The 57,671-nt window shown below is 50.1% G+C and carries 56 protein-coding genes, 1 tRNA gene and 1 riboswitch (2 of these 58 only partly in view); of the genes, 20 read left to right on the forward strand and 37 right to left on the reverse strand.

Translation table 11 applies throughout. The features are described 5' to 3' along the window. The 3 genes from WDY75_RS27405 to WDY75_RS27415 all read right to left on the reverse strand — a co-directional run. Positions 1 to 108, reverse strand: partial view of an NAD(P)-dependent alcohol dehydrogenase gene (locus tag WDY75_RS27405; protein WP_006208032.1) — the 5' end (the start) only. It extends 954 nt beyond the left edge of the window; 108 of the gene's 1,062 nt are visible here — the first part of the coding sequence; it begins with the start codon at positions 106 to 108; its stop codon lies off the left edge, out of view. A 39-nt stretch (positions 109 to 147) separates the two neighbouring features. After that, positions 148 to 1,824, reverse strand: a complete 1,677-nt coding sequence (locus WDY75_RS27410; RefSeq protein WP_063478504.1) for a glycoside hydrolase family 13 protein — start codon at positions 1,822 to 1,824, stop codon at positions 148 to 150. A 312-nt stretch (positions 1,825 to 2,136) separates the two neighbouring features. Further along, a complete protein-coding gene (locus WDY75_RS27415; protein WP_063478503.1) occupies positions 2,137 to 4,389 on the reverse strand; it encodes an excinuclease ABC subunit UvrA in 2,253 nt (750 codons plus the stop codon). 291 nt (positions 4,390 to 4,680) lie between these two features. Between WDY75_RS27415 and WDY75_RS27420 the strand changes: the two genes are divergently transcribed. After that, positions 4,681 to 5,256 (forward strand): 5' nucleotidase, NT5C type, encoded by a 576-nt coding sequence (locus tag WDY75_RS27420; RefSeq protein WP_006208029.1) that lies wholly within the window; start codon positions 4,681 to 4,683, stop codon positions 5,254 to 5,256. After that, the gene (locus WDY75_RS27425) at positions 5,253 to 5,483 is read left to right on the forward strand and encodes a hypothetical protein (RefSeq protein WP_006208028.1); all 231 of its coding nucleotides are present in this window, start codon (positions 5,253 to 5,255) and stop codon (positions 5,481 to 5,483) included. The genes WDY75_RS27420 and WDY75_RS27425 overlap by 4 nt, the downstream gene beginning before the upstream one ends. Positions 5,484 to 5,529: 46 nt before the next feature. Here the strand turns inward: WDY75_RS27425 and WDY75_RS27430 are convergent, their stop codons facing one another. From WDY75_RS27430 to WDY75_RS27445, 4 genes are all read right to left on the reverse strand, one after another. Then, the gene (locus tag WDY75_RS27430; protein WP_006208027.1) at positions 5,530 to 5,685 is read right to left on the reverse strand and encodes a hypothetical protein; all 156 of its coding nucleotides are present in this window, start codon (positions 5,683 to 5,685) and stop codon (positions 5,530 to 5,532) included. Between the two features lie 109 nt (positions 5,686 to 5,794). Then, on the reverse strand, positions 5,795 to 6,070 hold the full coding sequence (locus tag WDY75_RS27435) for a phage holin family protein (protein ID WP_006208025.1): 276 nt from the start codon (positions 6,068 to 6,070) through the stop codon (positions 5,795 to 5,797). Positions 6,071 to 6,326: 256 nt separating this feature from the next. Next, a complete protein-coding gene (locus WDY75_RS27440) occupies positions 6,327 to 8,132 on the reverse strand; it encodes an ABC transporter ATP-binding protein (protein WP_006208024.1) in 1,806 nt (601 codons plus the stop codon). After that, positions 8,129 to 9,874: an ABC transporter ATP-binding protein gene (locus tag WDY75_RS27445; protein ID WP_036644115.1), complete on the reverse strand. Its 1,746-nt coding sequence runs from the start codon at positions 9,872 to 9,874 to the stop codon at positions 8,129 to 8,131. Before WDY75_RS27445 ends, WDY75_RS27440 begins: the two co-directional genes overlap by 4 nt. A 346-nt stretch (positions 9,875 to 10,220) precedes the next feature. Between WDY75_RS27445 and WDY75_RS27450 the strand changes: the two genes are divergently transcribed. Next, on the forward strand, positions 10,221 to 10,553 hold the full coding sequence (locus WDY75_RS27450; RefSeq protein WP_006208022.1) for a hypothetical protein: 333 nt from the start codon (positions 10,221 to 10,223) through the stop codon (positions 10,551 to 10,553). 256 nt (positions 10,554 to 10,809) lie between these two features. Here WDY75_RS27450 and WDY75_RS27455 read toward each other — a convergent pair whose 3' ends face one another. The 3 genes from WDY75_RS27455 to WDY75_RS27465 all read right to left on the reverse strand — a co-directional run bounded on the left by WDY75_RS27455 (position 10,810) and on the right by WDY75_RS27465 (position 12,273). Next, positions 10,810 to 11,541, reverse strand: coding sequence for an N-acetylmuramoyl-L-alanine amidase (locus WDY75_RS27455; RefSeq protein WP_063478502.1), 732 nt, complete (start codon positions 11,539 to 11,541; stop codon positions 10,810 to 10,812). Positions 11,542 to 11,788: 247 nt separating this feature from the next. After that, positions 11,789 to 11,860 (reverse strand) — tRNA-Thr (locus WDY75_RS27460). Between the two features lie 107 nt (positions 11,861 to 11,967). Further along, a complete protein-coding gene (locus WDY75_RS27465; RefSeq protein WP_006208019.1) occupies positions 11,968 to 12,273 on the reverse strand; it encodes an MTH1187 family thiamine-binding protein in 306 nt (101 codons plus the stop codon). Between the two features lie 357 nt (positions 12,274 to 12,630). Further along, a riboswitch (cobalamin riboswitch) is annotated at positions 12,631 to 12,864 on the forward strand. A gap of 188 nt (positions 12,865 to 13,052) precedes the next feature. Here WDY75_RS27465 and WDY75_RS27470 point away from each other — a divergent pair. Both WDY75_RS27470 and WDY75_RS27475 read left to right on the forward strand, forming a co-directional pair. After that, positions 13,053 to 15,386: a ribonucleoside-diphosphate reductase subunit alpha gene (locus WDY75_RS27470; RefSeq protein ID WP_006208018.1), complete on the forward strand. Its 2,334-nt coding sequence runs from the start codon at positions 13,053 to 13,055 to the stop codon at positions 15,384 to 15,386. 811 nt (positions 15,387 to 16,197) lie between these two features. Next, positions 16,198 to 17,229 (forward strand): ribonucleotide-diphosphate reductase subunit beta, encoded by a 1,032-nt coding sequence (locus WDY75_RS27475; protein ID WP_006208017.1) that lies wholly within the window; start codon positions 16,198 to 16,200, stop codon positions 17,227 to 17,229. A gap of 328 nt (positions 17,230 to 17,557) precedes the next feature. On the opposite strand, the gene WDY75_RS27480 is transcribed toward WDY75_RS27475, so the two are convergent. From WDY75_RS27480 to WDY75_RS27525, 10 genes are all read right to left on the reverse strand, one after another. Then, positions 17,558 to 18,697: an MFS transporter gene (locus WDY75_RS27480; RefSeq protein ID WP_231887992.1), complete on the reverse strand. Its 1,140-nt coding sequence runs from the start codon at positions 18,695 to 18,697 to the stop codon at positions 17,558 to 17,560. A gap of 527 nt (positions 18,698 to 19,224) precedes the next feature. Further along, positions 19,225 to 20,166: a GNAT family N-acetyltransferase gene (locus WDY75_RS27485; RefSeq protein ID WP_006208015.1), complete on the reverse strand. Its 942-nt coding sequence runs from the start codon at positions 20,164 to 20,166 to the stop codon at positions 19,225 to 19,227. Between the two features lie 122 nt (positions 20,167 to 20,288). Continuing rightward, complete coding sequence (locus tag WDY75_RS27490) at positions 20,289 to 20,432, reverse strand: hypothetical protein (RefSeq protein ID WP_162158349.1); 144 nt, start codon at positions 20,430 to 20,432, stop codon at positions 20,289 to 20,291. A gap of 155 nt (positions 20,433 to 20,587) precedes the next feature. Next, complete coding sequence (locus WDY75_RS27495) at positions 20,588 to 21,385, reverse strand: DUF817 domain-containing protein (RefSeq protein WP_006208013.1); 798 nt, start codon at positions 21,383 to 21,385, stop codon at positions 20,588 to 20,590. A 304-nt stretch (positions 21,386 to 21,689) separates the two neighbouring features. Further along, the gene (locus WDY75_RS27500) at positions 21,690 to 23,117 is read right to left on the reverse strand and encodes an MDR family MFS transporter (RefSeq protein WP_231887991.1); all 1,428 of its coding nucleotides are present in this window, start codon (positions 23,115 to 23,117) and stop codon (positions 21,690 to 21,692) included. An 82-nt stretch (positions 23,118 to 23,199) separates the two neighbouring features. Beyond that, positions 23,200 to 23,607, reverse strand: a complete 408-nt coding sequence (locus WDY75_RS27505; protein WP_253806042.1) for a MarR family winged helix-turn-helix transcriptional regulator — start codon at positions 23,605 to 23,607, stop codon at positions 23,200 to 23,202. A 259-nt stretch (positions 23,608 to 23,866) separates the two neighbouring features. Continuing rightward, a complete protein-coding gene (locus tag WDY75_RS27510; protein WP_063478500.1) occupies positions 23,867 to 24,634 on the reverse strand; it encodes an AAA family ATPase in 768 nt (255 codons plus the stop codon). Between the two features lie 180 nt (positions 24,635 to 24,814). Further along, complete coding sequence (locus WDY75_RS27515) at positions 24,815 to 25,405, reverse strand: AAA family ATPase (protein WP_036643755.1); 591 nt, start codon at positions 25,403 to 25,405, stop codon at positions 24,815 to 24,817. A 53-nt stretch (positions 25,406 to 25,458) separates the two neighbouring features. After that, entirely contained in the window at positions 25,459 to 26,004 is a 546-nt protein-coding gene (ssuE, locus tag WDY75_RS27520; RefSeq protein WP_006208007.1) for an NADPH-dependent FMN reductase, read from the reverse strand. 325 nt (positions 26,005 to 26,329) lie between these two features. Continuing rightward, entirely contained in the window at positions 26,330 to 27,145 is an 816-nt protein-coding gene (locus WDY75_RS27525; RefSeq protein WP_006208006.1) for a VanW family protein, read from the reverse strand. A gap of 214 nt (positions 27,146 to 27,359) precedes the next feature. Between WDY75_RS27525 and WDY75_RS27530 the strand changes: the two genes are divergently transcribed. Then, positions 27,360 to 28,268, forward strand: coding sequence for an SDR family oxidoreductase (locus WDY75_RS27530; RefSeq protein WP_006208005.1), 909 nt, complete (start codon positions 27,360 to 27,362; stop codon positions 28,266 to 28,268). A 27-nt stretch (positions 28,269 to 28,295) separates the two neighbouring features. After that, positions 28,296 to 28,778 (forward strand): hypothetical protein, encoded by a 483-nt coding sequence (locus WDY75_RS27535; protein WP_006208004.1) that lies wholly within the window; start codon positions 28,296 to 28,298, stop codon positions 28,776 to 28,778. Positions 28,779 to 28,828: 50 nt separating this feature from the next. Here WDY75_RS27535 and WDY75_RS27540 read toward each other — a convergent pair whose 3' ends face one another. Next, positions 28,829 to 30,577 (reverse strand): bifunctional ADP-dependent NAD(P)H-hydrate dehydratase/NAD(P)H-hydrate epimerase, encoded by a 1,749-nt coding sequence (locus tag WDY75_RS27540; protein WP_063478499.1) that lies wholly within the window; start codon positions 30,575 to 30,577, stop codon positions 28,829 to 28,831. Between the two features lie 72 nt (positions 30,578 to 30,649). After that, positions 30,650 to 31,282 carry an NAD(P)-dependent oxidoreductase gene (locus WDY75_RS27545; protein WP_036643763.1) on the reverse strand — a complete coding sequence of 211 codons (633 nt, stop codon included), beginning with the start codon at positions 31,280 to 31,282 and terminating at the stop codon, positions 30,650 to 30,652. A 341-nt stretch (positions 31,283 to 31,623) separates the two neighbouring features. Here WDY75_RS27545 and WDY75_RS27550 point away from each other — a divergent pair, with 341 nt between their 5' ends. Beyond that, positions 31,624 to 32,520: a hypothetical protein gene (locus WDY75_RS27550; protein ID WP_063478498.1), complete on the forward strand. Its 897-nt coding sequence runs from the start codon at positions 31,624 to 31,626 to the stop codon at positions 32,518 to 32,520. Between the two features lie 393 nt (positions 32,521 to 32,913). Here the strand turns inward: WDY75_RS27550 and WDY75_RS27555 are convergent, their stop codons facing one another. Then, positions 32,914 to 33,666 carry a MerR family transcriptional regulator gene (locus tag WDY75_RS27555; protein ID WP_036643767.1) on the reverse strand — a complete coding sequence of 251 codons (753 nt, stop codon included), beginning with the start codon at positions 33,664 to 33,666 and terminating at the stop codon, positions 32,914 to 32,916. A gap of 23 nt (positions 33,667 to 33,689) precedes the next feature. Beyond that, positions 33,690 to 34,673 (reverse strand): alpha/beta fold hydrolase, encoded by a 984-nt coding sequence (locus WDY75_RS27560; RefSeq protein ID WP_063478497.1) that lies wholly within the window; start codon positions 34,671 to 34,673, stop codon positions 33,690 to 33,692. 148 nt (positions 34,674 to 34,821) lie between these two features. On the opposite strand from WDY75_RS27560, the gene WDY75_RS27565 reads away from it, so the two are divergent. Further along, entirely contained in the window at positions 34,822 to 35,733 is a 912-nt protein-coding gene (locus WDY75_RS27565; RefSeq protein ID WP_063478496.1) for a hypothetical protein, read from the forward strand. A gap of 258 nt (positions 35,734 to 35,991) precedes the next feature. Here WDY75_RS27565 and WDY75_RS27570 read toward each other — a convergent pair whose 3' ends face one another. The 4 genes from WDY75_RS27570 to WDY75_RS27585 form a co-directional block, all read right to left on the reverse strand. Beyond that, on the reverse strand, positions 35,992 to 36,213 hold the full coding sequence (locus WDY75_RS27570; RefSeq protein ID WP_006207997.1) for a YezD family protein: 222 nt from the start codon (positions 36,211 to 36,213) through the stop codon (positions 35,992 to 35,994). 147 nt (positions 36,214 to 36,360) lie between these two features. After that, positions 36,361 to 37,227 carry a sulfate ABC transporter permease subunit CysW gene (cysW, locus tag WDY75_RS27575; protein ID WP_036643770.1) on the reverse strand — a complete coding sequence of 289 codons (867 nt, stop codon included), beginning with the start codon at positions 37,225 to 37,227 and terminating at the stop codon, positions 36,361 to 36,363. Positions 37,228 to 37,242: 15 nt separating this feature from the next. Further along, positions 37,243 to 38,091, reverse strand: coding sequence for a sulfate ABC transporter permease subunit CysT (gene cysT, locus WDY75_RS27580; RefSeq protein WP_006207995.1), 849 nt, complete (start codon positions 38,089 to 38,091; stop codon positions 37,243 to 37,245). Between the two features lie 37 nt (positions 38,092 to 38,128). Next, positions 38,129 to 39,208 carry a sulfate ABC transporter substrate-binding protein gene (locus WDY75_RS27585; RefSeq protein ID WP_006207994.1) on the reverse strand — a complete coding sequence of 360 codons (1,080 nt, stop codon included), beginning with the start codon at positions 39,206 to 39,208 and terminating at the stop codon, positions 38,129 to 38,131. Positions 39,209 to 39,566: 358 nt separating this feature from the next. On the opposite strand from WDY75_RS27585, the gene sleB reads away from it, so the two are divergent. After that, positions 39,567 to 40,226: a spore cortex-lytic enzyme gene (sleB, locus tag WDY75_RS27590; protein ID WP_063478495.1), complete on the forward strand. Its 660-nt coding sequence runs from the start codon at positions 39,567 to 39,569 to the stop codon at positions 40,224 to 40,226. Positions 40,227 to 40,396: 170 nt separating this feature from the next. Here the strand turns inward: sleB and WDY75_RS27595 are convergent, their stop codons facing one another. Beyond that, positions 40,397 to 41,461, reverse strand: a complete 1,065-nt coding sequence (locus WDY75_RS27595; protein WP_006207992.1) for a lactonase family protein — start codon at positions 41,459 to 41,461, stop codon at positions 40,397 to 40,399. 240 nt (positions 41,462 to 41,701) lie between these two features. On the opposite strand from WDY75_RS27595, the gene WDY75_RS27600 reads away from it, so the two are divergent. The 4 genes from WDY75_RS27600 to WDY75_RS27615 all read left to right on the forward strand — a co-directional run bounded on the left by WDY75_RS27600 (position 41,702) and on the right by WDY75_RS27615 (position 44,326). Next, positions 41,702 to 42,862, forward strand: a complete 1,161-nt coding sequence (locus WDY75_RS27600; protein WP_063478494.1) for a copper amine oxidase N-terminal domain-containing protein — start codon at positions 41,702 to 41,704, stop codon at positions 42,860 to 42,862. Between the two features lie 133 nt (positions 42,863 to 42,995). Then, positions 42,996 to 43,370, forward strand: a complete 375-nt coding sequence (locus tag WDY75_RS27605; RefSeq protein ID WP_006207990.1) for a hypothetical protein — start codon at positions 42,996 to 42,998, stop codon at positions 43,368 to 43,370. A 158-nt stretch (positions 43,371 to 43,528) separates the two neighbouring features. After that, a complete protein-coding gene (locus WDY75_RS27610; protein WP_006207989.1) occupies positions 43,529 to 43,945 on the forward strand; it encodes a hypothetical protein in 417 nt (138 codons plus the stop codon). Positions 43,946 to 44,116: 171 nt separating this feature from the next. Continuing rightward, positions 44,117 to 44,326 carry a hypothetical protein gene (locus tag WDY75_RS27615; RefSeq protein ID WP_063478493.1) on the forward strand — a complete coding sequence of 70 codons (210 nt, stop codon included), beginning with the start codon at positions 44,117 to 44,119 and terminating at the stop codon, positions 44,324 to 44,326. A 2-nt stretch (positions 44,327 to 44,328) separates the two neighbouring features. On the opposite strand, the gene WDY75_RS27620 is transcribed toward WDY75_RS27615, so the two are convergent. From WDY75_RS27620 to WDY75_RS27630, 3 genes are all read right to left on the reverse strand, one after another. Then, positions 44,329 to 45,726, reverse strand: a complete 1,398-nt coding sequence (locus WDY75_RS27620) for a DUF4179 domain-containing protein (protein WP_006207987.1) — start codon at positions 45,724 to 45,726, stop codon at positions 44,329 to 44,331. Beyond that, on the reverse strand, positions 45,719 to 46,249 hold the full coding sequence (locus WDY75_RS27625; RefSeq protein WP_063478492.1) for a sigma-70 family RNA polymerase sigma factor: 531 nt from the start codon (positions 46,247 to 46,249) through the stop codon (positions 45,719 to 45,721). The genes WDY75_RS27620 and WDY75_RS27625 overlap by 8 nt, the downstream gene beginning before the upstream one ends. A gap of 219 nt (positions 46,250 to 46,468) precedes the next feature. After that, positions 46,469 to 46,660, reverse strand: a complete 192-nt coding sequence (locus WDY75_RS27630) for a hypothetical protein (RefSeq protein WP_006207985.1) — start codon at positions 46,658 to 46,660, stop codon at positions 46,469 to 46,471. Positions 46,661 to 46,904: 244 nt separating this feature from the next. Here WDY75_RS27630 and WDY75_RS27635 point away from each other — a divergent pair, with 244 nt between their 5' ends. The 3 genes from WDY75_RS27635 (at position 46,905) to WDY75_RS27645 (ending at position 48,795) form a co-directional block, all read left to right on the forward strand. Then, positions 46,905 to 47,624, forward strand: coding sequence for an MBL fold metallo-hydrolase (locus tag WDY75_RS27635; protein WP_063478491.1), 720 nt, complete (start codon positions 46,905 to 46,907; stop codon positions 47,622 to 47,624). Next, positions 47,621 to 48,196, forward strand: a complete 576-nt coding sequence (locus WDY75_RS27640; protein WP_036643796.1) for a TetR/AcrR family transcriptional regulator — start codon at positions 47,621 to 47,623, stop codon at positions 48,194 to 48,196. Before WDY75_RS27635 ends, WDY75_RS27640 begins: the two co-directional genes overlap by 4 nt. Before the next feature lie 107 nt (positions 48,197 to 48,303). Beyond that, complete coding sequence (locus WDY75_RS27645) at positions 48,304 to 48,795, forward strand: cytochrome c biogenesis protein CcdC (protein WP_006207982.1); 492 nt, start codon at positions 48,304 to 48,306, stop codon at positions 48,793 to 48,795. A 150-nt stretch (positions 48,796 to 48,945) separates the two neighbouring features. Here WDY75_RS27645 and WDY75_RS27650 read toward each other — a convergent pair whose 3' ends face one another. Both WDY75_RS27650 and WDY75_RS27655 read right to left on the reverse strand, forming a co-directional pair. Continuing rightward, positions 48,946 to 49,959, reverse strand: coding sequence for an NADP-dependent oxidoreductase (locus tag WDY75_RS27650; protein WP_063478490.1), 1,014 nt, complete (start codon positions 49,957 to 49,959; stop codon positions 48,946 to 48,948). 60 nt (positions 49,960 to 50,019) lie between these two features. Next, complete coding sequence (locus WDY75_RS27655; RefSeq protein WP_036643802.1) at positions 50,020 to 50,280, reverse strand: metal-sensitive transcriptional regulator; 261 nt, start codon at positions 50,278 to 50,280, stop codon at positions 50,020 to 50,022. Positions 50,281 to 50,608: 328 nt separating this feature from the next. Here WDY75_RS27655 and WDY75_RS27660 point away from each other — a divergent pair, with 328 nt between their 5' ends. Next, positions 50,609 to 52,357 (forward strand): alpha-glycosidase, encoded by a 1,749-nt coding sequence (locus WDY75_RS27660; protein ID WP_006207979.1) that lies wholly within the window; start codon positions 50,609 to 50,611, stop codon positions 52,355 to 52,357. Positions 52,358 to 52,424: 67 nt separating this feature from the next. Here the strand turns inward: WDY75_RS27660 and WDY75_RS27665 are convergent, their stop codons facing one another. The 3 genes from WDY75_RS27665 to WDY75_RS27675 are packed head-to-tail and all read right to left on the reverse strand — an operon-like array spanning position 52,425 to position 56,616. Beyond that, positions 52,425 to 53,297: a UbiA-like polyprenyltransferase gene (locus WDY75_RS27665; RefSeq protein ID WP_006207978.1), complete on the reverse strand. Its 873-nt coding sequence runs from the start codon at positions 53,295 to 53,297 to the stop codon at positions 52,425 to 52,427. Between the two features lie 21 nt (positions 53,298 to 53,318). Beyond that, positions 53,319 to 54,617, reverse strand: a complete 1,299-nt coding sequence (locus tag WDY75_RS27670; RefSeq protein WP_063478489.1) for an aspartate aminotransferase family protein — start codon at positions 54,615 to 54,617, stop codon at positions 53,319 to 53,321. Next, positions 54,607 to 56,616, reverse strand: a complete 2,010-nt coding sequence (locus tag WDY75_RS27675) for a peptidase U32 family protein (RefSeq protein WP_006207976.1) — start codon at positions 56,614 to 56,616, stop codon at positions 54,607 to 54,609. The genes WDY75_RS27670 and WDY75_RS27675 overlap by 11 nt, the downstream gene beginning before the upstream one ends. 240 nt (positions 56,617 to 56,856) lie before the next feature. On the opposite strand from WDY75_RS27675, the gene WDY75_RS27680 reads away from it, so the two are divergent. Both WDY75_RS27680 and WDY75_RS27685 read left to right on the forward strand, forming a co-directional pair. After that, positions 56,857 to 57,606 carry an alpha/beta fold hydrolase gene (locus WDY75_RS27680; protein WP_063478488.1) on the forward strand — a complete coding sequence of 250 codons (750 nt, stop codon included), beginning with the start codon at positions 56,857 to 56,859 and terminating at the stop codon, positions 57,604 to 57,606. Positions 57,607 to 57,613: 7 nt separating this feature from the next. Then, positions 57,614 to 57,671: the 5' end (the start) of a TetR/AcrR family transcriptional regulator gene (locus WDY75_RS27685; RefSeq protein WP_063478487.1), read on the forward strand. 527 nt of this gene lie beyond the right edge of the window; only the first 58 of its 585 coding nucleotides appear in the window; the start codon lies at positions 57,614 to 57,616; the stop codon falls past the right edge of the window.

The following is a 57,671-nucleotide window of genomic DNA, read 5'->3' on the forward strand; positions in this document are numbered from 1 at the left end:
CTGAATCAAGGCCTCATCCGGCTTCGGCTCCGGAATAGGGACCTGCTTCACCCCAATGGATAAAGGGCGATCAAGAACCGCTGCAGACATCATGTTAAGTTGTGACAAACTGCATTCACCTCTAATCTCAAGAAATCGCTTTCTTACTTAGTTTACACGATAAACTATCGCTTCATAAGGCTTTAGAGTGAATTGATTCAAACTTCGGTCAGAACGATCATAATTCGAGAGTACAACTTCCGGAAGAAGGTCACGCCATTCCGCTGGAAACTGAAAATCTGTCGTTCTGCCATAAAAGTTCAGCACGATCAGATAGCTTTCCTTCCCTAAGGTTCTGGAATAAGCGAATATTTCCGGATGCTCCTGAAGTAAAGCCTGATATTTACCGTAGATCAGCACTTCACTGGATTTGCGCAGACGAATCAATGCTTTATAGTAATTCAAAATGGAATCAGGATCCGTTAGCTGCTGCTCCACATTGATCTCGTGATAATTCGGATTGGAGCGGATCCAGGGCACAACGGTTGAGAAGCCGCCATAGAGCGTGTCATCCCACTGCATCGGCGTCCTTGCATTGTCCCGAGCCCGGTAAGCTATTCTGCGCATCGTCTCGGATACGTCCTTCCCGTCAAGAAGCCGCTCTCGATAATAATTGTAAATCTCGACATCCCTGTAATCACTCAGCTCGGCAAACTCCACATTCGTCATCCCGATTTCCTGCCCCTGGTAAATAAACGGCGTTCCCTGCATTAGCATAAAAAAGGTCGCCAGCATCTTGGACGATTCCTTGTGATAATGAACCGGATCGCCAAAGCGGGATACCGAGCGCGGTTGATCATGGTTTTCCAAATACAGGGCATTCCAGCCTACGCCCTCCAGACTGGTCTGCCATTTGTTCATGATGCGCTTCCATTCAGCCAAATCCCAGGTTGCATAATCCCAACGTCCTTCAGGACCAAAATCCAGATTGACGTGCTCAAACTGAAAAATCATGTTCAATGCTCCGCTCGTTTCCCCGATCCAGCGATCTGCTTCAGTTATCGGTATCCCGCTTGCTTCGCCAACCGTCATGATATCGTAGTCTGCAAAAGCTTCCCGTTTAAATTGCTGGAGAAACTCATGGATTCCCTCAATATTCCGGTGACCCGGGTTGGAGTCCACGTAACGGAGATTGTTCGAGTTTGGCATATCCGGTAATCCCGGAAGCTTCTTAATATGGGTAATCGCATCCACCCGAAAACCATCGATCCCTTTATCCAGCCACCAACGGATCATGCGAACCAGGTCATGCCTGACCATTGGATTCTCCATGTTTAAATCGGGCTGCTTTTTGGAATAGAGGTGGAGGTAATACTGCTCCGTATGTGCGTCATACTCCCAAGCGGAACCTGTAAACACCGACTCCCAGTTGTTTGGCTCCGCCCCGTTCCTGGCATCCCGCCAGATATAATAATCACGCTTCGGATTGCCACGGGAGGAACGGGACTCTATAAACCACGGATGCTCATCCGAGGTATGGTTGATGACAAGATCCATAATAATACGCATGCCCCGCTTATGGATTTCTGTCATCAGCAGATCAAAGTCGGCCATCGACCCGAACTCCGTCATAATGTCCTGATAATCGCTGATATCATAACCGTTGTCGTCGTTAGAGGATCGATAGATGGGACAGATCCAGATGATATCAATCCCTAGATCCTTCAAGTAATCCAGACGAGACATAACCCCTTGCAAATCTCCGATGCCATCTCCGTTTGAATCCATGAAACTGCGCGGATAAATTTCATAGGCAACGGCTTCCTTCCACCATACTTTATGCATTGTTGTATCCCCCGTTTAAATAAAGCTCATAGCGCTAATTCTATTTGGATAAGCTGCTTCGTGGACCCATAATCATGACCTGCCTGCGCGCATCTGGAAAAGACTAGCCCACCTGCCTTTTCCTGCAGGCTGATGCAACATACAGTATTGCCTTATAGGGTATCTTATAAGCCTAAGAACCATAGAATGGCTGGACCACGGGGAAACGGGGTCCAGCCATTCTATGGTTTACACTGCGGCTTCCTCCAAGTCCCTATTAGGGACTTGCACCGCTATAACAACGCGCCACTTCCTTGACGCGACTTCGTCCAGTTATCCCTTCACATACTTTCCCGTCAAGGAATGTTCCGCTGTAATCAGCTCAGCAGGGGTTCCCTCAAACACCACCCGGCCTCCTCCGCTGCCGCCCTCCGGTCCAAGATCAATGATCCAATCCGCCTGGCGGATTACATCCAGATTATGTTCAATGACGATCACCGAGCTGCCGTTATCTACCAGTCGGTTCATCATATCAAGCAAATGTCTGACATCTGACATATGCAGCCCGGTTGTCGGCTCGTCCATAACATAGATCTTCCCCTGCTTGTGCAGCTCGCTGGCCAACTTGATGCGCTGGCATTCGCCACCGGACAGGGTGCTCAGCGGCTGTCCCAGCGTCAGGTAATGCAGGCCCACATCGTTCAGAGTCGCCAGACGCTGCCTGATCTCTTTTTTCTCGAAAAAATCGAGCGCCTGCAGCACCGTCATGTCCAGCACGTCCGTAATCATTTTTCCATGGAGTTTATACTCCAGCACGTCATCCTTAAAGCGCCTGCCGTCACAGGTGTCGCACAGAGTCTTGATGCCTTCCATAAATGCCAGGTCGGTGTAAATGAAACCGAGTCCGTGGCAGTCGGGGCATGCCCCTTTTGAATTGAAGCTGAACAAGGACGGACTCTGATGGTTAGCCTTGGCAAACAGCCTTCGGATGTCATCCATAATACCCGTGTAGGTGGCAGGATTGGAACGAATCGAAGTGCTGACGGCAGACTGGTCGATAACAACAGCCTCAGGATGCTGGGACAGGAAGGCATGGTGAATCAGTGAACTTTTGCCGGATCCCGCTACCCCCGTTACCACTGTCAATACGCCTTCCGGAATATCCACGGTTACATTTTTCAAGTTATGCTGATTGGCATCGGTAATCCGCATCTGCCCGGTGGGCATCCGGAACTGTTCTTTCATCGGCATGCAGCGTCTCATATATTGCCCGGTTAACGTTGCCCCCTGACTATGCAGCTGCTCAACCGTACCCTCGAAGACAATTTCCCCTCCCCCGGTACCCGCATTCGGTCCCACGTCCACCACATGGTCGGCAATCCCAATCACATCACGGTCATGTTCCACCACCAGCACCGTATTGCCCTTGTCACGAAGTTTCATCAACATCCCGTTCAGACGGTGCACATCCCTTGGATGCAGACCGACACTCGGCTCATCAAAAATATACATCATATCCGTCAAACTGCTGCCCAGATGCCTGACCATCTTCACCCGCTGCGATTCTCCTCCGGACAGCGTGGTGGTCTCCCTGCTCAGCGTAAGATAGTCAAGTCCCATATCCACCAGGTGCTGCAGACGCTCCGATAAGCTTGCCACCATACCGGCGGCTACCGGGGCCGTAATCCCCATAATGACCTTTCTCAACTCTCCGATCTCCATGGCTGCACACTCGGCTATGTTATACCCATTAATTCTGCAGCTCAATGCTGCTTGGCTCAGCCGTGTTCCTTGGCATAACGGACATGTGCCGTGCGCAATAAAGTTCTTCACGTGATTCAAGGTTCTTTCGGACAACTCGCTGCTGTCGCGCTCGATATAGAGCCGATTGAATTTCAGCACAAGACCTTCAAAGTCAGACTCCACCGGTCCTCCCTTGGACGGAAACCTCACCTTACCCTCCTTGCCGTACAGGAGAAGATTCCACTCCGCTTCGGAATAGTCGGCCAGCTTCTTGTCATTATCAAAAAAACCGGACAGCGTGTAATTCTTCAAATACCAGCTATCCACCGAAAAAATGGGAAACCGCACCGCCCCCTCATTCAAGGATTTGGTCGTATCCAGCAGTTTATTGAGATCCAGTTCCACCTTCTTGCCAATTCCCTGACATTCCGGGCACATGCCCTGCGGGTCGTTAAAAGAAAAAACATTGGAGTACCCCACAAACGGCTGCCCCACCCTGGAAAACAACAGACGGAGTATGGCATACAGATCGGTAATCGTCCCCAGCGTTGAACGCGAATTGCCACCCAGATGCTTCTGGTCAATGACAATGGCCGTAGACAAGTTCTCGATTGCATCAACATCAGGCTGGCTATGCCGCGGGAGACGATTGCGGACAAAAGCGGTAAAGGTCTCATTGAGCAGTCTCTGAGCCTCTGAACTGATGGTATCAAACACGATCGAAGATTTGCCTGAACCGGATACCCCGGTAAACACCGTAATCTTCCGTTTTGGGATTTGCAGCGAAACATTCTTCAGATTATTCTCCCGGGCTCCACGAATCCGGATATATTCTTGCGGCATGGCGTTTCCTCCCACATCCCTGTAATACGCTAATTATAGAAGGGGAATTATGACATGTACTGTCATAATGGATGAAAGAGTTTATGATTTATCGCGATATTCCCTGGGCAAGGAAATAACAGGAAGGTTGCAGGCTATATTAATGCTATACTTAAATAGTAATGTGTCAGGATTATATAAATCCTATATTGTTCCATTTCTGATTTCGATTTGCCAATTCTGAGCTTGTCCATTACAATTACGGAAAATCATTGATTCCAGATTTCATGATTACAGGAGAGTAGTAATGATATGAGCAAAAAAATAGTAGCCATTGATATGGATGATACGATCTGCCATCTGATACCCAAGGCCATTCAGTATCACAATCTGCAGTACAAAAATCCTCAGCTTACGCTGGATCAGATTACCGATTACAACCTGAACGAGATTTGGCATCCTGAATGCTCGGAAGAATTCTTCTTCGGAAAACCGGGTTTATATGAAGAACTTGAACTTTTTGATGAATATACGATTGACGAAGTCCACAGAATGACACATGATTATGACGTCATTGTTGTAACCGCAGCCCGCCCCTCCTCGGTGCCGGAGAAGTGGAGATGGCTGCAAATGCACATGCCTTTTATTCCATTCGAGAATTTTTTCGTAGCCAAACGCAAGGATTTGGTGGAGTTCGACCTGCTTATTGATGATGGACCCCATAATGCGATTGCCGCGAGAAAAGCCGGAAAACAAACGATTCTGATTCCGCGTCCCTGGAACGCCCGCATTCAGCATGAATTTATTCTGAAGGATTCCTGGAAGGGAATGCATGAATTAGTAGACCAAATTTTATCAGATTCTAACCATCAAGGGGATATGAAATGAATACAGACCGCAATAGCCGGTACCTATCACAGGACGTCCACTTTTTTGCTGCCGCCTTATCGGAAACACTGGTTTCCGTATGGGAGGAAGATCCCGCAAGCGTTTACGTGGAGATTGAACGAGGGTATATTGAATGCTACACACCGGATGTCGTCCGCATCCGCAATGAAGAAACAGGATATCTCACTCACTACAGCCGTGACACCGCTATGTTTCAGCGGATGTAATACGATAAGAGCCGCCTCCCGGGAGGCGGCTCTTTTATGGCCCAGTTTATCTTTTCGCTGACAGGACAAGAAACAGGGTGGCGAGCGGCCCCAGCAGCAAAGACAGCAGGAACCAGTTTAATCCCGTTCTGTTTTTTCCTTGGGCCAGCCCGGCATTGATTAATGCCAGTGTCCCCCATCCGACATAAAATTCGTTATTCATGGTATTCCCTCCGTCACCGTGTTCTGTTTATCCTGATTATTACGCACGGCAGCATAGATCGTTGCAGCAAATGGAAAGGACAGGGTATGCTCCCTGCCCAAGCGAGCCCTTACTTCTTCCTTGTCGCAATGGCCTCCGCCGTCTGTTTAACGGCCTGATGTCCGAATACGGCAAATGCTCCTGCGAGTATACCCTGAATGATATTTTCTACGCTCCAGCCAATCAGGCCGGCAGTAAACAGGATGGAGACCACAATAACTACGTATACAATGCTCCAGTTCGGAACCTTAGGCGTTTGCTTCAGCACATATCCGATCACCCAGCAGGCAGCAACAACCATGAACAGCCGCGGGTCAATCAATTGAAAAATGACACTCCATTCCATCGTAAACCCACCTTCCCTATTGATCTCCTACATCCTATTCCATCAGTCTATCGACCGGCTTGTATTTATATCCTTATTCTTGTGAGCAAAATAATAGAATCAGGGGATGGCGATTAACGGCAGCGTTACACACGGCCCATCATGTTGCATACTCCCAAGACATACAAAAATGGCAGCTCCCGACGGACGGAAGCTGCCATAATCGATGCTTGCTCAATTCAAAAGTCCCCAATTCCAAATCTGCATTCCTGTGCGGTTATATCTTGCTTACCTCGACTTCATCTCCTGCCGCGGCTTCCACCTCGACAGCGGATTGTTCACCTTGCCATAACAGCTGCATCTCTTCGCTTGTGGCAAGCAGATCCGCCAGGCTGCCTTCAGCCTCGATCCTGCCATCCTTCATGACGATGATATGATCTGCCTTCGAGAGAGCCGCCCTGCGGTGCGATACCGCAATACAAGTAACGTCACGCTCCTTGAACAGTCCATCCCACACCAGCTGCTCCGTCTCCACATCGAGCGCACTGGACAGATCATCAAAGATAAACAGATCCGCACCCGTCATCAGCATACGCGCCGTAGCCGCGCGCTGAATCTGTCCGCCGGACAGCATGACGCCCCTCGGGCCGACAAACGTCTCCAGTCCCTTATCCAGGTTCTCGATGTCCTTCTCCATGACGGCAAGACGAATGGCCCGTTCGAGAGATTCCTCTGCCCGATCCTTTTTCCCCTGCACAATATTCTCTCTTAGAGGATCGCTGAACAGTCGTGGAACCTGTGGTGTATACGCTGCGCGAGGCGGCATGAGGAAGGTGGCCGGATCGACCTCTTCTCCGTTCCAGCGGATCGAGCCCTCCTCTTTTGGCAGCAATCCGAGCAATGTCCGAACCAGTGTCGATTTGCCAGCCCCGATTCGTCCGGTGACCACCAGAAATTTGCCGCGCTCCAGACGGAGATTAATATCCGATATTCCATTCTCCGAATTCGGATAATGATAGGATAGGTTCCTGACTTCAAGCTCTTTCAGCTTCTCCCCCGGTTCTCTGGTGATGACAGGCAGTTCCGGCGGATCTTCGTTCAGGTACGTTTCCCGAGCCTCAATAATCTGATCTTCCTCACCCGGGCGAAACAGTGACCGCATCCGGTCAAAGGAAACCTTAAGCCGCTTGTGCTGGAACACCATATAACCGAACAATGAAATACTGAAGCCGATATTCGCCAGATATGTCGTAAACAACGCAAAATCTCCGACGGTAAAATGTCCGGCCTGCATTTCAGCAGCGCACATCAACAGAATCAGACCCGTGCAGATGCTTAATACATGCTGGTTCAGGGATCTCATCCACTGTTTAAACAGATTATCCTTCAGCGCTGCCTGACGGCGGTCTTCATTCAGCTTCGTGAAGCGCTCATGAACATGATCTTCGGCCTGTCCCAGCTTCAAAGCTTGAACGGCACCAAAGGTTTCTGCGATGAAACTCGTAATCCGCCCCGTCGCTTCACGGTTCTTCAGCCCGTAGCGGCGGGCCCGGTTACCGGAGAGGTTGTTCAGCAGTGTCACCACCACGAGTGGCAGGACGGCTACCAGCATGATCTTCCAGTTGATGCTTGCCATGACTGCAACGGAGACAATCGCGAACACGAGTCGTCCCCAGAAGTCCACCCACGACTCCGCATACTCTACAACCTCATCCACGTCATCGCGGAAGCGGCTCATCGCCTCCCCCGGCGATGCCGGCAGATTTCGTCCCGGCCAGCGCATGATGCCTGCCAGCATATTGGTTCGCAGAATAGCCTGAATGTGATAGATATACGTTACCCAGGCGTAGAACGCGGCGAAGAATGTGCCTACGCGGGAGAACCTGACAACCGCAATGAAGATGAGCGGCATGGCAAGCCACACGTAATCCGTAGAGTTCGCCGTTGCCCGATCAAAGAACCACTGCATGCCAAGCCCAATTAACAAAGGCAGTGAATGAAAGATACACCATAGAATTCCGTTCACGATAAATAAAGATGGCCGGTAGCGAAACAAACGCCCGATAAATCCGGTAATCGTCATGCAAGCTCCTCCTCTCTGCCCGTAATCAGCAGTCTGGCATAATGTGAAGCCGGATCTTGTGCAAGTTCTTCCCTTGAGCCGAATTCCAGAATCCTTCCGTCACCCAGCACCATAATTTTATCCACCTGCTCCAGCGTGGCCAGCCGATGCGCAATAATGATGCCCGTACAACGGCTCATCAGCTGATCCACAGCTACCTGCAGCATTGTTTCCGTTGCGGCATCCAGGCGTGAAGAGGGTTCATCCAGAATCACTAGGCTCGGCTGCGTCAGGAATACCCGGGTTAAAGCGAACAGCTGTGCTTCCCCGGCAGACAGCGAGGATCCGCCTGTTGTCAGATGCGTTTCCAGGCCCTCCGGCTGCGCATCGATCCACTGACGAAGTCCAAGACGCTCCGTCGTTTCCAGAATGAACGCGTCGGATACACCCTTATCAAACAACGTCAGGTTGTCGCGCAGCGACCCATCAAACAGCTGCACGTCCTGCGTTACCATACCGACCCGGCGGTACAGCGCAGGCAGCTTCAGCTTCGTAATATCGGTACCTCCCACGCGGATTACCCCGCTGTCGATGTTGTACAGGCGCAGCAGAATTCGGCTTAGGCTTGACTTCCCGCTTCCGGTGCGCCCGATAATACCAAGACGTTCACCCGGCTTAACGGTAAAATTAATGTCTTGCAGCACCGGTTTATCTTCGTTGTAGCTGAAGTTAACTCCCTCAAACTCCAATCCGAGCGCACCCTCGGGAAGCTCTTCTTGCTCTCCGTCCACAATCTCGCTCTTGTTGGACAGGAGTTCCCTGGAGCGGAGCATGCCGGATTTTGCCTTTTGAAACTCTTGCACCTGATCGCCCAGCATCTCAATCGGGTCGTTCAGCATCTGTGTATATTGATAGATCAGGAACAGGGTTCCCAGCGTAATCTCGCCAATCAGATAATAACGGACCCCCAGTAACAGCACAGCGGTAACGGCAAGTGCAAACAGAACAACCGTGGTATTCCAGGGAATGACCCGCAGCATCCAGGCTTTTCTCCCTTTCAGGAATACACTGCGCATCAAGCGGTGAAACCGATTCATTACGTACGGTACATTGCCGTTCGCCTGAACGTCCTCAATGCCTGCGATACGCTCTTCAATCAAGCCGAACAGCGAAGCACTGGCTTCCCGTTCGCTTTTGGATGAATTAACGCCCATGTTCCGGATGAACACCATAAACAGAATCGACAGCAGCGTGAAGACCGACATGACGATGGCGATAGGCAGACTCACCGTGAACATGAACCCCAATATCCCGGCCAACAGCACAAAACTGCCGATGACCTGCACGATAAACATCGCAAAAAAATTCGAGATGCTGGTAACATCACCATCGACTCGCTCAATCATTTCGCCTGGCGTCTTGACGTTATGAAACCGCATATCCAGACGCAGGCAATGCTTCAAAAGATCGCCACGCAGCCGGTTCGTTGCACGCCACGAAATATCGTTACCCAGATAACTGACAGCCACCGTAATCAGCTGGTTAATGACAGCCACAACCAGGAATAATCCCGCCAGCTGAATCAGGCTGGCCAGAACACCGCCACCAGCTGCCGTATCGATAAACCGTTTAATAATCTGCGGATTCAGCAGCTGCAAGCCTGTCGACGTCAACAGCATAATAAGCAGAAGCAGCAGTCGTCCTTTGACCGGCTTCAAATATCGCAGCAGCCACGACATAGAAACCTTTTCTTTTTTGGGCACAGTGCCCACCCCCATATGCAAGCAAGTATGTACAAACCTCCATCACCCAAAAAAACAAGGCATGTTGGCAGTAAATCATTACCAGTCTACATGAAAACCACAGCCATTCCTAGGTAAAGAATAATTATAATGGGATGTGCGTTTATTCAGGAATGCATGATACATAAATGTCGCAGCCACGCGAAATTTCCCGGTTGGACATGACTATGAAGAAAGCTCATTTATTTTTTTATTCCTATATAAATCTTCCAAGTCAAGACCCGCTTCAAAAAAAATCGAATCCCATAATTCAGCATACTCGTATATGTATAATAGAGTGACGTGCAACTTTTTGGAGGTGGGCATAATGAATACTGGGATCAGTGGATTAGACGGACTGGATGAAGAGAAGCTATTGGAAATTCGAGAAAATGCCTCAAAGCTCTCAGATATGAAACAAGAGGTGCCCGTGGAAGAACTGTTCTCGGAATCATTTATTCAACGGCATACCAAGTTTTCTTCCATAGATCACTTGCTGAAAGCTGCTGGTTACGAGGGAAGCACGGATGAAGATTTTGACATATTCATACAAGGAAGTACGATTAACCCGTTTATCGTTGAACATACCCCATTTCGAAGCTGGAAGGATTTTCAGGAATTAGCCGTATCCGCCTATATCACGAAATGGCTGGGATTCTAAATAATGTTGGCAGAATATCAGGTCCACACTAAGGTCTAGTTGAGGATCGAAAGAGCAGAGGATCGAAAGAGCAGAAGACCAAAGAAGCCCCTCTAACCGAAGTTAGAGGGGCTTCTGATATATTTTTTAAGGGGTGCTTTTATTATATGCTGCGAATCTTAATGGGAGATTAAATTTTAATTAAGGGGAACTAAAATGTGGCTGGACGATTGGCTCATGGGTTATGGGTTATGGGTTATGGGTTATGGGTTATGGGTTATGTCTCCTTTGTTATCGTTGCTGTCTTTGTTTTATTGTCCCATCCCACGGTTGCACCCAGTGCCTCGGCAGTCGCCCGAAGCGGTACATAGGTCACCCCGTTAATCAGCTTGCCATCCTGAATTGGTTTGCCGTTTACAATAACATTCACCTTATCACTCACCTCACCAGCCGCCTCCTTCTTTTGCAACCCGAGATATTTTGCAATGCCGGCAACATGACCATCGATGAGGGCACCCACGACATCCTCTCTCTTAAGCTTGGCTGCATCCGCGGCAACATCAACAAACAAATTTTCTGTCAGTACCGCAGGCATGTTCGATTCACGGACCATGTGCAGGTTCTTTGCCTTCTGCCCCCTGTCGATTACGTTAAAAGGCTTTAAGGCCGTCATGATCTCGGTATGAAGCACATTTTGCAAAGAGGCTGTTGCAGCCGACGTATGCGTATACTTATAGGATTCGAAGCCACCGGCTCCACCTCCGGCATTACAGTGGACGGAAACCAGGATATCTGCCCCAGCCTTGTTGGCCGCCTCGGTCCGCTCCATTAGCGTAGGAAAGACATCCGCAGATCTGGAGAGCAGCACCTGCACGCCATTGTACTCGGCCTCCAGCCGTTTTTTTACGCTCAGGGACACCGCTAGCACGATGTCCTTTTCCAACAGACCATGAGCAGTCGCTCCGGTATCTTTTCCACCGTGGCCTGGATCAATAAATACCTTCTTCATCTCCCTTCACCTCATCTTTCCGAGCCGCAGCCCGTTTCATCTTTTCGACAGCGAAGGCCACGAACAAACTCGAATAATATGAATCGCTTACTATGTAATATATGATATAAAATGCCGAATGATAGGGCGCTCTCTCCTTAACAAGAACAGCCCCCGGATCACCCAGGGGCACAAAAAGCACGCCTTGCGGCGCCATTTTTATATCATTCCAGCCAGAAATCAGGATATGATCTCCTTGCAATGAACATGCTGGTGAAGGGAATTGAACCCCCGACCTACGCATTACGAGTGCGTTGCTCTACCCCTGAGCTACACCAGCATATGTGGTTCGAAAACAAGCCTCCACGAACAGCAAAATTATTATAATACTTTAGCAGCAAAATACAAGTCCCAGCCTAGCCGGAACATCCCTTGCAATAAGCAAGATTATCCGCCTAATTTTTCCTGCACCGATTGAATCTTTTGCTTGCTGGAGGAGACTTGATCCCTGCGGTCATCAATCTTGACCGAAGTCGATACGCGCTGGGCTCCAGATAGAAATGGCGCCTCATGCAGAGCTTCAATCGCTCGCCAGATCATATTCAGCTCGCCCTCTATGATGGTGCTCATCGAAGTCAGCTCATATGTAATCCCGTCCTGTTGTTTCAATATACGCTGCATCTCGGCCACATAAGAGCTTAAGCTCGTTGTTGCTGTTCCAATCGGAATCACCGTCACTTCCGCTATAGCCAATACCAAAACCTCCCTCGCAACATCTCATATAAAGAACTCTTCAATCTCCAGACACAGATATCATATCAATTCTGATCACTCATATCAAAGCCCCTAACTCGCTATTCGCAATAAAAAATAGTCTGCTCTTTCCACCACAGATCCAGTACGCAACTATCGTATTTTGTCAAAACGATAATATACGTGGTATGTGTGCAGAAAAGGTCGCATTCGGTCACAATCCAGGAAATGTTATGGCCTTTTGACAGTTTCTTAGCTGGCACAATGACCGCTCGTTTGCTATAATTCTTTTTGCGTTCAATTTTAAGAACATGGTTTACAAACACAATATATTGGGTTAAATTAGATAAACAACAACCAAATATAGTGTGTATAGGTGCCGGAACAACCTATAAGGCGGTCCGGCTTAATAGGGAAGCATGGTGTAAATCCATCACGGTCCCGCCACTGTAAGGGCTCTCGGCTATTTATCCTATCTAGGCCGAACCAAATCATGGAATATTCTTCTGGAGGACCTCATCAAGGTCTTGGGGAAGGCTCCGATTTGTCAAAGTCCGAGTCAGGAGACCTGCCTGTACGCAGCCAACACCAACCTACGGGACATTAGGTAAGTGTTCGTTAAACTTGCGTCTGTACATAACATCATGCCCCTTCAAGGGCTTATGTCAAACGTCATTCACGAATCACAGCGCACGGACATTTTCAAGCCTGCGGGTTTTAGAAAATGTTTTTTTGATGTCCTTTTTCATATTTCCCCCTAAGAAAGCGAGGAATTATTCATGCCCCAGCTCGTAGTTAAACCGAACAACCGTCAGCTCGCCTTTGATGAAATACGCCTCTCTGTCTATGCCGACCGCAATCTGAAAGGATTGGACATGCTTGATAAAGAGCGCCTGCTTCGCGGCGTAAATGCTAAACTGCGCGGTGAGCAAGTCACCGGCGAAGAAATCAGCAGCGCCTTCACGATGTCCGCGCTTGAGCTTGTGACAAAAGAAGAGCCGAATTGGAAGTTTGCAGCTGCGCGTTCGTTTCTGACCTCTTTATATAAAAAAGCGGCCACCAACCGCCGATACAAAGCCTACCCGGAAGAGCCTTACGGTGCCTTCTACCCGCTCATCACAGAGCTTGTACAGAAGGGCATCTATCGCGAGGATCTTCTGACCAGCTACACCAAGGAGCAAATCGAAGAGCTCGGCGAATGCATCGATCCAAGCCGCGATCTGCTGTTTGATTACATTGGTCTTTTGACACTGGCTGAGCGTTATTTGGCAACCGACTTTGACGGTCGTGTCATGGAACTTCCGCAAGAACGCTACATGGTAATCGCAATGTTCCTCATGCACAACGAGCCAGCCGACAAACGTATTGACCTTGTAAAAGAAGCCTACTGGGCGATGAGCAACCTGTACATGACAGCTGCCACACCGACCATGTCCAATGCAGGCAAAAAAGTAGCAGGCCAGCTCTCCAGCTGCTTCATTGATACCGTTGACGACTCTCTGGAAGGCATCTTCGATTCCAACACCGATATTGCCCGTCTCAGCAAAATGGGCGGCGGCATTGGCGTGTACCTCGGTAAAGTCCGTGCACGCGGCTCGGATATCCGCGGTCACAAGAACACCAGCTCCGGCGTTATCCCTTGGATTCGCCAATTGAACAACACCGCCGTGAGCGTTGACCAATTGGGAACTCGTAAAGGAGCCATCGCGGTTTATCTGGATGTGTTCCACAAAGATATTCTGTCCTTCCTGGATCTGAAGCTGAACAACGGTGACGAGCGTATGAGAGCCCATGACGTGTTCCATGGCATCTGTCTGCCTGACCTGTTTATGGAGGCTGTAGAGGCCCGTGAGGAGTGGAGCCTGTTCTGTCCGCATGAAGTGAAGAAGATCATGGGCTGGAAAGACGAGAACGGCCGTCCGCTTGGCCTGGAAGACTTCTATGATCAAGCTCAAGGCGATGGCGAGTTCCGTCAAAAATATGCAGAAGCCGTGGCAAACCCGCAGCTGCCGCGTATTACGGTACAAGCGATCGACATTATGAAACGCGTGATGAAATCCCAGCTTGAAACGGGTACACCGTACATGTTCTACCGCGACACGGTAAACCGTGCGAACCCGAACTCTGCACATGGCATGATTTACTCATCCAACCTGTGCACCGAGATCATGCAGAACCAATCTCCAACCGTTGTCGAGCAAGAAGAGTTGGTAACAAAGGATGGTCAAACCCGGATCGTTATTTCCAAAATCCCTGGCGATTTCGTTGTCTGCAACCTGAATTCCATCCACTTGGCTCGCGCTGTACCGGCCGGTGTGCTGGAGCGTCTCGTTCCTATCCAGGTTCGTATGCTGGATAACGTTATCGACATCAACAATATTGAAGTTCTGCAAGCCCAATATACCAACAGCCAATACCGTGCGGTCGGTCTTGGAACCTTCGGTCTGCATCACTTGCTGGCTCTGGAAGGTATCCGCTGGGAGTCCGACGAAGCCGTTGCCTATAATGACAACCTGTATGAACACATCAATTACCTGCTCGTGAAATCCAGCATGGAGCTGGCCAAGGAAAAAGGCCACTATCCGAAATTCAAAGGCTCCGATTGGGAGAGCGGCGAGTACTTCACGTTCCGCGGTTACACCGACGGCGAGCATGAAGGCAAATTCGTAACCACCGAACAGTGGCGTGAGCTGCAACAGGAAGTACAAGCCAATGGTGTCCGTAACGCATGGCTGTTTGCCATCGCACCGAACGGCTCCACATCGATTATCGCCGGTTCCACAGCGAGCATCGATCCATTGTACGAACTTCTGTCTTATGAAGAAAAAACCACCTACAAAGTGGCTAACCCGGCTCCGGATCTGTCTGAAAAAACAATCTGGTACTACAAGACCGCTTTCCTGATCGACCAGCATTGGTCCATCAAAATGGCGGCTGCGCGTCAACGTCACGTTGACCAGGCGCAAAGCTTTAACCTGTATGTTCGCCCTGATATCCGGGCTTCGGAATTCCTGGAGCTGCACCTGCATGCATGGAAAGCCGGCATCAAGTCCACGTATTATGTGCGCAGCCGTGCGTTGACGATTGAAGAGTGTGAGTCGTGCGCAAGCTAAGAGTTTAATGTAAACTATTTCGAACCCGCCCAAACCCTCCCTTCCAAGGGAGGGCCCCAAGGGCTCTGCCCTCTGGACACCCGCAAGGTGTGCAGGGAATGAATGAGGCGCTTCTATGTTACTTTGGTGGCTAGGAGCGCTTTCTCCCTTCGGGAACGCTGGAATGTAGTGCGGGGACTATGGCGTTACTCGTGCGTTTATTGAGTTACTTCCTGCGTGGACCGCTCTCCCTTTGGGAGTCGCTTCTCATCTTGTGCAGGGACTAAGGCTGCTTCGTGCGTTTATTGAGTTACTTCCTGCGTGGACCGCTCTCCCTTTGGGAGTCGCTTCTCATGTTGTGCATGGAATAAGAGCTGCTTCGTGCGTTTATTGAGTTACTTCCTGCGTGGACCGCTCTCCCTTTGGGAGTCGCTTCTCATGTTGTGCAGAGAGTAAGAGCTGCTTCGTGCGTTTATTGAGTTACTTCCTGCTGGGATCGCTCTCCCTTTGGGAGTCGCTTCTCATGTTGTGCATGGCATAAGAGCTGCTTCGTGCGTTTATTGAGTTACTTCCTGCTGGGATCGCTCTCCCTTTGGGAGTCGCTTCTCATGCGGGTGCTACAAGCATCGAACGGCTGTAAGCGGGATTGAATATACTTTCTAATACAAGACTACAAGGGTAAGGGTATCCAAGCGGAAGAGTTTACGTCCGCCTTTGAGAGCCCTTTGATACCATTAAATACATTCAAGCAAAGGGCGGACTACAGCGGCTGGAGAGTGGATACCCGTCCCTCAACCCGCCCTACTATGATATGCAAGGAGAGAGAATTGGCATGCAAATGCAAAAGATATTTAACACCGAAGCACCCAACCGCTCCACCCGTGTAATTGAAGGTGAGTGCTCCGGGATCTTGAACTGGAACGACATTCGGATGCCTCATATGTATAAACTATACAAGGTGCTGCTGCTGAACCACTGGATCGCGGACGAAATCCCGATGTCCAAGGATGCGCAGCAGTTCCCTACACTGGACTCAGAGGAACAGCGTACCTTTAAAATCAACATCTCCCTGCTGGCTGTGCTGGATTCCATGCAGACGATGTTTGTCAGCGATGTGAAGCGTTATTTTACCGACTCGTCACTCGAAGCCATCTCGGCCATCATCGGTCAGCAAGAGGTCGTTCACAATCAATCCTATTCCTACGTGCTCTCTTCCATCGTTTCGGATCAAGAGCAGAAGGAAATCTTCGAATACTGGAAGCATGATCCGGTTCTGCTGGAGCGCAATCAGTTCATTTCAGATATTTATCAGAACTTCCGCGATAATCCGTCGCCGCAAACCTTCTTTGAAGCGATGGTGGCCGACCTGATCCTGGAAGGTATCTTCTTCTATAGCACGTTTGCCTTCTTCTACAACCTGGCTCGCGACCAGAAGATGATGGCAACCAGCCAGATGATCTCTTACATTCAGCGTGACGAGAACCAGCACTGCTACTTCTTCGCCGAAGTATTCAAACAGCTGCTCAAGGATTTCCCAGAGCTGAACTCCCAAGAGAACATCGACTACCTGTACCGCACCATCGACCGTGCTGTTGAGCTCGAGACCAACTGGGCACACTACACGCTCAGCAATGTACGCGGCATCGATCTGAACGAGTTGGGCGACTACATCAAATACATCGCAAACCGTCGTATTACGATGATGGGTCTGGAAAAAGCTTACCAAGGCGTAGACGTCAACTGCATGCCATGGATCAAGCCTTTCTCGGATGAAGCTCTGAACGCAACCAAAACCGATTTCTTCGAAGCCAAATCCCGTAACTACGGCAAGGTTGGCGACGACAACGGTTTTGACGATCTGTAACAGAGTCTTCAAAGTCCTTGGGACACCCGCAAGCTTTGCAATGAGTTTATAAAGCGCTTCTAGGCTAATATAGCACTAGGAGCGCTTTTTCTCTTTGGGAATGCTGGAAGATTGACGTAGGGACGATGAAGCCATTGTGTACTGATATTGAGTCTCTGCCTTTAGGCAGGTCCCCAAAAAACGAACAAACCTCGGAGTCATTGTCTCCGAAAGTATGATGTGATTTTCTAAGGGGGGAATCGCTTTCTCGCTTAATAAAGAAATTCGCTCACTCAAATAATATTCAATTTATGGATATTTTCTAAATTCCATTAGAAAACTTTATATTCTAATGGGTTGTATTAATCTGTTTTGCCGCTCCGACAACAATGTGTTTTTTCACATAGAATATAAAGAATATTCCTAGGCCAACTTCTAACACACTGGTCAGTATAGGTACAGATCGAATTCCAAAATAGTATATAAAGACTCCAGTTAGAAACGCCCCCACTTGTATAGAAGCTAAACTACAAGTGTTCCAAAGGCCAAACAATCTGCCTCGTAAATGAGCAGGCACGTCAGTTTGCATTATTTGTCGTTCAAAAGGTACGATAAATGCACCTACAAAAGCGAATAACATTAAACTAATCGCACCTTGATAGAGCTGCTCTGTAAAACCAAAGAGCGTCCAGGTCAGCCCCATCAATATATATACATAACCATATTTATAAGGGTTCTTAAACAAGAACTTGTTATTAGCTAACCAGTAGCCTACCAATACTGAGATAATACCTTCAGATATATAGAGTAAACTGATACCATAATGCTTTGTTTCATAGACATTGGATACAAATTGCTCTAACATCAAATTGAATGATCCAATGATTATTCCCCCTGATAGAGCTGCAAGTAGGACAAGTTTTACAAATTTTTGTTCTTTTATTACTTGTATTCCTACAACAAACTCCTTTTTGATGTTCTTGGAACTCACCATTTTCCTATTGTTTTTCAGGGTAATTCTACTACTTATAATTGCTGAAACAAAAAATGAAAGCGAGGTAACCATCCAAGCAATATCCAGATCTAAGAAGGAAATTAAGGTTCCACCAGCTGCAGCGCCTAGTAATCTAATAGAACTTGTTATTGTGAAATTAAAGGAGTTAGCTACAATTAAATCATCCTCTTCAATTAAATCAGGTATGATCGTTTGACGTGCAATAGTTGCTAAAGAGTTTAGAAGTCCACCTACGAACCTTAATAAACAGAATAAAATCCAAGCATACATACCACCTAGTAACGGAACAACGATATATCCTAGAAATAAAATTCCCCGAAATACTTCTGAAAAAACAATCACCTTCTTCGGATTAAATCGATCGACTAAGAAACCAACTAAAAAACTAAACATTAAAGGCGCAAGTCCACTTACAGCCCATAACATCCCTAGTTGAATTCCATTGTCTGTAATTTGATTAAGTAATACAAGCATCGCTATGAAGGAACCCCATGAGGTTAAACCTGTTAGAATGTTCGTATACGTTAAATATTTGTAACTGGGATATTTCCTCCAAATTAATGAAATCTGGTTCGTTTTTTTCAATTTAATCCCCATCCCCTCTCTTTAAGTAGGATTCGAATTCTTGCCAATCTATTTTATTAAGTATCTTAAGGCATTCTAAAGTCATTAACTCTCACAAATTATCATTTCGCCTCCTTCATTTTATGTGGAAATTTTAACAATATATTAAGAAAATGTATATTGAGAAATTATTCTCTGTTGATAGGTCTTATAAAATTCTTAACTTAAATATTGGAATAATATTAAAAAAAATATAAATACATTACGTCTGCCTGAATCCTTGATCCAATGATATTAAAATTGAAAAAATCAAAAAAACTCCTTCAACAAACACAAACCTCCGCGATATTCCTGCCAGGAATATCACGGAGGTTTTTTTAACGCGCTTGGATCGGCTGCATTCCAATCATCATCTTATCATCTTGCTATCTAGCGGGTTACCACTTGGCTGCCCATACCTCGATTTCTACCTGAATGGACGGCATCGCAAGTGCCGGCACGTAGGCCATCGTCATGGCCGGCGCCTTTCCGCCATGGAACTTTTCCCACACCTGATGGAAGTGAACCCAGTCCACCTGCTGTGCTGCCCAAATATTGATTTTGACGATATGATCCGCCGAGAGTGCTTCTGCTGCCAACAGGCGCTGAATGTTCGCCAAGGTATTCTCGACTTGTTCCTTCATATCATCCGGCAATCCCCCCTCCATATCGGTTCCCACCTGCCCGGACAAGACCAGCAGCTCGGCTCCCTTCGGAACCTTGGTAACATGGGTATAAGGCCCGATTGGCGGAGCGATGACAGAGGGATTGTACCGCTGAACTTGGGACTGAGACCGGTGATCCTCTTCATTCAGAATAGCCAGCGTCTGATGGTCCTCCCACTGTCCGTTGATGTTTACATTTTTTCTGGCAATGCCTTCCTGATGGAATCCGGCTTTACACAGCACTTTAATCGATCCCAGGTTATGCGGCATTACCCCCGCCTCAATCCGGTGGAACTTCAATTCCTGAAAAGCATGCTTCACCACCAGCTGAACGGCCTCCGTCATATAACCCTTTCCATTATGGCGTTGGTCCAGGAAATAACCGATCCAGCAGCTCTGCAGATTCCACCGCACCACTTCGGTCAGCATGATCTCCCCGATAACCTCTTCGGTGTCTCGCAGCCCAATCACATAGAGATATCCCTGATCCCCTTTACTTGATTCCAGGGCTTCTTGAATCCGTTCCAGCTGTCCCTGGCGGGTATAGAAGGCTTCTTCTCTTAAACCCGTGAACCGTTGAAAAAAATCCCGATTCTCCACCTCGAGTTTCAGCAGCGCATCCGCATCCGATTCCTCTACTGGCTTTACATAAATCTGTTTTCCTTGCAATAACATGGCGTACCTCTCCTCTACCGGAAAAATGAAAAACACAAAAACACCACAGAGCTCCTGTGGTGTGCATGCCGATCTATGCAGCCACAGGTAAGCGACCTGTGGTGTTTAATTCCACTGCATCCTCATTCGAACAACCGAATGGAAGGATCCTTGATCGCTGAATATCCGATTATGGACATACTTCTCCCGTCCTCGGATAGATCAAAGAAAACAGCGGTGGAGCATCCCATGCCTTTGGACAAAGACGCCAACGATCTTTTTTTCATGTGAACACCCCTCCGTTCCATCTCATGTTGTTCCTATATTCCAATCCTCTATATTCAGAACATACTCGTTCTCATCCTGCATCTTCAACGTAAGTCTATAGTTAACCATAGTTACCCGTGTTCTGCAAGCAGGATCCAATATCAACGGAGCCGCCTCACATGACCGTTCCCTTGGGATTGTCCTTGGACGGCCCTCTGCCCAGCTTAAGGTGCTTCAACTGAGCCACGATGATGACACTGATCACCACCAGCAGGAACCACGAGCTGATTTTGCCGATATGCACCAGACTCCATGTCCGCTCCTGACCCGGATAGGTCCAGGCCCCAAGGAAGGTTGAAATATTCTCCGCAATCCAGATGAAGAATCCAATCAGCAGAAACGACAGCACCAGTGGCATCCGCAGTGTTTTGCCGTCAACGTCAAAGTACACCACCGTTCTGCCGAACACCACGAATAATAGCGCCGTAAGGAGCCAACGGGCATCCCATACATAATGATGGGTGAAGAAATTGGCATAGATCGCGGCGCTCAGCAGTACGGTGAGCACAGGCAGCGGCCAGCCGGTAATACGCAGATTCATTCGCCGCCAAGCCTGACAGATATAACTCGCAACACTTGCATACATAAAGCCGCTGTACAGCGGCACCCCGCCGATTTTACTCCAGGCTTCCTCAGGGTAAGACCACGACCCCATATGGACCTTATACAGCTCCAGCATCAGGCCGATGACGTGAAAGACACAGATCACCTTCAGCTCATCCCACGTCTCCAGTTTACTGACAAGCATCCCGATTTGAGCCAGCACACATATAAGAAGAATGAGATCATAACGCGGGATTCCTGGAATTTCAATGATTTTGCTCAATGCGAGCGCTCCAAATATGATAACCGGAAAAATACAGGACAACGCCTGCTGATAACCGAATACCCATAACTTTCGTATAAAATCCATAAGTCCCTCCTGCATAGCAGCACATTACGTTCACCCTACCACAGACCCTGATTTGAATAAAAGAACAGCATTGTCATAATTGACCCAGGTTATCCTCGATAAAAAGTAAAAGAGAGAGCAGCACCTTCTGCTGCTCTCTCTCCGTTCGATATCGTTCCAGACTATTTGTATTCGCGTGTCAGCACCCTCATGCAATACAACGCATAATCGTTTAATCGCTTGATTTATTTAGAAATCATTTGCCATAGGTCATGCTTTAGCGATCGGATGAATGACCTTCCTCAAATACCCGATACCGGCGTGGTCAGACTGCGACATGCTGAACCGGTTTTTTCTTTTTGACTCGTAACAAAAATGTAAGAGGTATGGCCACGACAGCCACCATCGTCCCGATCAGAAATACGTCATCGATGCCCATCGTGGTGGCAACGCCCTTGGTCGTGGCACCCGCTCCCATATAGTATGAGGTTCTGGATACCACCAGCGCACTGAAAATGCCGATGGACAACGAGGCAAGCCCTTGACGAGCCCAATTCGTTATGGATGACGCATGGCCCGAATATTCACTGGACACCGCACTCATCGCTGCATTCGTTAACGGCATATTACACAGCGCGATACCGAGACAGCGGATCAATTGCAGCAGTGAAATGTACAGCACCGAAGTATGAGTGCCGATTCCGCTGAAGGCCAGGGTGGCGGCCACAATGATCAGGACACCTGTAATCACCAGCCGAAACGGACCGATCCGATCATAAAATTTGCCGATAATCGGCGAGGCAGCCGCCATGACAATCGCTCCCGGCAGCATGATCAGCCCCGTATCCATTGGAGACAGCTTCAGCACAGTCTGCAAATACAGCGGCACCAGAAGCGTTCCGGTATAAAGCGATATCGTCACAATACAGTTCAGCATTAAGCTGTACCGAAACCGTGGAAACTTGAATACCTTGAGCTGCAGCAGCGGGGATTTGACGCGCAGCTCCCACCAAACAAAGAACAACAGCAGCAAGATGCCGGAGAGGAGCAAAGACAGCGTCTTCCAGGAGCCCCATCCCCAGTCATTGCCGTGACTGAACGAGAGCAGGAGCAGGGAACTGCCCAGCACCACGGTCAAGAACCCGAGGAAATCAAACGTCTTTTTCTCCGTCAGTCTGTAGAAGGGTATGAATTTACTTACGATGACGATAGATATCAGGCCAATGGGAATATTCAGAACAAAGATCGATTTCCAGCCAAAATATTGAACCAGCCAACCTCCCAGGGTTGGTCCGATAACGGGTGCCAGCATGGAGGCAAGGCTCCACAGCCCCATCGCATAGGCCTGCCGCTCACGCGGGAATACCTGATAAATAATCGTCATCGTAATCGGGATGATCATCCCCCCGAATACGCCTTGCGTAATCCTGAACGCAATCAGGGTCTGGATATTCCAGGCGACAACGCATAGCAGCGACGATAGGGTAAAACCTATCAAAGCAAAAATGAACAGCCTTTTATAACTGAGCTGGTCCCCCATATAGCCTACGATGGGAGCCACAATTCCGGTTGCGAGCAGGTAGCCGGCCATCAGCCACTGGGTGGTGCTCAGCGTAGCATCGAACTGCTCCATCACAACCGGGAAAGCCACATTAATCGTGGTAATGCTCAGCACGGCCAGAAAATTGCCGAAAAACACAGCGCTCATAATAAGCCAAAATGAAGATTTCTCTTGTGTCTCTTGTGTATTCACATGAAGCCTCCTAAAACAAAATAAACCCGCCCAGGTCTGGTTAACAGAGCGGAGGCGGGATACGAGAGCATCGACTTGAACGTTATGGAAATAATTTTTTGCCCAGCAATCGCAGCAAAATATACAGATGATCCGCCTCATCCTGATCCATCTGCTTGAAGGATTCCATGACGGCATAATCCCCCTCGCTGCGAGCATCAAGCACAAGCTGCCGGCCAGTCTCCGTAAAATTGACATAGTGGCTTCGTCCGTCGCTCGGATTGGGCGTTCGAGCCACCAGCCCCCGTTGCTCCAACGCATCCACCAAATACGTAATCGTCGCAGCTTTAAGCTCCATATGCTCAGCCAGTCGATTGGGAAGCCATGGCCCCTGCTGCTCAATCAAACTTAAGATCTTATACTGATTCATCGTCAAATCGTTCTTTCTCAGATGACTTAGAAAAGATACGACCCGATGCCTCGTCATTTTATCCGACAACTCACGATACATGTCCATGAGTCTCTCAACGCTTGCTTCTCTTTCGTTCTCCAGAGCATTTCACCTCGGTTCTTATTTTAGTTCAACAATTCTAAGTTGTAAACACCATTTTCATGATTTTCATTCCTTAACATCCTTAAATATAGATGATATTCGCTTAATTACTTAGAAAATTCAAAGTTTATTTCTCATGTTTGAAGTGGATTTCTTCCGAGAAAAAAGGGCGCCTCCGATCCATAAGATCTTACGGCACCCCTTGCTGTTATGTTAGCTATTCCTCATCGTCTGCAAACAATTCGCGAAGCATCGCTCCCCGATTGTTAACAAATTCCTTCGTGATCATATAATGGTCCGTTTCTTCCAGGCTCGATTCCTCCACCCCGTCGGAGGTCAGCTTGTATATAATGGAATCCGGATAAGCCATGACGATAGGGGAATGGGTGGAAATAATAAACTGCGAATCCTTCTGCACCAGATCGTAAATCCGCCTCAGCAGCGCTAACTGACGGAACGGGGACAGCGCCGCTTCCGGCTCGTCCATAATATAGAGCCCGTTTCCCCAAAAGCGATGCAAAAAGGTGGCAAAAAACGATTCACCATGTGACTGCTGATGGAGCGATTTGCCGCCGTAGGAATCTTTAATGGGAGGGCCGATGCTCTCTTCGGCATCCAACCGGTCGATATTTGTCGCGACGTTATAATAACTCTCCGCCCGGAAGAAAAACCCGTCACGCGGTTTCCGCGCGCCCCGGACGGTTCGAATATATTCGTGCAGCTTGGAATGGGTCTCCTCGGTCGAGAATGAGAAATTTATCGTCCCCCCTTCCGGATTAAATCCGAGTGCCGTCGCAATCGCTTCCAGCAGCGTCGATTTCCCCATGCCGTTCTCCCCGACGATATAAGTAACCTTCGGATGAAAATCCAGCCCGTCCAAGCCCGCTACAGCCGGCAGATTAAAAGGATATTCATGAAATGAAGGAATCCGCTCCCTCATCAGCTCAACACTTCTCAGATAGGCAAGCATAATCGAACGATCCAACCCTTTCCCTCCTTGGTCTCCATAAGCAATTCCTGGATCTACTATATAACATTCCTGCCTCTGTTCCAATTCGGAGCGCGGTTGCTTGCCGCTACCCTTGCAGCCACAAAAAAAGCGCGCTATCACAGACAACGGATGGGAGCCTGTGACGGCGCGCTTCTTCTATATATGCCAAGCGAACTATTCGCGAACGATAAATTGATAGAGATCCTCGACCTTCTCTTCCGTTAAATCTCCACTGTTATCAAACACCTTGATTGATGCTTGCGGAATATCCCAGTTCACTTCCGGAACAAATTCGACGCGCTTCTTAAAGTCGTCCCAGTGATCAAGCTTCCACTGATCCCGCTCGGTCCGTCTGTCAATGATCCGCTCCTTCTGCAAATCCATATCCTGAAGCGCAACCACAATGACCTTCACATCCACATCCTTCTTCGTTAACCCCGCAGACGTAATAACCTCTTCGATCCATTCGCGGTTTTTGAGCTCGGCGGTAAACGGAGAAATCATGAACACGTTCTGTCCTGCATTCAAGTTCTCGATGCAAATATCCTTGGTTGTATCATACTCCAGATCACGCAGATTCTCTTTATAGAAAGAAGAGTCCCGATCGTTTGGATCATGGCCGTTACTTTCAAGGAACTTTTCAACAAAGCGTCCTCCAACCGTATCACGGTCGAGAAATGCAGCCGGCATGCGGACTGCCAGCTTTTTGGCTACTGTAGTTTTACCTGTACCTGCTACCCCAACAAAAAACACCAACTTTTGCAAAATGATACCCCTCCATATCCTATCTCCCCGGTTCTAATTCCTGACCATTATAACTAAACGCGTTCTGTCCGATAACGGGTTTCTTCAATAAGCTCCTCCATCGCGGAGGCCAGGCGTTCCTGCAGCACTTCCGCTACATCGAATCCGCCTTCCTCGGTACGGGCTACCTGAGCATCCACTGCATACACCCCGCCCAGAATATGCCGGGCACCGATGGATGAAAGCACCGGCTTCAGTGAATAGTCAATCGCCAGCAGATGTGCAAGACTGCCGCCAATGAACATCGGAAGCACAATCTTACCAGCCAAACCTTTTTCCGGAATAAGGTCTAGAAAGGTCTTCAGCACACCCGTGAACGAAGCTTTATAAACCGGACTTGCCACAATCACGGCATCCGCTTCGGCCACAAGACCGTTCGCTTTGACAATATGCTCGCTCTCAAACTTCGTATGAATCAAATCCTCCGGCGGCAGTCCCGCCACGTCGATCCGGCTTACTTGGAAATGGGCAGCAGCGAGCGCTTGCTCCGCTATATCCATAACCGCATTCAAGCGGGATCCGACTGTAGGACTCCCGTTAATGATAACAGCTTTCGCCATAACAATTCACCTCGGCTAACCTTATAATGTCATCCTTATCCGTTCCATAAAACAGCTATTAATCTCAGAAAAAAAAGACTTCACATGGTACTGCAAAGTCTTCTGGTGATTGGCTTGCTTGATCCGACTTTAACAGATATAAATCAGGGCAACTTGTCAGAATTAATATCATCGTATCAATGTGTCCGCGCTTTTGTCAATGCAGCAGGGAACGGTCGGAAAAACAAACCGCAGAGATGGCAGTAACCAGTGATAACGAATGAGGGAGATAGCCTGCTTGTGGATCCGATTGATGAACATACGTATCGATCGCTCAATGGGCAGATCAGGATGTAACGGTCCCCTTCTCAGGAAGCAGCGGCGAATACATCATAAGCGCATGATTCTCCGTGATCCACTCATCATGAATCAGCTCGCCTTCCCTGCTGAACACCTTGCGCCCGATGACATTATGCCTCGCATATCCGCCCCACGCTTCCTGGGTTATGCGATGATCTCGTTCATAAACTTCATAGCTATAGAGCGGGACGGCGGTGGAGCGCCATTCTCCAATCAGTGCCTCCTCTGACACATGTACCGCCAGCTGGTAGGTGTCGCTGGTTGGATTATAGATCTGAAGGTCCAAATAATTATAGGCACACGTAGCTCCGCTGCCAAACGGTTGGGTCCGATTCGAATCCGGAAAAACATCGTAGCTGTGCCGATGCCGCTCCCTCACTTCAAGCGGGGTGTGCAGGGTCATCCAGTAGATAAGGTTGGAGAGTTGGCACAGCCCTCCGCCCACACCGGCCTTAAAACCTCCATAAAACAAAACCATGCCGTCTACATACCCTTTCCTGCGGGTCGGACGTCCAATGGTCCTCCAATAGGACAGCGTCTCTCCCGGTCGGATCAGAAGTCCGTCCAAATGACGAACGGCAAGACGCAGGTTGATCGCCTTATTATGCTGATACCACATATCAACATTCTTCAACTGGCGTTTTAGCGGAGTTTGGTGCCCGAATACCGAATAGTCCAATGGCGCTGAAGCATGAGTACGCGCGAGTTTACTACTGCTCTTCATCCATTCCCAATAACGCCGGCAGGTAAAATACTGCTTGCCTGCCCATAAGCGGAATTTTGACCGTTTGACGGGTTTCATCAGGTGACCGTCCTCCCTTGGGTCATTCGATTTAAATTTTGGAAATATTTTACCACACTGCAACCAAAAGATCGTGTGAAAATTGGCAGGAGCTCCTCAGGCATACGATCTTTCTCCTATTTCGGCCGTAAACGGCACCCGGGACTGGGCGAATGCATAGAGATAAGTAATGCATCATCAATCCATGTCATTGATATACCAGAGGAGGAATGAAATGAAGCCCCAGCAGCCCATTCCATATGTAGGCTCCAAAACCGAATGCAAGGAGCAGCCGATCGCCTTCCCTCCCCAGCATCAAAACTGCCAGCCTGGTTTAGAGAGCCTGATGTCGCCGCGCCCGATCAGTGAGGACCCCGCCTACCGGGGCAGCGGTAAGCTGGATGGCAAAGTCGCCATTGTAACCGGGGGCGACAGCGGCATCGGCAAAGCGACGGCCATTGCTTTTGCCAAGGAAGGTGCCGATCTGGTCATTCCATACTTATATGAGACCTCGGATGCCGAAGTCACTAAACAACGAATCGAATCGCTTGGCAGACGCTGTCTTCTGATGAAAATCGATCTGCGGTACAAAAAGAACTGCGAGACCGTGGTTAGCGAGACATTAGCCTGCTTTGGCAAGGTGGATGTGCTTGTGAACAACCATGCCGTTCAATATGTACAGCACAGCATTTTGGATATTACGGAAGAACAGCTGTATCACACCTATCAAAGTAATATCTTTCCTTTTTTCTTCATGATTCAAGCCGCCCTGCCTCACATGAAATCCGGAGCCTCTATCATTAATACGGCCTCCATTACCGCTTATGAAGGATTTAAGGAGCTTATCGATTATTCCTCAACCAAAGGCGCCATCGTCTCCCTGACTCGATCCCTGGCCCTTTCGCTAGTGGATCAAGGCATCCGCGTCAATTCCGTCGCTCCGGGCTCAGTATGGACACCGCTCATACCTTCCAGCTTCTCTGCTGACGAGGTTGCCGTATTCGGAACGAATTCACCGATGAAGCGGGCCGCACAGCCCTATGAGTTGGCACCAGCCTATGTCTACCTGGCTTCGTCCATCACCTCCTCTTTTGTCACGGGTCAGGCCATTCACGTAAACGGCGGAGAGATGGTCACCAGCTAGTATGGATTCAGCAGGACGTTCGTGGAAATGAATATCAAGCAGAGGATGTGTATCATGAATACCGGTATTCCCAGACGGTCCGGCCGTATGGACATGGGGTTTTACGCGTTAAACAAGCTGGCAAGCGCCGGCATTGCCGTGTTATTGCTGAGCCTGCTCGACTGGGTGTGGCCTTCCAGCGCTGAAAGGGCCTCGGCATGGTTAGGACTTTACATGCCGCAGGAGCACTGGGTATACGGATATGCGTTGACGGCCTCTCTCGCGGCCGACGCTATCCTCTCGTTCCTGCCCACACTGCATAAAGGCAAACAAGCCGCCGTGTACGGAGCGGTCGGATTTCTGTTCTTCGCCCTGTTTACGGGCGGCAATCCGGAACATCTGTGGATCCGCGCAGCAGCTGGAACGCTTACACTTCTCCTATTCTTGTGGGGGAAGCATGCCTTCTCCAGCCAATCCCTGGCCACCCCTTTCTTTGCGTTGGCCGTCCCCGTGCTGTGCTGGGTGATCTGATCCGTCGTTTTTAACAAGAAGAAGGGCCTTCTGATGAAGGCCCTTTTAGTTCAAAGCATATCAATGACATCCCCGGCGATGACCGATGCGGGATGTCCCCGGTGCCGTGCGGCCCACTCACCGGCACGGCCATGCAGCCACACACCGAGCGCGGCTGCAGACGGACCGGCATAACCTTGCGCCAGCAGGCTGGCAATGATGCCGGTGAGCACGTCCCCGGTACCTCCGGTCGCCATGCCGGAGGTACCGGTTGTGTTGATGTAAGCCTGTCCGTCCGGCGAAGCCACGACGGTACGCGCCCCCTTGAGCACGAGGGTAACCCCGTGCTCGGCAGCAAACCCTGTAGCAGCACCGATCCGGTCCTGCTGCAGCTCCGCGGTCGGCGTGCCCAGCAGCCGGGACATTTCCCCCGGATGCGGAGTCAGCACCGTGGCCGCGGAACGCGGTCTCCAGGCGCTGAAATCGCCGGACGATGACAGCATATTAAGCGCGTCGGCATCCACCACCAGCGGTCCTTCCCACGCTTCCCACAGTCGCCGAAGCCATCTGGAGTCGCCGTCAAAGCGGCCGAGTCCAGGACCTACAGCCAGCACGTCCCGGGTCTTGGCGAGCTCCAGCACCCGCCCAGCGGAGGCTTCGTTCCAGTTGCCTCCACTCTCTTCATCTGTTGCCGGAGCGAGCATGATTTCCGGTGCAGCTCCGCTTAGCGGCAGCACCAGGCTTGCGGGCAGCGCCCAGGTCACGAGGCCGCAGCCCGCGCGAAGGGCCGCACGTGAAGCGAGCAAACCTGCGCCGCTCATCGTGCGGCTGCCGCCTACGGTCAGCACATGACCGTAGGTGCCTTTATGTCCTTCCGCCGTGCGATAACGCGTGACATCCGCATCCAGCTCCGTCCGAAGGACCTGCGGAGTGAGCAGGTGCGTGCGGACGCCCTGCTCCCGGCACAGCGATGCAGGGATGCCGATGGAGCGCACCACCACCCGGCCTGCCGACTCGGCGCCGGGGTACTGCACCAAGCCTCGCTTCAGGAAAGCGAGGCACACCGTCACCGCCGCCGAGATGCACGGCTCATGCCGCGCGCCGGTATCGGCGTCCAGTCCGCTCGGAATATCCGCGGACACGACCGGCAGGCCGCTGTCATTGGCGGCCTGGATCAACGCGGCGTAAGCGCCGCGGGGCGCGCCCGACGCGCCCGTGCCGAGCAGCGCGTCCACGATGCCGGTGAACGCGCCGTAGTCCACGGCGGCACGGCCGTGGACCAGAGCCGGGATGCCGAGCGCTGCCGCGGCATCCCGCTGCACCGCCGCCTCGCCAGTAAGCGAGGACGGCTCGGCGGCGTAGAGCAGCGTGACGCGTACGCCGGCGTCACGCAAGTGCCGGGCGGCGACCACGCCATCGCCGCCGTTATGGCCCTTGCCCACCAGAATGAGCCAGTGCTCCTGCGCAGAAAGCGCGGTGGGCAATCGCACGTCTCCGTCTAGGACAGGCGACGGACGGCTCATCTCCAGGGCAAGATCATTCGCGGCAAAAGGGGGGCCCATAGCAGTCGAATGCTCCGTTAAGGCTTCGCCTCGCTCCTGTCCGCTTGCCTGCGCAGGCGCGGAGGCAGTTCCGGCTGCTCCGCTCGTTCCGGAAGATGGTAAGCCGTTCCTTCTTCCCCGCTCGCTCAGGCATAACTTCAAGACTTCCTCTGCGATCGCCTTGCCTGCATTTTCCATAAGTGCTGCCGCCGGAATACCGATCCTATGGATCACATGGTTGTCCAATGCCCTCATCTGTTCAGACGTCACAACATACATCCAAGCTCTCCCCTTTGCTTCGATATACCTTACACCCTTGCGGCAATGACTGAGGCTGCATCTCCATTACAACTAATAAGCAACGGTAAAACGGGACTTTACAAACTGGGGGTCATCCAGCTCATCGATTATCGCAACGGCGTAATCCTCGACCGAAATCCGGCTGCTACCGCTCTCATCCGTCACCAGGCGGTCCATGCCAATCCGAAACTGTCCGGTTCGTCTTCCCGGCTCGATGATGGCTGCCGGACTGACATAAGTCCACTCCAAATCACATTCCTTATAGATCTCGTAAGCATCCGCATGCGCGCGGGCGAGCGGTCGGATCTCCTCCGGAAATTCAGGTGTATCCATAAGAGGCACCCCGCTGTCCGCAATAAGACTTCCTGCACCCCCAGCAATCAGCAGACGGGATACGCCGCCGCGTCTCGTTCCCTCCACAATAGTGCGCGCAGCAGCAAGGAGTTCCTCTTCCTGCCCGAATTTGGGACCAAATGCGCTGATCACGGCGTCATGACCTTGAATAGCCTTCTCCAGTGATGAAGGATCCATCACGTCGGCCTCCGCTTTCTTCAACCGTTCATGCTCCGTATCCATCCGATTCGGATTACGCAGCACCGCCGTCACTTCATGACCCCGGCGCAGGGCTTCCTCTGTAATTCGTCTGCCTATCGTTCCACTTGCACCAATGATGGCTATATTCATGTTCATCGCTCCTTAGACTTAAAATTATACTATATCATCCTTCTTCATAAGCGGCATCTATTCTACAGTCCATAGCTTGTCCACCCCCAGCCTTGCTTAGGCAAGACTCTTCTCCTAATTAATTATCCGGTTATGTTCCTCTTCAAACTCCTATTATGCATCTTTACACCCATAATAAAGCCTAAAGACCTATAAAATACGGCAAAAGTAACTCCGATATATACGTAAGTGCTGCATAAATATGAATATAATTCTTTCACAATGACTTTAAGCGCAATCCTTACGTTGCATGCACCTGTCGATTCATGTCGTGTAAGATATCGAAAGGAGAACAACCCTTTATGAAAAAATTTAGTATTCGCTTGCTGACCCTTTGTCTATCCAGCAGTCTCTTGCTGCTTTGCAGTTTCTCCATGTATCCACCCGGCCCGGCCGAAGCCAAAGCCACCCAAAAATCTACCTGGTTCTGGGAAACTCCGCTGATTGAGAATGCTACACCGGAGATTCTGGATTTCGCCTCCGACCAAGGGGTCAATGTACTCTATCTGCAGATGAACCGTGATGTCCGTCCGGAACATTACCGCAAATTCATTCGCCTGGCCGGTCGGCAGGGCATTGAAGTGCATGTCCTTGGCGGTGCGCCGAACTGGGCGCTGGAATCCGAACGCCACCGTCTCGAAACCTTTATCCAGTGGACGGCCGAATATCAGGCTTCTGCTGCCCCGGATGAACGCTTTGCCGGTATTCACGTTGATATCGAGCCCCATGTGCTGGGCGAATGGAAAACCAATTATGATTCGGTCGTGAAGCAATGGCAAAACAACGTTCGCTATCTGGTAAAGGAAGCCCATTCCTTAAACCTGCCGATTGCGGCAGATATGACCTTCTGGCTGCATACCTATAAGCTGCCCGATCAATCCATGACCCTCAGCAGCTGGATGATCCAGCAGTTTGATCAGATCGTCATTATGGCATACCGGGATTCCGCCCAGAACATTTACAACCTGGCGGCTGCCGAATTAGCCGAAGCCGACAAATATGGTAAGGAAGCGCTGGTCGCCGTTGAGACCAAATCGAGCAATGAAGGCAACTACGTTACCTTCTTCGAAGAAGGAACGGCCTTTATGGAAAAAGAGCTGTCCAAGGTCACTGCATTGGCAGGCGGCCACGCTTCGTTCTCGGGAACCGCTGTTCACGAATACAGATCCTGGAAGGAATTGTATGGCTTAAACCGCTAACATTGCAACCCACCATCGTTATCATACGAAAAAAGATGGCGTCTCAAGAGGCTCTTCCTCTGACGCCATCTTTTATGTTCAGTAGAAGGAATGAGTCCCCTCCATCGGGTAGATCCCTGATCAATCTCAAACGGCCAACATGAGAAGCAGTACGTAACCCACTGTCATCTTCGCTCGCTGAAACGGCGCTTTCTTTACCTGCAGTTCCGTGTTCATCCTGACCCCTCCCGCTCTTTCGATGCTACCGTCTTATTCATATACTATATGCGGCACGGTCTCTTATGTTGCCTTGAGGAAAAATTGTTTGCCAAGAAAAAAACGATTAGCCATGCAAACAGTAGCGTACGATTTAGGCTTCCTGCATAAGCAGCATAACCTTGGCTGCAATGCAGCTCATTCACGATCAGGATAGCGCTTCAAGACGTCCTGCAAATATTGTTCTGCTTCCATTACAAGCTGACGTTCTCCCGTGTTCCATTGATCCCGATTTCGATCGACTGCTAAGAAGGCAGCATGAATCCGTTCGTCGCCATATGTCACACGTTGAACCATCCGTTGCCATTCTTGGGCTAAGGTCCTGGCTAAACGGGATTCGATGGGAACCTTTGAGGCCTTATAAGCTGCAGCTTGCAGCGATATTTTTCTGAACGCATTGTAAAAATCCAATGCAGCCTGCTCAGAGTTAAATACTTTTTGAAATAGCCGCGAGTCTTCCTCCGAAAATTGGTATTCTTTCCAAGCCGACATATCGACCTCATTCAACGAACGCATGAGATGGGCTAACAGCTCCCAGGGAACGTTGTAACCTTCTTTCATCATTTCCTTTGCGACATGCAATCCGTCAAGCTTGGCTTGGATACTCTCTTTCTGTGAATAGAGCACCGATTCCTGGTAATCTAGAATGTTCTCGATATCCTGCTCCTCGGTGCCCACGATCAATTGTTCTTTGATCTTTCTTAAAGAGAAACCGATGGCTCTATAGAACATAATCTGTTCAAGTACATACAACTGTTTATCATAATATACCCTATGCCCCAGCTCATCTCGCTCCGCCTTAAGAATCCCTTCATTATCGTAATACTGAATGGTTCGCGGAGTTATTCCCGACAATTGACTGATTTCTTTTACGGAATATTTTTTTCCCATGAACCCAATTCCCTTCCTGTCCCTTACTCGATTTTCGCTAAAAAAGCTTCTATCGTTTCCAGTAACTCTTTAGGGTATTCCCCGTTAATTGCATGCGAGGCATCTTCAAATACGACCATCTCGCTATTAGGGTCTTTCAGGGAATCCATCCCCGTTTGATACGACTTTTCAGCATGGTGCATCGTCGATTGTCCAGCTAAAATTCCGAGCACCGGTATCGTCAGCTCAGCTAGTCGTTCCGGCTTGATGGCTTCCGGCATGGGCAGCTTGCTCTTGAATGTCCGCATACCGGTTTCGATTAATTTGGCGGTCGGGTCGCTGTCATCAACTTCAGCCCCGCCGGATATATAGCTGAGCATTTTCTCCCGGATTGGTTTGGGCACCATGGGCACAGACGCCGGAATGGATACCAGTATCATTTTCAGTGGAATGGGGCCAAACACATAGACAGGGTCCAGCAATATGAGCGAGTGAATCTTCTCATGATGCTTGAGCGCCACATTCGCCGCACTCCACCCGCCGAACGACAGCCCTAATAGGTGGATCTCTGATTCCGGCAGCTGGTCCAGCACTTGCTCTAACCAATCTGCTTGGTCCGCAGCGGTTTCGATCCGTCTGGTTTCTGTGCTTAAACCCGGCTCTCCTATCAAATCAAGGGTATATACAGGCCGGTGTTCTAAAAATCCGCTTAGATTGGCCTCCCACATGGGTGTAGCAGATCCTTTTCCGGGAAGCAGCAACAAGGGTGTTTTATGCGGTGTATCGCTCTCCCGGAACTTGTAGAGCTGCACCACGCCAAAATCGGTATTAACCTTAATCGATTCAACCGGTTCTGGTAATTGATTCATCGCCTCATCATAAGCCGCCGCGTATTCCTTCTGCCCATCCTCTGTAACAAAACCGCTTAACGACCCGTCATCTCTGAATAGAAAGCCTATTACCGTCAGTATAGCTAGTATAGCAATGAGAATGCTACCCAAGATCAACCATCCTTTTTTTCGTTTCAACTCAATCCCCTCCTAAGGTGACTATAGGATATGACGTAACGTTATACGCAACCCCCATGCTCTCCATAGCTGCCTGTTTCAGAATCGGCTTGAATTCCCTTCCTTCTTGTGCAATAGTGAAAGGTAGAATATTGAAGGAGGGATCGGCTTGTCCCTTACGGAATGGATGGTTGATATCTTTGGCTCTCTGAACGCGCTGGTGGCTGTGCTTCTGGCCACAGCGGTATTTTCGGGCCTGTACATATACAGTGCATCCCGTCTCTTGGGTGCACGCAAGGATTCGCTTGCCCGTATTCGTCAGTCCTTGTCCATCTACACCAGGCTTGCGGGACCTCTCGGCACGGTAATCAATCGACCGACTCGAACGGCTATCCCGGAGGATCTCCTCATCCGACTGCTTCAGGAATGCAAATCCGCAGACCTGCTGATTCGGGAACTCCACGAACAGATTGATACCTTTCTAAGCGACCGCGATGAATCCAGGCTGACAACACTGCACAAACTGCTGAATCGCGAAATCGACCGGCTGATGAAGGAACGCGATGAGCTGGTTGGACGTCTTGAGAAACCCGGATGGGGGATGGGACTATGGCTGCTTCTGAAACCTGCCGTACCTGCACTGTCACTGGGAGCTGCGATCCTGTGGACTGCGATTCTCGTCCAGGAGCTCCGTCAGTCCTCTGCCTGGACAAACCCCGAGGTATGGTGTTTATGGCTCTCCAGTATGATTGCAACGATCTCTTTCTACCGTCTGTTGATGGATTCCAGAAGAAGGTCTCATGGCGTTATCTATACCGTACTGCATCTGCTGATTCTCATCTCTGCATTGACTAATTTAATCTGGATTGAGGCCTCTCCTTACGTTCTGGCTACCCAGTGTTTACTGTATCTGGCAGGTTTCCGGGTTACAGCCACGCGACAGCGACGCAAGCGTCCCTACGCAGGTCACCCGGAGCTGATGGAGCAATTCCTGCACCCTGCCGGAGAATATGATCCTCTAATTGACTCAGCTGGTCTAACTGAACCGGAGACCGTCAACAGCCCTTTGCGGTCAAGATAAAACAGAACGATGCAGCACATCCAGCCCGCGCCGATCAATACGGCCGGGCTGTTATTTATAATTCATGATCTTCAGATCGCAAGATTTTACGTAAGTACGGATTAATAATCCACTTTCCTGTGCTTATACAAAAAAAAGAACTTCCAAATTAGTCATGACATGCGCCTATCATCTGCATCGGTTAACACTCCGATGTCTGCTCAATAGGCCGCATTTCATTATATCTGCGGAAGTTCTGTTTCTGCTTATCCTTAGGGATCATCTTGTGTTCGTTCTTCGCTGCTGGCCGGGCGCCCGGGCTGGTCCCGACGTCTTGACCGTGCCGGAGGCCGTATTCTCGAAACGCTTGCGCTCCGTTCGTTCCATCTGGACGATTTGACCCTCATGCACTACGATTTGCAGCGAACCGAATTCCATGTCGTTCAGCAGGCCTGCTATGCGTTCGAGCCACATTTCATCCACCTTTAACGGTTTAGCCATGGATACGCCTCCTTACCGGGCAAAGCCCCAAAATATATACTCATCGACACGACCTGAAATGATGGGTTACACTTGCTTACACTCGTTAATCATTCTTTTCCAACCAACATAGTATGAATTTACATTAGCATGGGTTGGAAAGGACTGTCAATGAGCATTTTTTCGTGTAAACCAATTTTTAAGCAGCAGTGTAACCAGCGCTAATAACAGCAATAATGAGGCGACGGCGAACGATGCCGAAAATTGATACTCGTTATACAAAATTTCGACATGCAGCGGTAAGGTGTTGGTCTCGCCGCGGATATGGCCGGATACAACGGAGACCGCCCCAAACTCGCCCATCGCCCTGGCGTTGCACAGAATAATGCCATACAGCAGCCCCCACTTAATGTTGGGAAGGGTAACCCGCCAGAATATCTGCCAGCCCTTGGCGCCAAGCGTTACGGCTGCCTCCTCCTCCTTCGTCCCCTGCTCCTCCATGAGCGGAATCAGTTCCTTTGCCACAAATGGAAACGTAACGAATAACGTAGCAAGCAAAATGCCAGGTACAGCGAATATAATCTTGATATCATGGGCGCCCAGCCATGGGCCGAACCACCCCTGCCGGCCGAATATGAGCACGAAGATCAGCCCCCCGATGACGGGCGATACCGCGAACGGCAAATCCAGCAGCGTGACAAGCAGATTCTTTCCTTTAAAATGAAACTTCGTTATGGTCCAGGCTGCGATAACGCCAAAAATCGAGTTGAGCGGTACTGCAATTGCCGCTACCAACAATGTCAGCCGAAGTGCGGATAAAGCATCGGGATCGGATAAGGCAGCGATGTATACCTCCCATCCCTTCTTAAACGCCTCGGACATCACGGTAACAAGCGGCAATACGATTAGCCACAGAAGCACAAATCCAGCCAAGCTGATTAATGTCCATTTAACCCACGGTCTCTCCGCTGCTGCCGGAGAGGAGGGGGCGCTGCGTTTCGCTGCAGAAATAGCAGAAGGCACAGTTCCAGCCATTATGTAACCCTCCCCTTAGCGCGCGGTTTTCCGCGACCAATGCTGTAGAATGTTAATGCCCAAGAGCAGTACAAACGAGATGAGCAGCAGAATCAAGGCAACTGCCGTTGCACCGGCGTAATCAAACTGCTCCAGCTTGGTCATGATCAAGAGCGGTGCAATCTCCGTCTTCATAGGCATATTTCCCGATATGAACACCACGGATCCATATTCCCCAATTCCGCGGGCGAAAGCTAATGCAAAACCAGTCAGCAGCGGCGGGATCAGGGTAGGCAGGATTATGGTACGAAAAGTACGCCATCGACCTGCTCCGAGTGTCGCTGCCGCTTCTTCCGTATCCCGCTCCGCATCCTCCAGCACCGGCTGTACCGTCCGTACAACGAACGGTATGCCAATAAACATCAAGGCAAGCGTTATGCCCATGGGCGAGAAAGCCGCCTTGATGCCAAGAGGCTCAAGCAAAGATCCAATCCATCCGTTAGAGGAATAGATCGCAGTCAAGGCAACCCCCGCCACTGCGGTTGGCAGCGCGAAGGGTAAATCGATCAAGGCATCCCACAGTTTTTTACCAGGAAAGTCATACCGCACCAGCACCCATGCCAGCAGCAAACCCAGTAACGTATCGATCAGTGCCGCCATCGCCGCCGTCCCGAGACTCACTCGGTAAGAAGCAAGTACCCTCGGATCACTCGCAACAGACCAGAACTTCTCCCATGTGAGTCCGGTCTGGTTGAGAAGTAATGCAGACAAGGGCACCAGCACTACCAAACTCATATATAACACGGTAAGTCCCATTCCGATTCCAAAACCGGGGAGCACTCTGCGATTACCTCTGCCTTGTCTCTGTACTTGGATCAAAGCCATATCCTCTCATCCCCTTCTGCCTTCGGCTTGATGCCGATCAGCTGCCTGGCACGTAAATCTGATTAAAGATGCCGCCGTCATTGAAATGCTTGGTCTGTGTTTCTTCCCATGTTCCAAATACGTCCTTAAGCGTAAACAATTCGATAGTCGGGAATTTCTCTTTGTACTTGTCGGCTACGCTTGCAAGCGTCGGACGGTAATAGTTCTCAGCCGCAATCGTCTGCCCTTCTTCACTGTACAAATAATTCAAGTAAGCTTCCGCAACTTCACGGGTTCCCCGCTTGTCAACGTTCTTATCCACTACGGCGACCGGCGGTTCTGCCAAAATACTGACCGATGGATTCACGATTTCAAATTTATCCGGCCCGAGCTCGTTGATGGAGAGGTAGGCTTCATTCTCCCAAGCCAGCAGCACATCCCCAATCCCACGCTCAACAAACGTCGTTGTCGCACCACGGGCACCACTGTCGAGCACGGGCACATGGGTAAACAGCTCTTTAACGAATGCCTGCGCTTTCGCTTCATCGTTATTGTTCACTTTCAAGGCATATCCCCACGCCGCGAGATAGTTCCAGCGTGCACCGCCGGAGGTCTGCGGATTCGGCGTAATGACTTCCACGCCGTCCTTGATCAGATCCGGCCAATCCTTGATGCCTTTCGGGTTGCCCTTGCGAACGAGGAATACGATGGTCGAGGTGTAGGGAGCGCTGTTATGCTCAAACTTGCTCTCCCAGCCTTCATTGATCAAGCCTGCCTGACGGATCGCATCGATATCATAACCGAGGGCCAGCGTGACCACATCCGCCTCCAAACCGTCGATGACCGAGCGGCTTTGCTTCCCTGAACCCCCGTGCGATTGCTTGAACGTGACCTTCTGTCCCTGCTCCTTCTCCCAATGGGCTGCGAAGGCTTTGTTGTACTGGTCATATAACTCCCGAGTTGGATCGTAAGAAACATTGAGCAGTTCCACACTTGGCTTGCTGCTTGAACCCGAAGCCGGCGCTTCTCCATCGGCGGTTGCAACTGTCTCTGTTTTCTGTGCACCGCAAGCCGTAAGCGCCGCTGTCAACAGCACTGTCAAACCTACGAGTATCCCTTGCTTCAACACCTTTTTCATATGGATCACTCCCCCTACTAATCTCTACTAAACAGGCCTTATGGCAAAAAAAGACGGAGGAAAGCTCGACAGAACAGAGTCAAACCGGCTTCATGCCGTGCCTGCATTGTCTTCGAGCGTTCCTCCGTCGATACGGTGAGAACAATATAATATAATTCCTACCTGTTTAGTATGTTATGTAGCTATTGTAATAAGTCCTCCCCCAGCTGTCAAACCTTTTTTTCAAAAAATTTCAAGTTCGTCACAACTCGGTCCACAGAACCATTTTTGGTGCCACTAACGCAGTCACTGCGCGATTTTCCATTTACTGATGGTTGTATGAAGCTGTTTCCATCCTTATAATTCAACCCCAAAGGAGATGATCACCATACGAAAGCAATCATGGAAAATAATTTCTGCTCTTTTCCTGAGTATCCTTCTGTTCATGCCCGCATTTGCCCAAACAACAGAGGCAGCTCCGCTGTTAAAGCCGGGCAGCGAGAACGGGGATGTCTGGGACCTTCAATATCGTCTGAAAACACTGGACTTCTACACGCAACCGCTGGATGGCAAATATGGAGCTAACACAAAAGCAGCCGTTACGCGTTTCCAGAAGGAATACGGGGTGCCCGCTGATGGAATTACCGGTGCACAAACCTGGAGACAGCTGAAAAAATATACGTTAAATCAATCCGAGATGGATATCATGGCAAAAGTCATATACAGTGAAGCCCGCGGTGAGCCCTACAAAGGACAAGTTGCTGTGGGAGCCGTTGTTATGAACCGCATTCAATCCGGCGAGTTTCCGAATGATATTCGGGGCGTTGTTTTTCAAAAGGGCGCTTTTACAGCCGTCGATGACGGCCAATACTGGCTAACGCCGGACCGAACCGCTTATCTCGCTGCAATGAATGCCGTCCGCGGATGGGATCCGACGTACGAATCCCTTTATTACTTCAATCCAAAAACAGCGACCAGCCAATGGATCTGGTCCAGACCGCAAGTGGTGCAGATCGGCAATCACATCTTTGCTCATTAATCCACTGAATGATTAAACACCTGAATTGCTGCAAGCATCGCTCTGGCGAATGTGAACGCTGCGATTTGTAATCAGGTTATCAGGTATACAACAAGGGCTGCCACTCGGCAGCCCTTCTCGTCTTGTTCTATTGTTTGTCTGGTGCACAATTCATGCTAGCTTAGCAGCTCTTATGCCTTCGCTTTCTCAACGGGACAGATGCACACCGGACGTGTCACTTCTAATGTATAGCCTGTAGAGACCAGATTGCCAGTATCCGGATCGATCCGGTAACTTGCGATCAGGCCATTGTCCTGATTCGCCGCAAGCAGGAAGCCATCCGGCAGAATATTAAAATGGCGCGGCGTTTTACCGCCGGAAGACACCCAATTGACTGCACGAAGCGTACCGGCTTCCTGATCGATTACATACTGCACGATGCTGTCATGCCCCCGATTGGAAGCGTACAGATAACGACCGCAAGGAGACACCAGCAGATGCGAGGAGGTGTTGCTGTCCATCACAACGTCCTCCGGTAGGGTGGAAATATGCTGCAATATTTTCAAATCCCCGAACGTTGCATCGTTGGCATAAGCCGTTACCGTACTGTTGAGCTCATTCGTGCCGTATACCCACTTGCCTGACGGATGAAAGGCAACATGCCGCGGCCCCGAGCCCGGCGGCAGACTGATCTCGCGGTGGGTCACGAGTTTGCCGTCCTCCAGACGGTACAGATTCACATCATCCATGCCCAGATCACTGACTACGATATATTGGTTCAGCGGGTCTTCAAATATCGAATGCGGATGCGCCTCCGATTGACGGTCATCCCGGAGCCCGCGTCCGCTGTGCTTGATTTTGGAAGTAATCTCCCCTACCCTGCCGTCTTTCTCCAAAGCAAGCACCGAAATATGTCCATCGCTGTACCCTGTCGTGAGCAGATACTTCCCGCTGGACGTACGAGAGACATGGCATGCCCCGGATGAACCGGTGGACTGAACATTCAGCAGGGTCAATTCACCGTTCACCAGATTGGCCGAATAAGCAGACACATCGCTTTCACCCTTCTCGCTGGCCGCATACAGCACGGAGATGGAGTCGTCAAAATCAAGATACGTCGGGTTCTCTATGCCAGCCGTTCCGCCCAATAGACGCAGCTCGCCCGTTCCCCGATCCATCGCCCCCCAATGAATTCGATTCTCTTCCTCTGAACCATAGGTTCCTATGTAAAATATCAGTTCCTGTCCTGCTGTCATGTGCTCCACTCCTTTGTTTAATGAATTGGGCCGGTTGACCCGGCCTGACTCTTACTATGTATTACCCAGCGGAGCCTCATGCTTACCCGACTTTTTACAAGTGGTTCCGGCAGGCAACCGTCTCCTGGTTACTACCAATAATTACTTGCAAAGAAATGTATTGCTACCGTTGGTTTTATCATGTACGATTACCACAATTACCTCTCTATTCTATCATTCGTTGAAGGAGATGACAGCAAATTGAAGAAAAAAATCAGCCTGCTGGCTATCGCATTCCTGTTCCTGTTCGCAAGTGCGGCACAAGCTGCTCCGGCGAAGAATCAGGGGAAAATCCGGGTCTACCTCGATAACCAGGAAATCAAGTTTCAGGCAGCGCCTATTATGAAGAACGGGGTCACCTTCGTTCAATTCCGTCCTTTGTTCCAGGCATTGGATTATAAGGTCAATTGGAACAGCGCCAACAAGCAGGTGACAGGTACATACCTCGATCAGAAGCTTCAAATGACCATCGGCCAGAAGACCGCGTATGTCAATGGAGTCAAAACCTCGCTCCAGATCGCACCCTTTACCGATGCCGGCAACACGCTGGTGCCCCTTCGTTTTGTAGCTGAAGCTACAGGGCTGCCAGTGAAGTGGGATGCCAAGGCGCGCACCATCAAGATTGACCGCGAAGGCGCAATCGACAAAGCCACCGATGAGGTGAAGAAGCTTTACCACGCACTTGAAGAGGCAGGAAATGCCAAGAAATTGGATGCCGCAATGGCCTTATTCCATTCGAAGTCTCCTGTTCTTGCGAAGACCAAAGAAGGCTATCAGAACCAATTCAAATACGACCTTCATGTATCGAGTGATGTATGGGAAGTAACGGTAGCGGGAACATCAATCCACGCATTCACCAGCGTTACCCTTGAGCGCAGCAGCGGCCCTTTTACATGGGATGTTACACTCCATTACGAGAATCTCCTGAAAAAGGATGCGTCGGGTGCCTGGAAAATCTATGATCTGAATCAATATGATACGGAATATCTGGCAGGGGATAATCTGCTCGATGCGAATCCGAAGGTGCCGGAAGCAGAACTGAAAGCCATCCGCGAATCCATTGACACGCAGTACAAGGGCTTCAATGAAGAGAATGGTCCCCTGCTCATGTCCGTTATTCATCCGGACTCGGCATTCTATGAGATGTTCCAGAACAGCATTGCTGAAGGCATCTTCGATGAAGTGAATTTCAACCTCACAGCTGAAGTTGTCCGTCCGGTCTTCTTCCAGGGAGAGGAAACCGTAGTCTACATCGAGGAAACCGACGATGCGGACGGGGATATCATCAACACAACTTCACTCTACTGGCTTAAAAAAACAAACGGCCAATGGCTAATCTATGATGTGCTGGAGCTTGAATAGAATCTGAATCACAATAACCGATGATCCTCGCAAGGGTCGTCGGTTTCTTTTTTTTGTTAAATCTTCCTCCATCCAGGTCTACTTCACCACAGGTGACATATATCATAGTAGTCATGCATTTAGGAGGGATTGTATGGGTGTCAAATTAATCAGGATTGCTGCGGTTTACTTTGTGCTCGGGGTGCTGCTTGGCATGTACATGTCGATATCCCACAGCTATGATTACGCCTCTGTTCACGCACACGTCAACCTGCTGGGCTGGGCGTCTCTGGCTCTTGCAGGCGTTATCTATCATCTGTTCCCTGCAGCCGGGGAATCGACCGTTGGCAAAGTGCATTTCTGGCTGCACAATATCGGTCTGCCTGTCATGATGATTGGTCTCGCACTACTGATGAGCGGTGTTGAATCCGTTGAACCGGTAATTGCGGTAGGTGGCGTTCTGGTAACGCTGGGCATTCTGGCTTTCCTCTATAATGTGCTGATCCACGTCAAGAGCAGCACGAAGTAGGATGAAGGTTAGGTATTGGACGATGTATTTGGAAGGATCACCCGAATAAGGGTGGTCCTTTTTCATGTTTTCTGGTGCTTCCCCGGCGGGAGATGGGTCATAGTTACCGAGTATTGGGTAAAAAGAGAATACCTTTCTCTTAGAAGGAGGCAACACACATGGAGACAAACACAAACACAGCAATTCAAGTCCAGTTCCACTGCCGTCAGTGTCAAACTGATATCCGGGTTGCGTTCGAATCAGAACAGTTTAACACGGTCCACTGCCCGCAGTGCGATTTCAGCTATTCACTCATGAAACCTACGATAGGTGAAGAAATATTGCTTGATTGGGAGAAAGAAGCCGTATTTCAAAAAATTCGGGCAGACCAAACCGAACATGACAAAATGGAGCTGATGCTCCTGGTCATTAAGGTAGTTGAGCTGCTGACCTGGCGGGATGAAGGGAATGGCCACATTCGGGCCATCGAGACGCTGCGTCAATGGCTGCTCCTTAACGGAGTACCCAAAGCTCTAATCGAGCTGCTCGATGCAAAGGGAACCGAAGGAAGCTCGCCTAACAAGCATAGGGAATAGCGCAATCAATCTACGATTTAGGATATAAAGAAACAAGAAAAGGAACTGCCCCCGTCATCAGGTCGGGCGGCAGTTCCTTTTGTGTCCAAGAGTCGTCCTTATAGCATGCTTGCAAATGTGGGACCATTCCAGATCATCATACGTAATTATGGTTAAAGGAGCTGATTATCCATGTTCAAATTCATGTTTACTGCGTTAATAGGCATTGCACTCATCGCGATTGGCATATATTCCATCCGACATCCGGATTCATGGTGGTTCAGAAGATCGAGAGATGACATTGAGCTCAGCGATTTGAGAATATGGTACTTAAAATTTGCTGGCAAAATGATCATCGCATTCGGTGCATTGGTTATTCTGATGAGCTTTCAGCATCTCTAATTTCATTGAATCGGCACCTCGAAGGCCTGCTCCATGACGCCAGGGTAGCTGCTTAGTGTGAACGTGAGCGGCTGAGGATATTCTTGCGGTTTAAGGTATATATACTGAGTAATCCTGCTTATTCCCGTATCGGAAGAAGAATGGGATGATGAGTTGACTCCCCCTGCATCCTCATTAATCATATGTTTGTTCCCCTCACCATCCACGAACTCGGGCTCAATCGATACACTGCCCATATGCCTGTCGGCCCGCTCTTCATATTCCAGTGTCAGCATATGCTTCGTATACTCTCCGAACTGAATGTCTCCATCCGGCGAACGGATTACTTTCCCCTTCTCCGTATCAACAACGAGCTGCATCGTGGAAGGGTCAACTGCCTGGAATCCGTCCGCCTTCAGCATGATTGATTCGGGTTTCTCCAATATATTGCTTTCGAAGAAATAAGTCATATCTCCTCCCCCGGCACCCGGCAAGAACGCGGAATCGCTGTTCAATCTGATCTTCTCACCGTTAACGACAGTCTCCAGATAAACACCCCACAGACCGGATACCTTCATGGTATTGCTTGACGGAATGTTGGCTTTCACAACAATTCCAGCCGGTGACAGAACGGCTTCCTTCAAGTAGAACCTCTGCTTCTCAATCTGCAGCATTTTGTTGATTGGAATCGTGGTGAGGTACTTCTGGGCAGTCTGTACATCAATGGAAACGTTAATATCGATCACCTGCTCGTTTTCCGCCGAGGATTCATAGACCGTATTCGTGGAATACGGGGCCAGGATAAAAGAAAAGGTCAGCTCCTGCGGCAGCGGGGTGTCCTCATTCGTCTGAACATCCAGTTGGGATCGGTGCAGCACACCGGGTGCCAGCTTGTTCCCTCCGGAAGAGCCCACACTGTAGGGCAGCGGATCGCTTGAGCCCGGATGCTTCAGTACGACCCTCTTCAAGTCGGCCGGATCCTCCGCCATATTCTGGACAGTATAAAATACGTCCATCCGCTGGGAGCCCACCAGCACCCCGTTCACGGTTACGGTGTAGTCTCCCTTTGTTACCGATTGATTAACCGGCTGAATCATTCCATATTTATTCGCCGTATTCAGCGTAATATCTTCGCCAAAATCAAACCCCGTCAGCGGCGGATACGGCCCTTGAGCCGCCATCTGCTCCTTCGGCTTCAATCCGCTCTCGTCCCCGCCCCATACTGCCAGCAGCAGCGCGGCCGCTACGGTTACCATCACCGCGGAGAAGGAAACCAAACGGGCACGAAGCCGCCGGTGGCGCCGTCCTCTCCGCATCCCGCTTCGAACCGCCGCGTCCAGCGCTTCATCGGTGACAGCCTCTGTGCTGACCTCCGCGGATTTATTCATCTCTTTCAGCATGCGCTCTTCCTTCTCAAACATGGAATATGGCACCTCCTGGCTCGATTTTCTGCCGAAGCAGCTTTAATCCCTGATGAAGCCGGGTTTTGACGGTCCCCTCAGGACAATCCAGAATTTTCGCGATATCGGCGATCGTCATGTCCTGGTAATACTTCAGAATCAACACATGGCGGTATTTGGGTTTCATGCGGCTGAGTGCCTGCTCCAGATCCAGCTTGCTGTCACTGACCATCTCGGCAGCCATCTCCTGGCTACGTACCTCCTCTACCGGCACCATGCGCTTTTTTCGTTTCTGCTCATCAACGCAGCAGTTAATCAATATCCGGATAAGCCAAGGAACAAACGCCTCCGAATGCTTCAGCTTCCCGCACTTCATCCACGCCCGGTATACCGTCTCCTGCAATACCTCCAGTGCGTCGCTCTCATTATGCAAATAACTGTACGCGATTGCGTATAAACGCCTGCGGTGCTCCGTTACGAGTGAATAGAATGCTTCTTCATCCCCTCTGCATGCCGCAGCGGCAAGCTCTTTATGATCCATCATGCGATATACCTTCCCCTCATCCGACCTGCCTCGTTATTCAATCACTGTATATAAGACTGCGGTGTGTTTCAAACGGTTTTTTTATTTTTCTCCAACCTCACTAGACAAACAAACAAAAGGCATCGTCTGACGACAAGTTTCAAGCCCCAGCGCATGCTGTCCCGAACAGGCACAAAAAAAGCCCACCCGGATAGGGCAGACCTGTATTTCATTCTTCGTTTAACTTCGTCTTCTGCGTATCTTGAAAAAGTAGTGGTATCCCAGATAGGCGATGCCGCATAACAGCAGCATAAGCGCAGAAATCCAAATGACAGGAAGCAAATATGGCGTGTGCTGGCTGGCTATATATAACAGTACAGCGGAGAAGGCATACATCACCATCAAAATAACGATGCGTTTGAAAATATCCATGTCGTCCGCCCCTCATTCTTCATAGTAAAACAATCTACAATTTTTTCCGATTATCTATCATTATGGTAACGCAAAACGATGAATATTGCACTCAAAATTTGGTAAATTTATAAAAATTTTAGCGATTTAATTGACAAATTCATGAAAATGTTACAATTCAGGCTTAATTTTAGGCTTGATAAAACTAATCATATTAGTTATAATACTAATATAATTAGTTTACGACGAAAGGGGAACTCTTTTTATGTTAAAAACTACGATAGAGCACGTGACCCAAATTTCTTTTCTTCCTCGTTTATTCCCGGTTAATGTCTACCTTGTTGAAGAAAACGACGGACTGACACTTATTGATGCCGGGATGTCTTTTTCCCAAAAAGGAATCCTTCAAGCTGCATCCGCTATAGGCAAACCCATAACCCGCATCGTATTGACCCATGCCCATGGTGATCATGTCGGAGCTCTCGACGGGTTAAAGAAGGAGCTTCCGGATGCCTCTGTCTACATCTCGCAGCGTGACGCCTTGCTCCTTAAAGGCAACGCCGAGCTCCTGCCTGGAGAGCAGCAAACTCCGATTCGCGGAGGGATCCCCAAGAACATAACCACGGTTCCCGATGTGCTGCTGAGCGGGGGCGATTCCATAGGCTCACTGAAAGCCATTGCATCCCCGGGTCATACACCTGGACATATGGCATTTCTCGATGAGCGCAGCGGTATCCTGATTGCGGGCGATGCTTGGCTAACCCGGGGCGGATTAGCTGTATCCGGCATGCTTAATCCCTTGTTTCCTTTCCCTGCCCTGGCTACATGGAGCAAAGAGCATTCGCTGCAAAGCGCCACATCATTGACTGCCCTGAAGCCCGCCGTTCTGGCTGTCGGCCATGGAAAAATGCTAACCAACCCAACCGCCAGCATGCAGCAGGCTGTTACGCAAGCGGAATCCGCTTTCAGGAGGAATACGAAATGAGCCCGAGACCCGGCATAGATCGACTCCAGCTGCTTCAATCCGCGGCCGAGCTCGCGGATCAGGGTGGGCTTCACGCTGTGACCTTGGCTGCACTTGCGGGTAAGCTTGGGGTTCGATCCCCTTCCCTGTATAATCATGTAGACGGACTTTCAGGTCTGCATGCCGCTCTGACGCTGCATGGACTGCAGACCCTCCACGAACAAATGCTGAAAGCTGTCGCCGGCCGCTCAGGTGAAGACGCGCTGCGTTTCGTATGCCTTACCTATGTTGACTTTGCAAGATCCCACCCCGGATTGTATGAAGCTGCGCTGCAGCCTCTACGCCCGGACCAGCAAGAGACGCAGCGCGTAGGGAATCAGATTGTGGAGCTGCTGCTGCGGATATTGACTCCTTACCAGCTTAGTGAGCCGGAGGCTCTGCATACGGTACGAACACTTCGCAGCCTTTGTCATGGCTTTTCCTCTCTGGAACGTTCCGGTCAATTCGCACTCGATCTGGATCTGGATGACAGCCTGAATTTCATGATCCGGATATTCATTGACGGGCTCCATCAACAGAACAGCCAGCGATGAAGCGCGGAACCTCTGCATTTGCCTGATTTTGCCTGGCATAAGAATGTGCTATAATCAGAAGAAGCACACTGTCGTGTCATCTTATTTATGGAAAGAGGTTCTGAATTGTGGTTGACTTCGATTCCCCAATTCTTCAAATAGGCTCTACGATCGCCATGCTGGTTATGGCCGTGACCGTGATTTTCATTCGGATGAAAGCGAGTCATCGTCCCGTAACCGTTAAGAAGATTATCATTCCGCCGGTTGCGATGAGCACCGGATTTCTGATGTTTGTAGAGCAGCAGGTCCGCATCCCCTTATGGTGGGCAGGAGCAGCCTTTTTGGTAGGCTGGTTCATCTTCTCCTATCCCCTGATCCGAAGCACGAAATTCGAGAAGGTCGAGGGACAGATCTTCATGCAGAAGTCGAAAAGCTTCGTCTACATCCTGCTTGGCCTGCTGGCTGTCCGGCTCCTGCTGCATGGATATATTGAGCAGCATATTTCCATCCCGCAGACAGCGGCGCTGTTCTTCATGCTGGCTTACGGGATGATTGTCCACTGGCGCATCTCCATGTATCGCCAGTATCAGCAATTCTCGACCCCGGAGGCTGCGATGTAACACGCTCTTCCAACACCATGACAGCAAAAAAAGAGTGCCGAATCACACTGAAGGAAGGCCAATGCCTTCTGGCCCCAAACTCCGTCTTGAGGAGTTTCCTGCAGGCCCCATGTGAATCTGGCACTCTTTTATATTGTAAAACAGAGGTTCCTACTTCTGTTCTTTGCTTACTTTCACCAGCTGTTTTCCCAGGTTCTCGCCTGTGAATAGCCCCAGAAACGCCTCCAGGGTCTTATCAAAGCCATCGACCACATTTTCGGCGTGTTTGATTCTGCCGTCTCTCAGCCATTCGGCCAGCTCATGCAGTCCCTCATTGTACCGGCTGGCGTAATCGCCAACCAGGAACCCTTTCATCAGCGCGGTATTGGTAAGCAGCAAGCTCTGAATTCTCGGACCTGTGTCCGGTTTCTCCAGATTATAAAGTGCGATTTGCCCGCAGATCGGGATCCGCGCGTTTTTGTTAATCAAGCGCAGGACCTGATCGGAAACGTCACCACCCACATTGTCAAAATAGACGTCAACCCCTTCGGGACAAGCCTCGACTAGAGCTGCCTTCAGATCATCCGTCCGATAATTGATCGCCGCGTCGAAACCAAGCTCCTCGGTCAGATACGTTGTCTTCTCATCCGAACCGGCAATACCGACCACCCGGGCTCCCTTGATCTTGGCAATCTGCCCCACAATCATGCCAACGGCACCTGCACCGCCAGATACAACCACCGTTTCACCAGCCTGCGGCTGGCCGATATCGAGCAGTCCAAAGTAAGCTGTCAGCCCCGTCATCCCGAGTACACCGAGTGCTGTCGATACGGGTGCGAGATCCGGGTTGACCTTACGCAGCGTCCCGGTGCTCACAGCGGCAAAGCGCTGCCATCCCCAGCTGCCTGTGACAAAATCGCCCTCCCGATAGGTCGGATCCGTCGATTCCATCACCTGCCCTACTGCGCCGCCTGCAATCACCTGTCCGACCTCATAGGGTTTGGCATAACTTTTGGCATCACTCATTCTGCCCCGCATATATGGATCAACCGATAAGTATACGGTCCGTACGAGTACTTCTCCCGCCTGCGGGACAGGCAAAGGCTGTTCCTCAAACGCAAAATCAGACTCATCCGGCATACCTTGCGGCCGCTTGGCTAGAATAATTCGTTCATTTACCGACATTTGAGTACCCTCCTTAAAAAAGCCGTTATCATACCTTTACCCATTTTGCCCGTTCACAAATTACCTGCTCTTTACAAGCAAATTCACGGCCTCCAGCACAAGCTTCTCCGTATCCTCACCGTTCTCCTCGGCCTTGCGTACACAATCCACCAGATTTGAGCTCACAACAACGCCAATGGTCCGGTCAATCGCCGTGCGTGAAGCGGATAATTGTGTGATGACTTCCCGGCAATCCTTGTTCTCTTCCATCATCTTCAATATCCCGCGAAGCTGTCCTTCAATCCGCTTGATCCGGTTTTTCATCTGATCATCGTACTGCATTTAATTTCCTCCTAAAATACCTGTCTCCATGTTCAGGCCTGTCCTTGTCTCTCCATTATACAACAAACCTCCGCTCTTTCCCCACAAGCCTATCGCTCCAGCCGGACCTCCGGTATCATTCGTTGTCATTCTTCTTGAATGTCCTACGAGGGGCTTGTATACGCTCACAGCCCATGGTATATTTTTAAAGAGCAAATGAAATCATCGACACCTGAGATTCCAAATTCATAATCTAAAGGCAATGTTATCTTACAAAGGTACAACCTCGGCTATTCATAGTCCTGGCTGTGCCTTTTTTTATTTTACTTAATCTAAGGAGGAATTATCGATGTTCTTGGAAGCCATCTATCACCGTCCGCGCAAAAACTGGTCTTATGCTTACGACGGAACGACCATCCATCTCAGAATCCGCACCAAAAAAGATGATATTACCGAGGTGTACGCGCTTGCTGGCGACAAATATTTATGGGATCAGACGATGGAATACATTCCGATGACCAAGCTGTCCTCGGATGAGATGTTCGATTATTGGGAGTGCGAGGCAACCCCTCCCTATCGCCGCCTGAAATACGGCTTTCTGCTCCAGCAGGGCCAGGAAAAGCGCTGGATGACCGAATATGATTTTCTGACGGAGCCGCCGGCCAATCCGGACCGCCTGTTCGAGTATCCGTTCATCAATCCGGATGACGTTTTCCAGCCGCCGGCATGGGTGAAGGACGCCATTTTCTATCAAATTTTCCCGGAACGCTTCGCAAACGGCGACACGAGCAATGATCCGGAAGGCGCCTTGCCTTGGGGCAGCGCAGAGCCAACACCGAAGAACTTCTTCGGCGGTGACCTTCAGGGTGTAATCGACCACCTGGATTATATTAGTGAGCTTGGGGTTAACGCGATTTACTTCACGCCGCTGTTCACGGCAACCACAAACCATAAATACGATACCGAGGATTACCTCGAAATCGATCCGCAGTTCGGCGACAAGGACACACTGAAGAAACTCGTGGACCTGTGCCATGCGCGCGGAATCCGCGTCCTGCTGGATGCGGTATTCAATCATTCCGGCAAAACGTTTGCCCCATTCGTTGACGTGCAGAAGAACGGCATGAACTCCAAATATAAAGATTGGTTCTACGTTCGTTCCTTGCCGCTGGAAGTCGTGGACGGCATTCCGACTTATGATACCTTTGCATTCGAACCGCTGATGCCGAAGCTGAATACGGAGAATCCGGAAGTCCGAGCTTATCTGCTGAAGGCGGCAGAGTACTGGATTAAGGAAACCGGCATTGACGGCTGGCGCCTGGACGTGGCCAACGAGGTGGGACACAGCTTCTGGCGCGAATTCCGTCAGGTTGTCAAGAAGGCCAACCCGGATGCTTACATCCTAGGCGAGGTATGGCATGAATCCTCGATCTGGCTCGAAGGCGACCAGTTTGACGCTGTCATGAACTATCCGTTCACCAACGCTGTTCTGGACTTCTTCATCAACCGCACCGCAGATGCGGAGAAGTTCTCCTTCATGCTTGGCAAGCAGCTTGCGGGATATCCAAGACAAGCCAGCGAAGTGATGTTCAACCTGCTGGACAGTCATGACACCGCCAGACTGTTAACGCAAGCCAGCGGCGACAAACGTCTGATGAAACTCGCCGCCATGTTCCAGTTCACGTATTTCGGCACGCCATGCATCTATTACGGCGACGAAATCGGCATGGACGGCGGGCACGACCCGGGCTGCCGCAAATGCATGGAATGGGATGAGACGAAACACGACAAGGACCTGTTTACGTTCTACCAAACGCTCATCAAGCTGCGCAAAGAGCATTCTGCCCTTCGGACCGGCAGCTTTAAATTCTTGCATGCCGAGAAGAACGGCGGCAAAATCGCTTACCTGCGTGAGGACGACAACGAAACGATCCTCATTGCCATCAACAACGATAAGGCCGGCAACACGATTACCGTCCCTGTACTGGATCCATCCTGGACCAACCTGTGGAACGGCGAGAGCCTTAATGCGAAGCAAGGCCAGCTGACCGTCAAGCTGCCAGCTTTCGGCTTCGCTATTCTGAAAGCCGGGAAGTAATAACAAAACTCCCTTTGATGCCATAACCCGATGTACGGGCTGGCAGTCAAAGGGAGTTTTTTTACTATCACAGCAGAAACTGATCAGCCAATGTAAAGAACAGAATCGTCATACTGATCACCTGATTCAGGTTGTAGGAGGCCAGATTCATCACCTTGCGGCTGGAGGGCTTTATGATACGATGCTCCGTGGCAAGCAGCAGCATGGAGATGATAATTCCTGTCAGATAGAGCCAGCCCAAGCCTTGGATAACATAAAGAGAGACCAGCAGCATAACCATAATGCCATGCAGCGACCTTGAAATGAGGAGAGCCCCTTTTAATCCAAACACGCCAGGGATACTGAACAAACCTGTATTACGATCGAACTCGATATCCTGTGTCGCGTAAATAATGTCAAAGCCTGCAATCCACAGCATCACAACCGTACCGATGATGAACGGGATTATGGCGAATTGCCCCGTTACGGCAAACCATGCCCCGATCGGAGCCGAAGCAATCGTAAAGCCCAGGTACAGATGGCACAACCACGTAAAGCGTTTTGTGTACGAATACGAGCAGATCAGTACAACCGCTACCGGCGACAGCACCAGACACAGCAGATTCAGCATGCCTGCTGCAAGGATGAAGATTGCAAAGTTAACGATGACAAACACATGAACCTCACGAGACAACAGGAGTTTTCTTGGCATGTGGCGGTTAGCCGTTCTCGGATTCGCAGCATCAAACTTCAAGTCGGCGATGCGGTTGAAGGCATTGGCCCCATTACGGGCAGCAACGAGTGCAACGAGTGACCACAGCATGACGCGCCAAGACGGGATGCCACCCGCTGCCCAGATCATGGAAATGATCGCAAAAGGCAGCGAGAACAGCGTATGGGAGAACATCACCAGCTCTCCGAACATTTTAGTCTTATGAACGAACTTATTGATCATCTGCATTAGGATATCACCCTCATCTGTTCACTTCTGGGATAACCCTGCAAGCGCGCTATCCAAGGAGATCAGCATCGCTTCGATTTCCTTCTCCGGGGTAACCATCGCCGGCTGAAAAGCAAGTACGTTTCGGCCCACGCCATTTTTGCCGATGATAAATCCTTCCTCCTTCATACGCTCCAGAAGCATATCCGTCCATGCTGCACTTTCCTGGTCCGACGCGCCGTGGATTTCGGCTCCCGCCATAAGACCCTTGCCTCGAACATCAGCGATAACGCCATATTTGTTCTGTAAGTCCTTCAAACCTTCGATGAGCCGGCTGCCGACTCGGCCGGACCGTTCAACCAAACCCTCCTGCTCGATGTAATCCAAGACAGCAAGCGCTGTTGCGGATGACACCGGATTGCCTCCGAAGGTCGATGCAGAAGGCCGATTCAGACTGGCGGCGATCTCATCCGTTGTGGAGAAGGCGCCGATAGGCACGCCATTGCCCAATGCCTTCGCCATGGTGAGAATGTCAGGCACAATGCCATAATGCTCGATCCCGAACATCCGTCCCGTACGACCGCAGCCTGTCTGAATCTCATCGGCAATCAGCAGAATGCCGTGCTGCTCCAGCATCGCCTTCAACTCGCGGAAATACCAATCCGGCGGCACGATCATTCCCCCGTTGCCTTGGATCGGCTCCACGATCATCGCCGCGAACGTGTCCCCCTTCTCCGCCAATACACTCGCTAATGCATCCAGAGAACGGCGTACGGCAGCTTCCTGATCCATGTCAGGATCATAGGGACGCGGAATAAACGTAGTCACATCTCCATCCAGGAAGTCGTCGGTACGCCACATGGGGATGCCTGTCACATTCATGGTCAGGAAGGTGCGGCCATGAATGCCGTATTCCAGCGCCAGGAAGTGGCGACGCTTCGTATGCAAACGTGCGACAAGCAGGGCGCCTTCATTCGCCTCGGACCCGCTGTTCACGAAGAACGTTCGCTTCAGATTCCCAGGCAAAATGCCGTCTGCCAACCGCTCCGCCAGCTCCACCATGGGCTGGGTCAGGTAGATGGTTGACGTATGCTGCAGCTTCTGGAGCTGCTCGATCGTACGGGCGGTAATGGCTTCATTGCAGTGACCGCAAGCAACCACCGACACCCCCGTAAAGAAGTCGACATATGATTTGCCATCATGACCGTAGAGCATATGCATTTTGCCACCGACAATCTGAGGCGGCTCCTTGTAGAAATTAGCGGTGCACGGGTAGCCGTACTGCCGACGCTTCGCCACGATAGCTTCCGGGCCGATATATGCTTGGTCCTCATGCGCCATGGAAACTCACCTCTTCGGATGGTTTCCGTTCTCCCTCACGCTGCATAACCGTGCCGAATTGCAGCGAACCCAGGGTATATCCGGCATAGATCGGCGTCATGCCTTCGAACAGCTTGCCGCATGAATTCAGATTCCGCGCAGCCTGGCAATACAACCGCACCAGACCACGAAGCTGCTCTGTCGTATACGTCTTCCCTTCAATGCGGAAATGATTCACGCCTGCTTCATGCAGTTCCTGCAGGAAAGGCATGTAGCACAGCTCCTTCGCCATAGCCAAGTGGTTCCGTCCAGCGGCATCGCGGTATACAGGGTTCTCCCCTTTATCGGTAAGCAGCACGAGATGATTGTTATCGACATACTTGTTATCTTCTTCCGCAATATACTCCATCTCTTCCGCATTAGCGTATAGATCATGCTCAAGATACATCACGATGGGCGATCCATGAACGATGATCTCGGTTGTAAATTCCGGATGCCGGAGCAGTTTCGTCAGATCGTTAAGCTGAAGCTCCAGCGACGGATGGATTCTGGTGATGCCAAAATGCTTCTGATAGAACGAAGCCGCCATATGGTTGTAAATGTTCAAGCTGAAATCGGCCATCATCGGCAGCTCCAGGGATTGGAACTTGTGCATGGCACCGATGTTGGAGACAAGCAAACCATCCAGCCCATAATGATTGTGCTCTTTGCCCTGCTTCAGAAAATGAGCATACTGCTCCATATGCAGCTCATCCATCATACGGGGCATGCCAAGGATAATCTTGGCGCTGCCTTTGTCCGCCGTTAAGGCTTCGATATCCTCACGGCCAAATGGAATATCCGACTGGAACACATCGCCTGCCAGGTAAATGGAACTTGCTCCTTCTTCCAATGCCGCGCGAGCCTGCTCCATATTGTTCACATGCACTGTAATTTCCGGAATCGCGGCGCTCTGCCGTTCCCGCTTCGCATATCGAAGCGATTCCTTCACTTGGATCAACCGCTCCTCCTTCATCTCACGTTCGGCGGTTGGCGTACTGAAAACCTTCCCCGTGCTGTAGAACTTGCCTGTCCCCTCATAACGGCGATTAATGAAATCGAGCCCCGGCTTGCCGAAGGCATATGCCGTCGTGAAATCGCGCTTTCGGTTCTTATGCAGCGTATCCGATCCCTCCTCGCGGTTGTAGCCCAGCGGATCCGCAATATAGCGATCGATTGCATCTCCGTAGGAATTAACGACCATTAGCAAGAAATCAATATCTCTCATCCGACCTTCAATCTTGAAGGACGTAATGCCGGACTTGATCAGCTCCGGAATATGCTCGTACATGTACATATCCTTCGCTGCAAGCGGATATTCAGTTGGATAGACGTAACCATCCTTCTTCACCCGGTAATCCCAGCGGCATGGCTTCATGCAGCGTCCGCGGCTGGAGCTGTTGCCGAACAGCATCGAGCTGTACAAGCAGTTCGCACCGTGGACCGTGCACATATCGCCGTGAATAAAATATTCGAATTCCATCCCGCTCTTGGCATGCAGCACTTCCGCTGTCTTCAGATCCATCTCCCGGGAAGCAACGATACGTGAAACCCCCAACGCTTTAACGGCTTCGATCATGTCCAGATTATGAACGTTCATCATCACTGAAGAATGAACCGGAATATTCGCATAGTTCATCTCTTGAATCAGAGGAAACACGGCCAGGTCCTGTGCAATGATTGCATCGGGGCCGATCTCGTTCAGGAAAGCAAAATAACGCTTCGCTTCCTCCAAATCCTCTTCATCCAACAGGTTATTCACGGTGATATAGGCACGCTTCCCGCGATCATGAGCCATTTGGACAGCTTCTCTGACCTCTTCGTAACTCAGGTTATATCCCTTGCGCATCATGCGCATGTTCAGGGAGGGTCCCCCGAAATAAACAGCGTCACAGTTTGCGTCAATGACGGTCTTGAATATCTCGAATGTTCCGGCAGGTGCCAACAGTTCCACTTCTTTACCGCTAAAATATCGAGCCACAGTCCGTTCCCCCTTAGGCTTTACATTTAATTTTCTCGATTGTAACATAATTCACATTCCATATAAGTGAATTAATTCACAGCGATATTCCATACTCAATGCTTCCTGAGCAGCACCTGAATCGGGTGCGTAACTCCTGATTATGTATTTCCATTTTTATATTGACCGACCGTTCATTCAATAATAAAATAAACCTATCAAGACAGTAGAATAAATGTAAATCAACTGGAGGATATTCTAATGGATCTGCATTACGAAGTGTATGGAAATGGAAAGCCTGTCGTCCTTATTCACAGCGGTGGAGCGGATATGAGGGATTGGAGCTCGGTTGTGCCTCTATTATCGGAGGACTTTCATGTTATTGCCTTTGACGGTCGCGGAGCCGGCCGATCTCCTTCCCCCATCGAACCTGCCAATTACGTGCAGGATTTGTTATCTCTCCTTGATCACCTGAATATTCCTCAAGCTGCGGTTGTTGGTCATTCCATGGGCGGGCAGATTGCAACAGAGTTCGCGATCCAATATCCTGAAAGAGTGTCGGAACTGATTCTCATTGCACCTGGCCTGTCCGGTTTTCCCTACTCTGAGGAAATGCAAGCTTACATGCTGCGGGTAAGCGCAGCCGCCCCAGATATCGAGAAAATGATCGAACTGTGCATAGAGCCCCCTTCCTATGAGATAACGAGAAACCATGCCGAGCGGGGGCTTATGATCCAGATGCTGCGCCACCATTTTGAGCATACCTTTACCTGGGCTACCTTTGACTCGGTTTGGCCGGAACCGCCGGCGATGGAGCGTTTAGAAGATATCTTTGCCAAAACGCTCTTTATCATAGGCGATCATGAAATGTCCGATAACCGGCAGGTAGGAGAACAATTTCGGAGGGTTCCGGGCGCTCGCTTTGTCACTATCTCAGAGGCCGACCATATGCTCACACTAACGCATCCGAATGAATTATCCCGACATATCATCCAATTTGTGAAGGACTGAAGGTTTCATGCCACGTACACCAAGCGAGAACGAACGCATACGCCAAATCGCGAAGGATAGGATTC

The sequence above is a fragment of the Paenibacillus glucanolyticus genome (genome assembly GCF_037333485.1).
Taxonomy (GTDB): Bacteria; Bacillota; Bacilli; order Paenibacillales; family Paenibacillaceae; genus Paenibacillus_AQ; species Paenibacillus_AQ glucanolyticus.

What these genes read in the sequence shown, in the direction of transcription:
- WDY75_RS27410 (WP_063478504.1), bottom strand. Translation starts at nt 1,824, where the DNA reads ATGCATAAAGTATGGTGGAAGGAAGCCGTTGCCTATGAAATTTATCCG.
- WDY75_RS27415 (WP_063478503.1), bottom strand. Translation starts at nt 4,389, where the DNA reads ATGCCGCAAGAATATATCCGGATTCGTGGAGCCCGGGAGAATAATCTG.
- WDY75_RS27420 (WP_006208029.1), top strand. Translation starts at nt 4,681, where the DNA reads ATGAGCAAAAAAATAGTAGCCATTGATATGGATGATACGATCTGCCAT.
- WDY75_RS27425 (WP_006208028.1), top strand. Translation starts at nt 5,253, where the DNA reads ATGAATACAGACCGCAATAGCCGGTACCTATCACAGGACGTCCACTTT.
- WDY75_RS27430 (WP_006208027.1), bottom strand. Translation starts at nt 5,685, where the DNA reads ATGAATAACGAATTTTATGTCGGATGGGGGACACTGGCATTAATCAAT.
- WDY75_RS27435 (WP_006208025.1), bottom strand. Translation starts at nt 6,070, where the DNA reads ATGGAATGGAGTGTCATTTTTCAATTGATTGACCCGCGGCTGTTCATG.
- WDY75_RS27440 (WP_006208024.1), bottom strand. Translation starts at nt 8,132, where the DNA reads ATGACGATTACCGGATTTATCGGGCGTTTGTTTCGCTACCGGCCATCT.
- WDY75_RS27450 (WP_006208022.1), top strand. Translation starts at nt 10,221, where the DNA reads ATGAATACTGGGATCAGTGGATTAGACGGACTGGATGAAGAGAAGCTA.
- WDY75_RS27455 (WP_063478502.1), bottom strand. Translation starts at nt 11,541, where the DNA reads ATGAAGAAGGTATTTATTGATCCAGGCCACGGTGGAAAAGATACCGGA.
- WDY75_RS27470 (WP_006208018.1), top strand. Translation starts at nt 13,053, where the DNA reads ATGCCCCAGCTCGTAGTTAAACCGAACAACCGTCAGCTCGCCTTTGAT.
- WDY75_RS27475 (WP_006208017.1), top strand. Translation starts at nt 16,198, where the DNA reads ATGCAAATGCAAAAGATATTTAACACCGAAGCACCCAACCGCTCCACC.
- WDY75_RS27480 (WP_231887992.1), bottom strand. Translation starts at nt 18,697, where the DNA reads ATGCTTGTATTACTTAATCAAATTACAGACAATGGAATTCAACTAGGG.
- WDY75_RS27485 (WP_006208015.1), bottom strand. Translation starts at nt 20,166, where the DNA reads ATGTTATTGCAAGGAAAACAGATTTATGTAAAGCCAGTAGAGGAATCG.
- WDY75_RS27490 (WP_162158349.1), bottom strand. Translation starts at nt 20,432, where the DNA reads ATGAAAAAAAGATCGTTGGCGTCTTTGTCCAAAGGCATGGGATGCTCC.
- WDY75_RS27495 (WP_006208013.1), bottom strand. Translation starts at nt 21,385, where the DNA reads ATGGATTTTATACGAAAGTTATGGGTATTCGGTTATCAGCAGGCGTTG.
- WDY75_RS27505 (WP_253806042.1), bottom strand. Translation starts at nt 23,607, where the DNA reads ATGTATCGTGAGTTGTCGGATAAAATGACGAGGCATCGGGTCGTATCT.
- ssuE (WP_006208007.1), bottom strand. Translation starts at nt 26,004, where the DNA reads ATGGCGAAAGCTGTTATCATTAACGGGAGTCCTACAGTCGGATCCCGC.
- WDY75_RS27525 (WP_006208006.1), bottom strand. Translation starts at nt 27,145, where the DNA reads ATGAAACCCGTCAAACGGTCAAAATTCCGCTTATGGGCAGGCAAGCAG.
- WDY75_RS27530 (WP_006208005.1), top strand. Translation starts at nt 27,360, where the DNA reads ATGAAGCCCCAGCAGCCCATTCCATATGTAGGCTCCAAAACCGAATGC.
- WDY75_RS27535 (WP_006208004.1), top strand. Translation starts at nt 28,296, where the DNA reads ATGAATATCAAGCAGAGGATGTGTATCATGAATACCGGTATTCCCAGA.
- WDY75_RS27540 (WP_063478499.1), bottom strand. Translation starts at nt 30,577, where the DNA reads ATGTATGTTGTGACGTCTGAACAGATGAGGGCATTGGACAACCATGTG.
- WDY75_RS27545 (WP_036643763.1), bottom strand. Translation starts at nt 31,282, where the DNA reads ATGAATATAGCCATCATTGGTGCAAGTGGAACGATAGGCAGACGAATT.
- WDY75_RS27550 (WP_063478498.1), top strand. Translation starts at nt 31,624, where the DNA reads ATGAAAAAATTTAGTATTCGCTTGCTGACCCTTTGTCTATCCAGCAGT.
- WDY75_RS27555 (WP_036643767.1), bottom strand. Translation starts at nt 33,666, where the DNA reads ATGGGAAAAAAATATTCCGTAAAAGAAATCAGTCAATTGTCGGGAATA.
- WDY75_RS27570 (WP_006207997.1), bottom strand. Translation starts at nt 36,213, where the DNA reads ATGGCTAAACCGTTAAAGGTGGATGAAATGTGGCTCGAACGCATAGCA.
- cysW (WP_036643770.1), bottom strand. Translation starts at nt 37,227, where the DNA reads ATGGCTGGAACTGTGCCTTCTGCTATTTCTGCAGCGAAACGCAGCGCC.
- cysT (WP_006207995.1), bottom strand. Translation starts at nt 38,091, where the DNA reads ATGGCTTTGATCCAAGTACAGAGACAAGGCAGAGGTAATCGCAGAGTG.
- WDY75_RS27585 (WP_006207994.1), bottom strand. Translation starts at nt 39,208, where the DNA reads ATGAAAAAGGTGTTGAAGCAAGGGATACTCGTAGGTTTGACAGTGCTG.
- sleB (WP_063478495.1), top strand. Translation starts at nt 39,567, where the DNA reads ATGATCACCATACGAAAGCAATCATGGAAAATAATTTCTGCTCTTTTC.
- WDY75_RS27595 (WP_006207992.1), bottom strand. Translation starts at nt 41,461, where the DNA reads ATGACAGCAGGACAGGAACTGATATTTTACATAGGAACCTATGGTTCA.
- WDY75_RS27605 (WP_006207990.1), top strand. Translation starts at nt 42,996, where the DNA reads ATGGGTGTCAAATTAATCAGGATTGCTGCGGTTTACTTTGTGCTCGGG.
- WDY75_RS27610 (WP_006207989.1), top strand. Translation starts at nt 43,529, where the DNA reads ATGGAGACAAACACAAACACAGCAATTCAAGTCCAGTTCCACTGCCGT.
- WDY75_RS27615 (WP_063478493.1), top strand. Translation starts at nt 44,117, where the DNA reads ATGTTCAAATTCATGTTTACTGCGTTAATAGGCATTGCACTCATCGCG.
- WDY75_RS27620 (WP_006207987.1), bottom strand. Translation starts at nt 45,726, where the DNA reads ATGTTTGAGAAGGAAGAGCGCATGCTGAAAGAGATGAATAAATCCGCG.
- WDY75_RS27625 (WP_063478492.1), bottom strand. Translation starts at nt 46,249, where the DNA reads ATGATGGATCATAAAGAGCTTGCCGCTGCGGCATGCAGAGGGGATGAA.
- WDY75_RS27630 (WP_006207985.1), bottom strand. Translation starts at nt 46,660, where the DNA reads ATGGATATTTTCAAACGCATCGTTATTTTGATGGTGATGTATGCCTTC.
- WDY75_RS27635 (WP_063478491.1), top strand. Translation starts at nt 46,905, where the DNA reads ATGTTAAAAACTACGATAGAGCACGTGACCCAAATTTCTTTTCTTCCT.
- WDY75_RS27640 (WP_036643796.1), top strand. Translation starts at nt 47,621, where the DNA reads ATGAGCCCGAGACCCGGCATAGATCGACTCCAGCTGCTTCAATCCGCG.
- WDY75_RS27650 (WP_063478490.1), bottom strand. Translation starts at nt 49,959, where the DNA reads ATGTCGGTAAATGAACGAATTATTCTAGCCAAGCGGCCGCAAGGTATG.
- WDY75_RS27655 (WP_036643802.1), bottom strand. Translation starts at nt 50,280, where the DNA reads ATGCAGTACGATGATCAGATGAAAAACCGGATCAAGCGGATTGAAGGA.
- WDY75_RS27660 (WP_006207979.1), top strand. Translation starts at nt 50,609, where the DNA reads ATGTTCTTGGAAGCCATCTATCACCGTCCGCGCAAAAACTGGTCTTAT.
- WDY75_RS27665 (WP_006207978.1), bottom strand. Translation starts at nt 53,297, where the DNA reads ATGCAGATGATCAATAAGTTCGTTCATAAGACTAAAATGTTCGGAGAG.
- WDY75_RS27670 (WP_063478489.1), bottom strand. Translation starts at nt 54,617, where the DNA reads ATGGCGCATGAGGACCAAGCATATATCGGCCCGGAAGCTATCGTGGCG.
- WDY75_RS27680 (WP_063478488.1), top strand. Translation starts at nt 56,857, where the DNA reads ATGGATCTGCATTACGAAGTGTATGGAAATGGAAAGCCTGTCGTCCTT.